Genomic DNA, 52,795 nt, shown 5'->3' with positions numbered 1-52,795 from the left:
TCCCCGCCGCGGCCGGCCACTTGCCCCCCCCGGGGCCCCGGGGGGGGGGGCGGGGGGGGGCCGCGGGGGGGGGGGGGGGGGGCGGGGGGGGGTTGGGGGGGGGGGGGGGGGGCCCCCCCCCCCCCGCCCAGGGCTCACGCTGCCCTGATGGAGAAGTGCTGGTTGGGCTGGTACGTGCACGTCCACAGTCGCGCGGGGGCGCCGTTCTGCGTGCTCCAGTCGGCTATCTCCAGGCACTTCTGGGGGGAGTACGCGTTGTCCATGCGGAAGCCCTCCCCGCCGTAGAAGCGCTGGTTGAGGCCGTAGTGACAGCCCCACTGGTCGGCGGTCGCGCCGTTCTGGGTCGCCCAGCCGCCGATCTCCAGGCACTTGCCACTGTTGACGTTGATGTAATAGAACGCATCGACGTCGTTCGCCAGGCCCCAGCGGTACCACTTCTGGTTGTCGCCACCGTGGCAGGTCCACTGGCGGACGGCCGCGCCGTCCGCCTTGCTCCAGTCTGCTACCTCGAGACACTGCCCAGAGTGCTTCACCTGGAGCGTCACGGTGCCCAGGTAGACGACGGAGGGCGTGGCTGCCTGGGCCGGAGCGGCCGAGGCGGCGAACACGAGACCGAGGGAGGCGGCGAGAACAAGCAGGCCGTGCCGGGCACGGGTGAAGAAGGTGAGCTTCATGGTCCTCTGCAATCGAGACGGGAGCATCCGGCAGCCGGCTCAGATCGCCGTTCGTGATCGCAAGACCTTGCGACGTAAGTGATGCTCCATAAGGCGTACGTGAGCCGTGACACGTCGAAGGTTCCGCCGATGCTGCGGAACCCGATCCGCCCCTCTGCCTGGCGAGCCTGATGAGCGGCCCGATCAGTGCTCCTGGGGGTCGGCCACCGCTGCGGCCTCGCCCGTGGCAAGCAACGCCGCGACAACATCGCGTGGGCCCACGGTATGTGACGGAGCGTGAGTTCCGCTGCCAGGGGCGGGAGTCGGCCAGGACGGGTGCGGGGTGAGAGCGTGGACCGCTCACACCCCGCCGCGGAGTCGTCAGTAGACGAGGCCCCATGCCTGGGCGGTGTTGAACTCCGGGTTGCAGGTCCACAGGGTCAGCCAGGTTCCGTTGGCCGAGGAGTTGCCCTTGTTCGTGATGCACTTGCCGCCGAACTGGGTCCAGGTGCGGCCGGAGTTGCCGACGAAGACCTGCGGGCTGGTGTCGCTCCAGTCGCAGGTCCACAGGGTGAGGACCGTGCCGTTGGTGGCGGAGGCGTTGCCGCGCGGGGTCAGGCACTTGCCGCTGACGTCGTGCACGATGTGCTGGTTGAGCCAGTGCCAGTTCTGCAGGTTGCTGCCGGTGCAGGACCAGACGGTGATGACGGCTCCGTTGGCGGTGCTGTTGCCCTCGGGAGTGGCGCAGCTGCCCAGGTTGTAGAGCCGGTTGCCGGCGGCGTTGGCCGTGCCGGTCGACAGGACACTGACGCCGAGCGCGGTGAGCAGTGCGATGAGTAGGGCTGACGCCTTGCGTATCATCTCGGTCTTCCTCGAAGCTTGCCAGCCCCGCGGGCGGGGGTGGCGGTGATGGTTGCCGGCCGGAAGGCGGGGTCACCTGTCCGCGCCGCGCGGCCACGGGCGGAGATCACGAGGATCGACGCGCCATGGCAGTGTTCGTCGCCCGGGCGGTGTCCGGCAACAGTGAATCTAGGTCCGGACGGAACGTCAGGGTGTGCGGGGCACGCAGCGTTGCTGTGCAACGGGTGCAGCTCGGCCGAGGCCCGCATCGCTTCCCGTGGAGGATGTCCGGACTGCAGGGGCCCCGTGTACGGGGCCGTCAGGCCTTCCGGCGCGGTGTCCCGTGGACGGCGTCCAGGGCCAGGTCCAGCAGGAACTCGGGCCGGCCGGTCTGCTCGTCCTGTGTGGTGGACAGCGCGATCCCGATGACGAGGTGGAGGAGGTCGTCGGCGGTCACGTCGGCGCGGGCCGTTCCGTGCTGCTGGGCCCGGGCCAGGAGCCCGGTCGCCATGTCCAGGATGCGCCGGTGGCAGTCACGGCCGGACTCGCCGGCGGATTCGGCCAGGAGGGCGCTGCCCATGCCCTGGTTCACGCGGGCGTGGACGAGGAAGGCCTGCAGCCATTGCTCCAGGGCGCCGTCGGCGTCCTCCGAGAGCAGCCGTTCTGCCTGCCTGCCAAGGGTCTCGATCCGGTCGGTGAGGACCGCGCTCAGCAGGGCCGAGCGGTCGGGAAAGTGGCGGTAGAGGGTGCCGGGGCCCACCCCCGCCCGGCGGGCGATCTCGTTGAGGGAGGCGCCGGGCCCGTCCTCGGCGAACACCTCTCGTGCCGCCGCCACCAGTCGTTCCCGATTGAGGCGGGCGTCCGTGCGCCGCGGAGGCCCGGCCGCGGCTCCGTCCTGCCTGCTCGTCATCGTCCCGCCCTTCGGTCGACTCTCGGTATGGCAAACCGGAGAGGTTCTCCGTATGGTAGCCGGACCGAAAGCGGAGAACCTCTCCGGAATGCTGCCTGAGGAGTGCGGATGAAGAACGACGCGCGGACGCGGCTCGGCCGAGTCGGGATCTGGACCTTCGCATACGAGGGGCAGCCCGCCGGACGCGTGAGGGAATCGGCCGCGGAACTGGAGGAACTGGGGTACGGAGCCATCTGGCACGGTGAAGCGTTCGGTCGTGACACGGTGGGCCAGGCGTGGTTGGTCCTGTCGGCGACCCGCCGGATCACCGTCGCGTCCGGCATCGCCAACATCGCCTTCAGGGACCCGATCGCCATGGCCAACGCGACCCGCACTCTCGGAGAGGCCTTCCCGGGACGCTACCTGCTCGGCCTGGGCGGGCACCGGGTCGACGACACCGTGCACGAGGTGGACGACTACCCCGTCCCGGCCCGGGGCAAGGCGCTCGCAACGATGCGCGCCTACCTCGACGCCATGGACGCCACCCCCGCCCACGGCCCTGTGCCAACTCCGGCCCCCAGGCGCGTCCTGGCCGCCCTCGGCCCGAAGATGCTCCAGCTGGCCGCCGAACGCACCTGGGGCGCGCACCCCTACTTCGTCCCGGTCGAGCACACCGCGCAAGCCCGGACGATCATGGGGCCGGACGCCTTCCTGGGTGTCGAGCAGGCCGTCGTCCTGGACACCGACCTCGGCCGGGCCCGGGAGGTGGCCACCGCGCACGTCGCCGGCTACGTCGCCATGGCGCCGCACCAGCAGGCCAATGTCCGAAGGCTCGGCTTCGGCGACGCGGACGTCACGGGCGGTCCGAGCCGTCGACTGGTGGACGCGATCGTCGCATACGGAGGTACGGAGGCGATCCGCCGCCGCGTGCGCGCGCACCTCGACGCGGGAGCCGACCACGTGTGCCTGCAGGTACTGACCGCCGATCCCACCACCTTGCCGGAGCAGGAGTGGCGCGAACTCGCGTCCGCCCTCGTCCCGCCTCCGCCGGCGTCGGACCCCCATCGAGCCACCATGAGCTGACGCCCGACCAGGTGGTGGGGGACCGCCGATCGGCGTGGCCTTCTCCGCCCAGGGCGACGACGGCCGGCCGCAGGCGTGGGGCGATGTGCCAGGCCCGTACCGTCGCCCGCAGCGATGCCTTCGCGTCCGTCGGCATTTCGTGGACGACGGCCGGCCCGCTGCCGCTCTCCCCGAATGCGATCAACGCCGGCGAGGCGGACCCTGTAAGGCAGAGGAGCCTTCCGCCCGGGGGTGCGCCATGCCCGCCCACGGGCGGCACCCATGGGCGGAGCCCCTGTGCGCTGCGACTGGGGCTTGCTGAGGTCTGAGCCCCCGTCGGGCCGCACTCCGGGGTCGCCCGTTCTCGGTTCGCCCGATTTTCCGCTCACCAAGCCGCCCGCACCCCGGAAACGAGTGTCGCGATCACCTCGAAGAGAGTCGTTCGCGGCACTCAGTCCGGATACGGACGGTCCGTAGCGTCGATGAGGCAAGCGACCGGCTTTCGAGGAAAGGAACAGCGATGACCGACCTTCCGGCCCCCACCACGCCGTACCTGGAGCCCGAGGCCAAGAAGCTCGCCGACGACACCGACCCACACCCGCGGATCTACGAGGTTCCGCCCGAGGAGGGGCGCAAGATCCTCAGTGACCTGCAGAGCGGCGAGGGCGTCGAGCGCCCGGACGTCGACGAGGAGTGGGTCGACGTCGACGCCGGCGAGTGGGGCACCGTCCGCACCCGCATCATCAAGCCCAAGGGCGCCACGGGCCCGCTGCCCGTGGTCTTCTACATCCATGGCGCTGGTTGGGTCTTCGGAGACGACAAGACCCACGACCGCCTCTTCCGCGAGCTCACCGTCGGAGCCGGTGCCGCCGGCGTATTCCCGGTCTACGACTGGGCTCCCGAGAAGGGGTACCCCACGCAGGTCGAGCAGAACTACGCCGTCGGCCAGTGGCTGCAGAAGAACGGCGCCGACCACGGCCTCGACACCTCCCGCGTCGCCGTCGCCGGCGAGTCGGTCGGCGGATGCATGTCCGCGGTCTTCGCGCAGATGAACAAGGACCGCGGCGGGCTCGCGCTCAAGGCGCAGATCCTGCTCTACCCCGTGACCGGGCCGGACTTCGACACGCAGTCCTACCACCAGTTCGCGGAGCACTACTACCTCACCCGCGACGGGATGAAGTGGTTCTGGGACGCGTACACGACCGACGAGGCCAAGCGCGAGGAGAAGTACGCCTCGCCGCTGCGGGCGACCCTCGAGGACCTCAACGGGCTGCCGCCCGCCCTGGTCATCACGGCGGAGGCCGACGTCCTGCGGGACGGTGGCGAGCTCTACGCCAACAAGCTCCGTGAGGCCGGCGTCGAGGTGACGGCCGTCCGCGTCAGCGGGACCGTCCACGACTTCATGCTGTTGGACAGCCTGCGGGACACCCCGGCCACCAACGTCGCACGGAAGTTGTCCGTCGACGCGCTGCGGGAGGCTCTCCACCAGGAGTGACCGCAGCCAGGAACTCGGGCGGCAGACTCGACAGGGTCTGCCGCCCATCGCTGTGCTGACCACGCAATCCCTCCGACCCTCGTCGTACTCGAGCTGAAGACATCGGTTGGCGAGCTCACCGATCGGCTCATCGGACTCCGATCCGAGGGCACCACTCTGTGTGCCGTGTGCCGTGTGCCGTGTGCCGTGTGCCGTGTGCCGTGTGCGCCGGCGTCTTCGTCCTCGCCGAGACACCCACCTGCTCGACTCCCGGGACGCCACGACCCACTGGGCGTTCGCCGAGGAGCTGGCGCGCCGACACCCGAAGGTTCGGGTGGACGCCTCACGCATGGTGATCGACGACGTCGACATCATGACGGCCGCGGGGATCCTGGCCTGGGTCGATCTGGGCCTCACCCTCGTCGACCGGATGCTCGGTCCCAGCGTCATGCTGCACACGGCACGCTTCGTCCTCGCCGACCCGCCGCCCCGGCGGCAGTCCCTCTACCAGGAGTTCACGCCCCGACTCCAGCATGGCGACTCCGACATCCGGGCGGCGCAGGCCCAGGTGCACGCCTTCCTCCACGAGCCCCACTCCGTCGAGCACCTCGCGCAGACCGCGGCCATGCACCCGCGCACCTTCCAGCGACGGTTCAAGGAGGCTACGGGCCTGACTGCGACGGAATACATCCAGGCGGCGCGCATCGCGAAGGCACGCGAGTTGCTGGAGCTGGCCAACGAGCCGGTCGCCCGGATCTCGCGCAGCGTCGGCTACCTGGACGTGTCGAACTTCCGAGCGCGCCACGGGCGTCACGCCGTCGGAATACCGGAGCCGGTTCGGCCTCGCGGCACGAGTCACCCGACAGGAGGACCGGTCGACAGGTCAGCCGGCGAGGATCCGTTCCACTCCCTCCCGATAGCTCGTGACCTGGAAGTCGGGAAAGCGGGCCGCGAACTTCGAGCTGTCGAAGATGTTGTCGTCGCGGTAGCGGGCGAGCAGCTCGTACATCTCGTCGAGCGGCTTGACGAAGCGGCGCCCGAGGCGGAAGGCGAGCATCGGCAGCACCGTGTAGCCGATCTTGCGGCCGGTGACCTCTCCGGCGATCTCGATGAGTTGGGCGTAGGACTGCCGGTCCGGGTCGACCGGCAGGTGCCACGTCTGGCCGTAGGCATCCGACGTGTTGCCGAGCAGAGCGAGAGCGCGGCTCGCGTCGGGGGTCCAGATCAGGGAACGCTTGGCATGGGCGTCGACCGGGACGAACGGCCGCTTGTCCGCCTTGATCCGGTCGAACAGGAACGAGTTCGTGTAGCTCTTCGTCCGGCCGGGGCCGTAGAACTCGGGCGCCCGACCGATCAGGGCTTCGACCCGTCCGGCCCGCATGGCCTCCAGCAGCATGGTGGCGAGCTCTCCGCGGACCCGTCCCTTGCGTCCGCCCGGTGCGAATGCCGTCGACTCGGTCTGGGGCGTCGACGTTCCGGGATACATGTAGGTGTTGTCGAAGAAGACGAGCTTCGTGCCGTGTTCGGCGCAGGCGTCGATGACGTTGCGCATGATGACGGGGAACTGCCGCTCCCACAGCTCCGAGTCCAGGGGCAGGCCGACGGTGAGGTAGGCGATGTCGCTGCCCGCGACGGCACGGCTGGTGGCGTCGGCGTCGGTGAGGTCAGCGGCCACGAGATCGTCGGTGTCGTTCACCCTCGACGGCTTGCGGCTGACGAGGCGAATGTCCTTGGTGTGGTTGCGGTGGAGCTCGCTCACGAGCTCGTCGGCGATCGGTCCGCCTGCGCCGAGAACGGTCTGCATGGGTGGGTCTCCTTGAGGTGGATGGTGCGGGTGGCAACGCCGGCTCGTCCGGCCGCGGCGCAGGCCGCCACCAGTGGTTCGCCGTATTCCAGGCAGGGGCCGGTGGTGATAACGACCCGCGCGGACTCGGCGACGCGGGCCAGAGCCCGGTCCTCCGGATGTGCGATATGTTTACAGTGCTAACAAAGCGTAGGAGGGTGAAGTAAGCAATGTCAACATCAGAGAAGAGTGGCTACCATCACGGCGACCTGCGGGCAGCGCTGCTGTCGACCGCGATGGAGATGCTGGAGGACGGCGAGCCCTTCTCGCTGCGCGCCGTCGCACGCCAGGCCGGCGTGTCACCGACCGCGCCGTACCGCCACTTCAAGGACCGCGACGCCCTGGAGTCCGCGCTGGCCGTCGAGGGCTTCCGGGACCTGCTGGCCGACCTGGGCGGCGGGCGCGGCCTGCCCGCCTCGCTCCCGGACCTGGCCGAGTTCGCCGTCGCCTACGTCGCCTTCGCGCTGCGACGCCCGGCCCTGTTCCGCGTGATGTTCGGCAAGCCGTGCGACGACGCCGACGACGAGCGGGTCAAGGCTGCCGACGCCCTGCACGAGCTGCTGGCCGACGCGCTCGATCGTGTCTTCCCTGACGCGGACGCCTCGGCACTGGCGTCGGCCGGCTGGGGGCTCGCTCACGGGCTGGCCTGCCTGTACCTCGACGGCAAGCTGCAGGCCGCGTCGGGCGAGGAGGTCGCCGAGCGGGTGCGCAGCGCCTTCCTCGCCATCACGTCGGTCGGCTCCTGAGGCGTGCCACTCGCCCGGCGCGCGCTTCACATCCTCCGTTGTTGACGGTGCTCACATCCCGTGCGATGCTCGGTGTTAGCGCCGCTTACATTGGAGGAGAGTCCATGGCACCGACCGGCAAGCTGACCGACAGGACCGTAGAGGTCGAACTCGCAGGGCGTCCCGTCACCGTCCCTGAAGGCGGCCTCTATGACCGGTTCCGCATGGACACCGACCTCGACGAGGTCGAGCGGGACCCGCGGGTCAGCAGCGTCGACTTCTTCCGCCGGATGCCCAAGAGCCGCGTGGACTCCCGCATCGGGCGCACGCTGACGCCGAACTTCTACTACCGCATCTCCACGACCCGGCTCACGATGCTCGCGTCGACCAGGGCGATCCGGGCCCGCCTGCCCCGGGAGCTGGACCCGCTCGAGATCGCCCCGGGGCTCGGGATCGTCTCCGTGATGGCCTTTCGGTACGACGTGTGCGACATCGACTTCTATACCGAGGCCGCGGTCGGCATCGCCGTGAAGCCGGCCCGGCACGGTGGGCTGGGCCTGCTCGACCTGGTCACCGGCCTCAAGAACGACTCCCTGCACTCTTACGTACTCTCGCTGCCGGTCAACACCGAGATCGCGCAGGTGCGCGGCCACGACGGCTACGGGTTCCCCAAGTGGGTCACCGAGCTCGACGTCGACATCGACACCGAGCGCACCTCCGCCAGGGTCGCCAACGACCAGGGCGGCCTCGACCTCGCCCTGTCGGCGCCCACCCCGAAGCAGACCGCCCGGCCCACCGGCGAACACGTCTCGACCCTGACCTCCTACACCACGATCGACGGCGCCTGGCACTCCACGACCAGCCAGATCAACATGCTCTCCTCGGGAACCACGCGGTTCCCGCGCGGCCTGGACCTGCGGCTCGGTGAGGGCCGGATGAGCGACGACCTGCGCTCGCTGAAGCCGATCCGGACGATCCAGCTCGACGTCACCACCGAGGGCCAGCTGGCGCTGCACATGCCCGTGCCCACCTCCATCCAGGACCGGAGCTGAGGACGAAATGACCACCACGGACACCGCCCCCGCCGAGACCGCCCTCCCGACATCGCTGACGCCGGACCGGGTCGCCCGACTGGCCACCCTCCTGGCCGCCGGTGCTCGCGCCCAGCGGGTCGCCACGACCTCGCCGTACACCGGCGCACCGCTCGCGGACCTGCCGGTCTCCACCCCCGACGACGTCGCGGAGGCCTTCGCCCGGGCACGCGCGGCCCAGGCCGGCTGGGCAGCCACCCCGGTGGCCGACCGCAAGCGCATCATGCTGCGCTTCCACGACCTCGTCCTCCAGCGGCAGGAGGAAGCCCTCGACCTGATGCAGGCCGAGAGCGGCAAGACGCGTCGCGACGCGTTCCTCGAGGTGAGCGACATCGCGATCACCGCCCGCTACTACGCGCGCAGCGCCCGGCGGCTGCTCGCACCGAAGCGCCGCAAGGGCGCGATCCCGGTGCTGACCCACACCACCGAGCTGCACCACCCCAAGGGCGTCGTCACCGTCATCTCGCCCTGGAACTACCCGCTCAGCATGGCCGCCGGTGACACCATCCCGGCCCTGATGGCCGGCAACGCCGTCGTACAGAAGCCCGACACCCAGACCGCGCTGACCGCACTGTGGGCGCTGGCCCTGATGCGCGAGGCAGGACTGCCGACCGACGTCTGGCAGCTGGTGGTCGGCCGTGGCAGCTCCATCGGAGACGCGCTCATGGCCGGCGGGGACTACATGATGTTCACCGGCTCCACCGCCAGCGGGCGCCGGATCGCACGCGACGCGGGTGAGCGGCTGATCGGCGCGTCCCTTGAGCTCGGCGGCAAGAACGCCATGGTCGTCCTCGCCGACGCCGACATCGAGAGGGCCGCCGCCGGTGCGGTCGCCGCCTGTTTCCCCTCGGCCGGGCAGCTGTGCGTGTCCATCGAGCGCCTCTACGTCGCTGATGAGATCCACGACGCGTTCGTCACCGCGTTCGTCGAACGCGCCCGGGCCATGCGGCTGGGCGCGGCCTACGACTTCTCGGCGGACATGGGCTCGCTGACCACCCCCTCGCAGCTCGAGATCGTCAGCTCGCACGTCGATGACGCGGTATCGAAAGGCGCGACCGTACTGGCCGGAGGCAAGGCCCGGCCCGACCTCGGGCCACTGTTCTACGAGCCGACGATCCTGACCGATGTGACCCCTGAGATGACGCTGTTCGACCACGAGACGTTCGGCCCGGTGGTGTCGATCTACCGCTACGGATCGGTCGACGAGGCGGTGGCGATGGCCAACGCCACGCCGTACGGCCTCAACGCGAGCGTCTGGGGCCGCAACGGCGCCGAGGCCCGCAAGGTCGCGGGACGGCTGCACGCCGGCACCGTCAACGTCAACGAGGCGTTCGCCGCCACCTGGGGCAGCATCGACGCCCCCATGGGCGGCATGGGCGACTCGGGCCTCGGCCGTCGTCACGGCGCCGACGGGCTGCTCAAGTACACCGAAACCCAGACCGTCGCCCACCAGCGCCTCCAGGGCTTCACCCCGCCCCGCGCGGTGGGGCACGAGCAGTGGGCGCGGATGCTGACCCGGGCGTTCAAGACGCTGCGTGCCCTGGGCGTCCGCTGACCGATCACCCGCCACGACGCGGCCCGCCGCCTCGCCATCCCGGGTCCGCATGAAGGAAGATCAGCCATGACCAAGCGCGTCCTCAACGTCGTCACCAACATCGGCCACTACGACGACCCTTCCCACCCCACAGGCCTGTGGCTCTCCGAGCTCACGCACGCCTGGCACGTCTTCGAGGAACACGGATACGAGCAGACGCTCGTCAGCCCGGCCGGCGGCGCGGTACCTCTCGAGCCGCGTGCGCTGAAGTTCCCGAACTACGACAAGACCGCCAAGGCCTGGCGCGCCGACCCCGGGAAGATGGCGATGCTCGAGAACACGGCGAGCCCGGACCGGATCGACCCATCAGACTACGACGCGATCTACTTCACCGGCGGTCACGGGGTGATGTACGACTTCCCCGACAGCGAGGGCCTGCAGCGCATCACCCGCGAGATCTACGAGCGCGGCGGCGTCGTCTCCTCGGTCTGCCACGGCTACTGCGGTCTGCTCAACACCCGGCTCTCCGACGGCTCGTACCTCATCGCCGGCCGCAAGATGACGGGATTCGCCTGGACCGAGGAGGTCCTCGCCCGCGTCGACAAGCTGGTCCCCTACAACGCCGAGGAGCAGGCCAAGCAGCGCGGCGCGCTCTACGAGAAGGCGACACTGCCGTTCGTCTCCTACGTCGTCACCGACGGCAACCTCGTCACCGGCCAGAACCCGGGCTCGGCCAAGGCCACGGCGAAGAAGGTCGTCCAGGCCATCGAGGCCAAGGCGTCGTAGGAGCGAGGCTGAGTCGAGACGCCGCGGAGATGATGCGTACCTTCATCCTCGAATCCGCCGCCCCCTACGTCGACACGGACGCCGTGCCCTGCCCCGCGGCCTGGCCCGACTGGGACCGCCGCCAGGAGACCGCCGCCACCCCTTTCGTCGACGACGGCCAGGACGGACCCGCCACCATCACTGGGGGAGGGGACTTCGGCGGCCTGCGCGAACCGCGAAGACGCGCTCAAGCAGGTCTGCTTCCAGCAGCGCGGCGCCCGGCAGCGGGCCTCGAAGGGGTCCGCATGCTCACCCTTGCGCACGCCGAGTTCGGACTCTGAGACCGCGGGAAGCCCACCGGTGACCGGGATCCCGAGCGCCCGTGCCGCCCGCCGCCAAGTGGTATGTCCAGGACAAGTGCAGGCGACGGCCGCCGGGGCACGCGGAGTCACCCCGCTGCCCAGGCTCCCCTTGTAGGCCCAGCCGCTGCCGCGCGGACGTAAGACCAGGTGTCGTAGCCGGTGTGACCAGCAGTTCACTCCGGCGGGATCGGCAGTCGCTCCGGCTGGGCGTGCCTGTGAGGCTCTCCCTTGCTCGTCGCGACGGTGGTCAGCTCACGGAGTAGAAACGGATGGCGACTTCGCGGTCGTCGCCGCGGGCGAGGCCGATGAAGACGGTGCGGGCGAGCCAGAGATGGGCGGGGGCGTCGGTGCGGAAGACGGGGGAGGTCCGGTAGTACACGCCTGCCTCGGACACCGGCAGGGCGCCGTCGTACTGGGCGGGGGCGGTGGGGTCGTCCTCGTGGTAGTAACCACGGTTGGTGATGTCGATGACCGCGCCGTCATCGGCTCGAAGAAGGTACCGGGCGTCGAGCTGGTACACCCCGCCGCGTCTGTCGCACCAGTCGCCGCCGCCGGCCAGGACAGTGCCGCGCAGACGGGGGCCGGCGACCGTGCCGCCGGTGATGGGGACGTACTCGGTGATCTCGCCGCCACCGTGCCCGATGTGCACAGAGGGAGCGAGTGAGACACGGACCTCGAAAGCGAAGTCCAGCGCGGGGCTGAAACCCGGCCCGACGGCGGGCAGCGACTCTGGGGCAATCACGGCACTCCGTAGGTCTGCGGGGCTGGCGTGGATGGGCAGATCCTAGACAAGGCATACCCAGCCCGGTCAACGGTGTTGACGTAGTGCGGCTCCGTGCCGTGGACTCAGCGGCCTCGACCGCGCGGGGCGCGACTTCCGACTGCGTTGGCGAGGACATCGAAACGGCACCGGGGCGCTGACGGGTCGCGCTGCCGCAGCGTCCGGGCGCCGCTCACCTCCGACCAGACGGCCACCGAAGAGCCGCCCGCGACCGAGAGCAAACACGGCGACCCGAGGTGGCAGACCTGCGCCGCCGACACATCACCGACGCCTACGAGCTCATCAAAGGCGTGCTCGCCGAGTACGCCGCTGACGCGGCCATTTCCACCGCTGTCCACGTCATCAATGGCCGCAATTGGGACGCGGACCACACCGCGCATCCAGTCCGTCCTCGGCGCACCGCCGCCAGAGGGAACGGCGCGTTCACCTCGATGGATCCGTCCACCCGCTCGACTTCGCCGGGGCCGAGTCCACGTCTCGACCAGCGGCGGCTACCCGCCGGATCCTTGCGACCCTGCAGTGAACACCGTCGAGACCCCGCAAGGCGCCACCGTCATCATTCCGACCGCCACCCCCCTCTACGTCCGCCTCGTCACCCGCAACACCTCGGGCACCGGCCGCGGGCCGACAGGGCGTACGGCTCCCGCAAGAACCGTGCCTCCCTGCGCCGACGCGGGATCCGCTGCGCCATCCCGGACAGGCCCGACCAGGCGGGCAACCGCCGGAAGCCTGGCTCCCGCGGCGGCCGGCCGCCGCGCTTCGACCCGGTCGACTACTGCGAGCGCCATGCGGTCGACTGCGGGGCAGCCATCAACGAATGGCTGTGATCAGCAGGTCTACGACTCACGCAAGTGTGGCGAGTCGGTCAGGGACTTGAACAGGTGCACGTCTGCGTGCCCGCCAGGGACACCCGGTGTCCGACCGCCGGTTCAACTCGCCGCGGGCCTCGGGTTCGCCGGAACAATTCCCACAGCCGACGGGAACGGACGTGCGAAGATCACTCTCTTTGGGCGGGAAGGAACCTGCCCCTGACTAAGGATGCTCATGATGCGCCTACGTGCGTTTCTCGTCGCGTTACTTGCGACGGCGAGGCTGGGCGGCGGCTTGGTCGCCCCGGCGTCTGCGGACACGGTGTCACCGAATTCCGCCTCGGCGCTGCGTTTCCTCAGCTACAACATCTGCGGAGCGAACGAGGAAGCGGAGAACAAGACTCCCTGTGGCCCGTACAGGGACGGAGTCAAGGTCCGCGTCGACGAGTTGATGACGCAGATCGAGGCGTGGGATCCGGACTTCATCTTCTTGCAGGAGGTCTGCGAATCCCAGTTCAACGCCCTGAAGAGCGCGCTCGCCGCCAAGGGACACGCGTACGCCGGCAGCTTCGCCGTCATGATCACCCCGGCCCAGGACGGCACCGGCGATCTGTGCAAGTCGGATCTCGAGCCCGAATACAATAGGCAGTACAACATGGGCAACGCGGTCCTCGCCAAAGGCACGGACAAGCAGGTCACGGAGCTGCCCGACATCGAGCTGAACGTCGGCGGCGAAAGCCCGGCCCAGACATGGAGATCCGCCTGTGTCGAGGCCCCGCTCCAGGGCCGTAGGACCCGAGCCTGCTCCGTCCATCTCAACTCGTACACGATTGACATTCAGACCCGACAGGCTGAGAAACTCGCCAACGCGGTCAACGAGTGGATCGACGGCGGCACGCCGGTCGTGCTGGGTGGCGACTTCAACGCACAGCACAAGGTCAACGGCTCCATCAACTACGCCCTGACGCCGTTGTCGGCATCCCTGAACCCCTTCTACAGCCACTCGGGAGGCACGGGCCGGTTCATCGAGACCGACGAAACCGACGCCCAGCGCTTCACGGCGCAGTGCCAGGCACTGGCCCCACCGGCCGGCCACTGCCGCTCGGGCGCGTACACGGTCCTCAAGCCCCTCGTCCCCACCGAGTCCAAGTACGACTACATCTTCGTGAGCAAGGACCACTTCAAGAACGTCGTGGCCGACGCGCGACCGCGCGCGTCCATCTCCGACCACTACCCCTACCGGGGTGCCGCGACGTGGTCCCACTGCAACAACGCCGCCGACGGCAAGGCCGATCTGCTCCGCCGAGGCGCCGACGGCAGCCTGTACCGTCACTTCGGCGGCCACTCCCAGGTGATGCTCTACGCCCTCTACTGCAAGGTAGGCGCAGGCTGGAACGCCGACTGGAGCTCGATGCGGCACCTTGCACGGGCAGGCGACGTGGATGGTGACGGCGCCGAGGACCTGTATGCCATCGATAAGACGGGAAGCCTCCGCCTCTACCCCGGCGACAAGACCGAGACGTTCTTCCGGTGGCCGCGCTCGCTCACCGCAAGCGAAGCCTGGCCGAACGCCGTCGACCAGATGACCGTGAGCCCTGACATGAACGGCGATGGAAGCCGCGACATGGTGGTGCGGATCCAGGACGGCACACTGACCCGCATCTCCATCCTGCCCGATGGCAGCACGGGCAACAGCGTCGACATCCCCGCCCCCGGCACCGAGTCGTGGTCGGACTACAACAAGATCCTGGCCCCCGGTGACATAACCGGTGACGGCACGCCCGACCTGCTGGCCCGAACCCCCGCAGGCGACCTGTACCTCTACGAGACGGGCCCCAACGACACCTTCAAGCCCCGCCTCCGAATCGGCTGGAGCTGGAACCAGTACGACGACTTCACCGCCCCAGGCGACGTGAACGGCGACGGCAAGCCCGACCTCCTGGCCCGCGACACCACCGGCTCCATGTGGTTCTACGCCGGCCTGGGTGCGCTCAGCGGCACCAGCGCATTCGCCGCCCGGCTCCAGAGCGGCTACGGCTACCCGCCTGGCGAGACGCTCTTCTAGGCTCACGTGACGCCACACGTAACTGCTTCGGCCCCTTGGGCGAGCGGCATGGTCAGGGGCCGTACCCCTTGATCGGCGGTACAGGCCACGGCCGCCGAGGCTTGCCGCCGATTCCGTGCTCGGGATCCTTGAGCAGCCGGCACCGAGAGCGGGGGGCCGGCCCGCACAGCACCACGAGTGCGGGCCGGCCTCCACCCGGTCGGGCCCCCGCGGTCGGGGAGACCGCGGGCCGGTGGAGCGACTCCCTTGCGCTCTCCGCCCTCGTATTCCCGAACCCGGCCCGCATCTGCACTCACTTCGCCCCGGGAAGCCTTGGTTTGAGGTGGAGTTCGGCGGGCAGGCGGGCGGAAGCGTCGCCGCCTGCGGTCATCCCCCGAGTCGTGGGCGGCGGCGACCGGCTGGCGTGCTGCCGGCGGCGCTCCCCTTTCCCGCAGGCCGCGCCGTCCCCGGGTGACGGTGGTCGCCTGCTGTGTGTGGGGTTGGCCAGCGGGGGGGCATGGGGGAGCCACCTCTCTCGCCTCCGTCCGCCAAGTCCGCCTCGCGGCCGCCCACCAAGGGCTGCTCGCCGCCGAGCCCGCCACCACCCCCGTCACGCAGATCGCCGCCCGTTGGGGCTTCGGACACCCCTTCGCCGGCCTCTACCGCGATGCAAGACCTCGCAGAGCACCGTGTCGCACCACACCGCCGCCCTCACCTGCTGGCGCCGTCTCTCACGACTGGTCCGGGACGCCCCTGCAAAGCAGCCATTCCCTGACGCTCGGGGAGCCGTCCAGGAGTCGGCTGACCTGCATACCCTCGGCTCGTGAGGTCACTTTCAACAGAGGGGCGAAGTCACCGGGCAGGACGTCCAGCAGGCTCATCACGCGGTCACCCGCATGAAGCGTGATGAGCAGTTCGCACCGAATCTGACGCGGGATTCCGGGCCGATGAGGCAGGGTGTTCCAAAGGGCTGGCCACAGATAGTGGGTTCCATAGGGCGCCGCGTTCGCCTGCACCCATTCCGGGTCCAACCGCTGGTTGAGGCTGAGCTCGCCTGCCCGCTCCTCCAACCTGACCAGCGCGGCCGTATCGAGGACCTTCAACTCCCGAGGCACCGGCTCATCCGAGTTCATCGCCCCATGCTGACCGACAGCACTCCGACGCCTGGAACCGACCCATCGAAGATCATTTCGTTACATGTCGCGACTGTTCACCCTCGGCCTCGCCCCGCAGATCCTTGCCGCTGGCTGCCTATCTCCGGCCGAGGATGCGCTGTCCGAGTGGCCCTGAACGCCGTTGTGACCAGGCAATTCTGGCGCTAAGTCAAATTAGCCCCGTAACCGTCCCGTTGAGATATCGAAGTCCGTGATCATCTTGTCGCAGCACACTACGATGGTGATCATCCAAACCATCTACCGCTCGGCGAAGGGCAATTTCATGGGCATTTCCGGCAGTTCGGCATCGGACCTCGAACGTCTGCTGGTCGTGGCGGCAGACCTGGCCGGTGTCGGCCTGATGGACTTCACGCAGCTGGAGTCGCCCTCGTCCGATGAGGACCCGCCGCCGATGACCGGTCCGACTCCGGAGTTGACGGAGCTGTTGAACAGGGCGTTCACCGACAAGGCCGCGCGGGAGGTCAGGACCTCGCTGATGAACGCGGACTCCTCAATCGTCGTCGACGAGGGAGTCTCGGAGCGAGTACCGGGTGCCGCCGTTGCCTGGATGGCCGACATGCGGCGGGTGTACTCCCAGTGCGCCGCCTGGACGATGAGCATCGGCGACCAGGAGATTACCGTCGAGGTGGTGGACCCGGCCGACGATCCGAGCGAGCCGCTCAAGGTGGAGCAGCGGTTCGGCGACGAGGCCCTGATGCGTACGATGCTCGCCGGTCCGGTCGGCCAGCAGGCGCAGATCACCACCTTGCTGGTCCGCGACGGTGAGCGGGCACTGGAACTGACGTTCCGCAGCCTGGCAGCCGAGCCCGGCAGCCCCGAGGCCGCCCAGTTGGCCGCCGCCAGGTCGAAGTTCCTGGAGCTGGCTCCGGCGAAGTTCCTGGGCCGGTACCCCGCCTAGGGAGTTTCTTCGGATCATCTCGCCGACCAGATGAAGATGGTGGCGATGTGGAGTCCGGTGAGGTGGATGGTGGCGGTTTTGTCGTAGCGGGTGGCGAGGCCGCGCCATCCCTTGATGCTGTTGACGCACCGCTCGACGGTGTTCCGCTGCTTGTAGGCCTCGCGGCCTGGTCGGAGGGCTGGGGAATGACCGCCCGAATCCCGCGCTGACGCAGACGGGTTCGGATTGCGCGTGACGAGTACGCCTTGTCGGCCAGGACCACTTCCGGGGTGGTCCGGAGGCGTCCGATCGGCCGCGGCACCCTTAACCGTGACCATGACCTGGGGAAAAGTGGGCGCGTCACCGGCCTGTCCTGGGGTGAGGACAAACGCCAGTGGCCGGCAGTGGCGGTCTGCGGCGAGGTGCATCTTGATGGTCAGTCCGCCGCGGGACCGTCCGAGGGCATGGTCGTCCGGCTCGCCGGCCGGGGCCCCTTTTGACGGGCCCCGGCGGCGTGCTGATGAGCCCGGACGATGGTGGAGTCGACCGAGACGATCCAGTCGAGGTCGCCTGCGGCGTCGGCCTGGGCGAGCAGGGCGGTGAAGACCTTCTCCCAGGTACCGTCGGCCGCCCACTTCCGCAGCCGGTTGTGGGCGCCCTTCCACGAGCCGAAGTGCTCGGGCTGGTCCATCCACGGAGTGCCGGTCCGGTACTTAAACGCGATCGCGTCGATCACCTGCCGGTGATCACGCCACCGTCCACCCCGCCGAGGTATCCGGTCCGGCAGCAACGGCTCGATCCTCGCCCACTGGACATCAGTCAACGACACACTGCTACTTGAGCATATGGGCCGCCTCCACCCGCTGGAGGTGGATCACGACGTCGTGCGCCTGTGCGAGGCGGATCTGCGGGGCGTCCGCGATGCCGGGGTAGGTGGCGCCGATGTTCTTGACAGTGTGCGGTGCGGCGAGCCAGGCGCGGGCCGCGGCCGGGGTGTTGCGCAGGTCCACCACGAAGTCGCGGAACCGTACACGGTCGAGAGTGTGCTCGGCGGTGCGGGGCGCGGCCGGGCCGACGGTGAAGCGGTGGACGCCGCCGTCCTGGCCGAAGGCGTTGAACGAGCCCCGGCCAAAGGTGAGACCGACACTCAGGTAGCCGTCGCCCAACTGCTCGCGCAGGAAGTCGCCCTGGACCCTCGGATAGGCGCCGGGGATGTAGGTCCGAAGGGCGATGTGGCCGTTGTGAGCGGCGAGCACGATCTTGTCGCCGGTCCGCTGCTGCCACCAGGCGACGTTCTCCGCCATGATCCGGTCGCGGTAGAGCATGAGGTCGGGGATGCTCCGGGGGTCCTCCCAGTCGAAGGCGTACAGCGTGGTCATCTGGTGGATCGCGGTGGCGTGCTGGACGGCCCAGGCGTGCGCGTCGGCGTCGGCGCCCGTGCCGGGCCGCTGCTTGAGCAGGTCCACCGCCCGACCGGTCCGCTCGGCGAGCTCCTTGCGTTCGGCCACCGGCTTCGACAGGTAGTCGTTGACGTACGTCTCGGCGTCGGTGGCGGGCCGCAGGCCCCGATACAGCTCGGTGAGCCGAGGGGCGAGGTCGGGGCGGGCCGCAGCCGCGTAGGCGCTCACCTTGTCGTACAGCTCGGCACCGGCGAACCCGCCGTCGTCACCGACGAAGCGGACCGGGTCGTTGGGGTGCTTGACGTTGTACGCGCGCATCCACTGGAGCAGATCGCGGTACTCGGCGTTGTTCCACCACCGGTAGGTGCCCTGGAACTCCTCGTCCATGATCTGCTTCAAGTCGCCCTCACCGCGCAGGAGGTAGGCGTCGAGCCTCAGTCCGGTGCTCCACGGGGCTTCGAGGGCGAAGGCCCGGAAGCCCTTCTCCTCGACCAAGTACCTCAAGACCCGGTGCTTGACGGTGAGGAACTCGTGCGAGCTGTGGGTGGCCTCGCCGAGGCCCACCACCCGGGCGTCGCCGACCATCCGGCCGAACGGACGGAGGTCGGCCAGGCCACCGCGGGGCTCGGTGGTGCGCAGGGGGTGGGCCACCCGGCCCAGGGCTGCCTCGGGAGAGCGGAACGCGGCGGCCACGGCCTCCTCCGGGCCGACGGGCGCGACGTCGGCGAAGGACGACGCGGCGGGCGGGGCGGGCGGGGTTGCGGCGGAGGCGGCCGGAGCGACGGCCAGGGTGGCACCGAGCGGGACGAGCAGGGCGGCGAGCAGGGCCTTGTGCGTGTTCATGAGCCCAACTCTCGCCGCGCGGGGCACTTCGGACCATCCAGGGCGCCCCCTGGTCGGCCCGGGGGTTAGCTACACCTCTCGAGGAGCGGGTGCATAGCACGCAAAGGCATAGGGACCTCACAACGGCTGGGCCGGTACCGCTGGACCATCGACGCACCATGTCCTGGCTCGCCGGCCGCTTGCGCCTCCCTCGACGCTACGAAGGCAAAGCCGACCACTTCCTCCCCCCTTCACCCAGCATCGCCTGCCGCCTCATCTGGTACCGGGGTACGAAGGTCGACATCGGGACGCCGGCCGGGCGCCTGTCTACACTGCTCAAGGCCCAAGAGAGCCGTGTGTCTGCCTTCCGTCGACACACGGCAGAACCGCGGCAGGGGGAGCGGTGAAAGTACCCGCGGAGCTGGTCGGCACCCGCGTCACACGGACAACCTTCGACCACCAGGTCCGGATCAGCTTCACCGATCAGACCCCAGACGGACACATACGCGTCGACGGCGAGCTCGTCATCGAGACACCCTTCAACCTCACAGACGCCTCAGGCCACCAGGCTCTTCTGACACCAGCCACCGGACCGTCCCTGGCGCCGATACTCGGCCTGTTTGCCAAGGTCGTCACCGAAACCGAGGTCACCGGGCTGGGCACCCTGTACCTCTGCTTCGACGACGGCACCCGGCTCAGCGTCGAGCCAGACCCCGACTACGAGTCGTGGAACCTCACCGGCTCGGGAATCGATCCCGTCCTGGTAGGCCCCGGCGGCGAAACCGACTGGCAACACTGAAAACCGCCGCAGCCGACACCGTTGCGGCACTCAACCTGTGCTGCGACGACCGCTGGAATCCGCCGCACAGGACCGGCGGCGCCTGCCCGCGCCCCGCGCGGGCTTCCGGCGGCAGGGCCACGTCACCGGGTCGCGAACTCGTGCTTCTGACAACTCCCGGCTGTCTGACGATGAGCAGACCGAGGCCATGCCTCCCGAGTCGTGAGGCCGGAGGGAGTGCAATGCCGCCCGCTGCCGAGGCGGCATGCCGCTAGTTTCCGAAGCCTGCGCGGCGCAGCGCTCAGCGGAGCGAGCATCGAAGGTGCCCGCACCGCCGCACTGACGGGAGTGACGTAGTGGTCAGGGGTAGTGGCTGGCCCGGGAAGCGTGTGACCGGCCCGCATCCTTCACGAGTGAGGGTTGGTCTCCACCCGGCCGGGGGTGTGTTGTTTGCACGGGGTGTGGTGGTGCGGCTGCTTGTCGCGGTGGACGGGGAGGGGATGCTGACTGCGTCGTATGTGCGGATCGCGGCGGAGCTGCCAGGGGGTGTCTGTTGGGACGGTGTGGCGGTGGCTGGCCGATGGGTGCCGGGGGCATGTTGAGGTGCGGCGCGGCATGGCGGGTTTCGCTGAGTGACGCGTTGTGGGAGGTCTTCGCTCAGGCAAGGCGGGAACTTACTGATCGTTGCAGAATGAGGGCACCGGTTACTCGTGATCGTGTCGTTGAAGAATCTGCGTGAAGTCACCGGTGTCGAGCAGGCCGGCGAGTACCTGGGTCATGTTGTCGATGCCGGGGTCCCGGACTATCAGCCCGTCAGAACACCAGAAGAAGCGACCGCCCAACTCCTCGCCTGTTTGGGCCCACCTCTTCATCAGCCGCTCGACCTCGGTGAGCGTGAACACGGTCGCGCTCCAGCGGGAGCCGTCCGCTGCCAGCCGTACCTCCACGTCTACGTTGCAGACGGCATCCAGATCCTCGCCGGAGCTGGGTAGGAATGACGCCTCGAACCGATCTGTGCGGACGCGGTACCAGGGTTCATCCCACCCCTGGTCAGTGGCCTTGTCCCCGGGGTTGGTCATCCGGGGAGTATGTCGATCCGGCTCAACATGCTCAACCGGGTTCTCTGGCAAGCTGCAGCCTGGTGAACGTGAACCTTGTCCGGGCCCTTATAGGGGGATCATGTCGGCCCCTCTCCGGTCGACCGCGCCCGTCCCGGTTCCAAGTGGCGGGCCGGGTGCTCGAAGTGGCTGGCTCGGTTGGGGCGAGGGAAAGGCTGGAGCTGGTACGACCGGGTGCTGGGGGCTCGTGGATGGTCTGCCGTCCCACCTGTGACAATCTGTCGGGTTGATCCTGATCAGGTCTTGGATCGCTGTTTAGCGCTCCGGGCTCGCCGGGGCTGGGCTCTGTCCGGGGCGAGCGCCGTGCTCCCTCGTGCCCACGTGCGTGAGCGCCCTCGTGGCATCCTGGTCGCGCATAGGTTTCGTCGAGGAGGGCAGCCCCGCCCCCGACGCTGCCCCAGGCCGGGGGCCCCGACGGCCTACCCGCAGCCTGCGGACCCCCGGGCCTTCGGGGACGGTCGCCCCGATCCCTTCGGTACCAGCGCACTCGACATCCGGCAGTCGTCCGCGGATCGCCTGCACGACCACTACGACCAATGGGCGCAAGAGAACGCCTCCAGCGCAACCGAGGCGCTGCAGAATGCGCTGGCGGACTTGCATGCCGACTGCGCTGCCGCCCGGCAGGTGCCGGACGATGACTGGGCCAGCCAGCTCATGGCGTAGACCCGCGCCGCACCCCACCTATCAGCTCGCGGCCCCCTCAAACATCGACCGATGGGCGGCGGGCAAGCTGCGCTACCTGGCCCGCAGGGTGGCCACACACACCGAACGCCTGGCGCACACCCCGCCTTCGGACCTTGCACAACAGCCACTCGGCGCCACGGCCAAAGGCCAGGAGCCCTACACCACCATCGAGGAGATCACAGCAGACGAGGCGTGCGGAGGCGCGGCCGTCCGGACCAGGTGGGACCTGGCCCTCGCCGGAGGGGGCGCGGCAGATCTCGGCTACGGCGCACCGAGCATCTGGTGCGTGGCCTGAACGACCGGGCCGGTGATGGCTGCGGTCATATGTTCGCCTGTTCGCGGGCGAGGAGGCCAGCAGGTCGGCGGTGAACCAGAACAGCGCCCAGGGCCGGGGGGCGTTGGTCGGGATTCGCCCCGTCGGGGCGGCCGAGGTTCGGACTTGCGAACCGGGAATGAAGTGAGATTCTGGAGGTGGCCCAACTGGCAAGTATCCACGCCATAGTGGTTCGCGTGCTCCCGTGAAGGTTCAGTGTCGGGCGAGGGCAAGGGTCATCTCGACTGCGTGTCGATTTCGTCGACCGAGGGCCTTGTCACATCCATGTGCCGTCGCTTGAACACTATCGATGTGACCAAATTCTGACGGGCCCTCGCGCGTCTTGTTTTCCGGTCTTTACCCGTCCGCGTGGGACGGGAGCTGATAGCAGGTGCAGCTATGACGGCAAATGAGCAGAAGAGGAACGCATTCACCCTTCGGCCCGTGATTCATAATGTCGTGCTAATGGTAGGTGCCGCCGCCCTTGCGGTCGCCCCGTGGGGCGACGCCACAGGCTCGACATCATCAGCCGGTAGTCGGCCTGCGCGTCCCCCCGACACCTGTGTAGAAGGAACCAAATGGCGGCTTGCCACGCCCATCGATCATGTCTGTCTCGCGGCGTCACGGCAAAGCTACTTCCGCTGGGAAAACTATCAAGGCCAATTCCAACGCGATGCGAGTACCAGCAACGGATGTAAGGCGGGCTACGTGCCCCGGGAGGCAGTGCCCGGTGACAGAGTGTGCGTCACGCCAGGTGAGCGGGATGAAGCGCAACGGGATGCCGAACGGGCGCCCAGCAACTGGCAGGCGACGGCGGATCGTGCGATCTGGGGAAACCTGGTCCCGATCCCGTTCGTGTGGAACAAGCGTTATTCGATTCAGAGCGACTACACGAGTGAAGGAAATGGTCAGCACAGACTTGCGGTGGACACCGGGGGAAATTTCGGGGATGCGCAAAGTGTGATTCTTTCGTCTCAGGGGTCGAATCACACTCGATACTGGTTCAGGACGCAGCGCACTCGAGAGGGGAACGCCTTCCGCAATAGATTCGAGATCGTGGCGACGGGGACCGGGAAGTGCCTCGACGTGGTCGGGGCTCGAACCAATGACGGTGCCAGGGTCGTCGAATACGGTTGCACTGGTGGCACAAATCAGCGGTGGTATCTTGAGCGCCGCGCAGACAACAAGTGGCAGATCCGCAATTGGAACAGTGACAAGTGCCTGGATGCCCACAACCCGGATGTGAACAACCCCCCTCTGCAAGGAACCTACCTCCAACAGTGGACATGCCTCGGTAATAAGAATCAGGCCTGGAGGATCCTGTTTTGACGCGGGACAAGAACTGCGCCCGACGCCCTGGTGAGGCCCACGGAGTGGCAACCCCGCAGGGGGGCGCGCCGCCGCCACGACACCAGCCCCCCACTCGCCACGCCCACGGAGCGTGATCCTCTCCATGGACGCGAAGCTCGTGGCGCCCCCATCCCTGGCACTCCGACGGCCGTACGCCCTCGCCGGACACGGGCGTTGACGCCGCCGCGCCCACATCAGGCCCCGCACACCTGTGTCACGCCGCGAGTCCGTCTGCGCCGCCCGGTCAAGCGCCGCCACAAACAGATTGGTTTGAGCGCCACGCTCCGCCACCGCGCACCACCCCTTCCACCAGGCCAGATTGGGCCTCCTGGCGCACCGCCGCAGCCGAGCACGTCGGCGCACGCCCGCGGGCAGGTCCAGCCAGCGCGGCCCGAGCCGGCTCGGAGCGAACCGAGGCAGCGGAGCCCCCGCTGCCAGCACGAAGCGGGCCGAGAAGGACAGACAAGATCGAGACTCCGCTCCCCTCGAAGGAGCAACTGAGCAGGCGGTCCTCGGGCGGCCGACCCGGCCCATGAGGGGCCGTGGCCCGTCGCCTGATCTCCGCCCTTGAGCGAGGTAGGGAACAGACGGCCCCGAAGCGGCAGACCTAATGTTCCTCTCGCGCATCGAGGCCGCCCAGAGGATGAGGGACTTGCGCCGTGCCGGCTCAGCGCGTGGCACGCTTTCGAAGTTGTGGCCGGTGATCGATCTTCTATGCTGGCAGCCTTTGCGGGTGCGGCGCGGTAACGGGGTGGGGACTGCATGGCGGCGGAAGCGGAGCGGGCTTCGAGCATGGGCGGGGAGACGGTCGTGGACGGGGCCCCGGGGCGTCGTCGAGGGCGGAGTTGGATAGTCGGCGTGGTGGGCCTGGTCGTCGTGTTGGGAGGCTGCGGTGCCATCCTGGGTGGCATCCTCTCCGACGAAGGCCTGCTGCCCGGCGATTCGATGGAGCTCGCCTGGCAGGCCCCGCCCGACCCTGGCGCCGCAGCCTATGGAAACGGCGACTGGATCGTGGACGGTTCTGTCATCCGCAGCCGGTTCGACGCTGTCACGGCGTTCGACGCGGCATCGGGGCATCACCGTTGGGAGTACGCACCGCCTGGCCGCGACGAGATCTGCGCCGTCAGCAAGGAGGCCGACGGCGCCGTCGCGCTGCTCGCCCACGGCGAGGCCCGGCGAGAGAGAGGATGCGACACCGTCACGGCTCTCGACATGACCACCGGCCGGGAACTGTGGCACACCCGCCGCGCCGGCGAGAGCGGTGAGCCGGGCGTCGAGCCCGATCTCGTCGCCACAGGCGCGGGCCTTGCGGTTGTCCGTGACGGCAACGACACCCAGTACGACCCGGCCGGGAAGCGCGACATCCCGCAAGGCGATCCGGCCCTGCGGGCCTTCGATCTGCGCACCGGCGTCCCCCGCTGGAGAGCCGCGGTCGCAAGCGGCTGTGTCCCACACCGGGTGGCCGCCGCCGCGAGCCAGGTCGTCGCCGTCCTTAAGTGCGGACGGTCCGAGTTGCAGCTTGCCGCCTTCGACCCGGCCGATGGCAAGCAGCGGTGGACCGTCCCTCTGGACCGGCGTTCGGTCGACGGGGAATCCGATGTGATGTTCATGTCCGCCCACCCGCTCGTGCTACGGGTCGTCGAGCCAGACGAGAGCGGGCTGCGGGCCTACCTCGCCTTCGGTCCGGACGGCCGCTTGCGGGGGCGGGTCGATTTCGACAGCGATGCGGGGAAGATCGACGAGTACGAGCTGGCACGCGTGACCGTGGACGAGGAAGGAGGCCGGCTTCTCGTCGTGACCACGACCCCGTGCCGGAATCGGCAGTGCGATCAGGTCGTCTCCTTCGACCTGTCGGATGGCCGTGAGCTGTGGCGCACGCGCCTGCACAACCAGGACGACGCGCTCGCCCTGAGGGTGGTGGGACAGCGGGTCACGATTCTGGTCGATCGTGGTCTCAAGCAGTCGAGGCAGGAAGGCCTGTACGTCCTCGATGCCGCCACCGGTGAAGAGGAAGACCGACGCAGCTACTCGCAGGACGTCAACCGGCGAAAGCCCGTCACTGACCTGCTCGTCCACGACAACCTCGTCATCGCGGTGCAGTTGGGCGGCGGCACGCGCCCCTTCATGGCCTACCGCCCCTGGTGACACAAGCCCATCAGCGGCCCCGTCACGGCAGACGACGAGGCGGATGACGGTGCCTTCGATGGTGGGTAGCGGCCCGTTGTGGTTGAGCCAGGCGGCTCGTCGGGTGAGCGGGGGTGGAGCGGGCCCCAGGCTTGTGCGGTGGCGGTGGCGGTGGCGGTGGCGGTGCCGTAGTGGCGGGTGGCAGTGACGGTCAGGGCATGCTGCGGGCTCGGGGAGGAGGGGCGTGGGAAGGGTGTGGTGTGTGCGTCCTAGTTGCCGGCACCGCGCGGGGTGTTCGTGGGATTGGGGAGCGGGCCGGGTTTTTGATGTGGCTCGTCCTGCAGGGGCGCGGGGGCAGGGGTGGAGCCGGGCCGGTATGACCGGCGCTGGTGGATGGGGGGCTCGTGGACGGGGTGGGTGGTCCGCTGGTTGGTGACGGGCCGCTCGCCGTCGGGCTTGTCCCGGAGGGCGGTGTCCCGGGCGTGGGCGGGTGGGGCGGCGGTGTGTGGTGGTACGGATGTGTTGGCTGCACGGGGACACGGGTCTGGTGGGCGTCGGTCTGAAGCGGCTCTGGTCCACTTTCTGTGGGCGCGTGCGCAGCGTGACTGTTGATCTTCGCTGGATGTTGTGCGATGTCGCCCTCGAAGCCGCCAGTACCGCCAATCTTCCCGCCCTCCAGTCGTTCGCTCGCCACCTCGAACGCGACCTGGACGCCGTCGTCGCCGGCCTCTACAACCTTGGAACTCCGGAGTCGTCGAAGGCCACGTCAACCGGATCATTCTGTGGAATCAGCGATGTCAAGCCGTGTGCTTGTGCATCACGTCGAGGTAGTGCCGATTGCGGTGCGGAACGTGGTGGTCCCGGCCAGGCAGGCTGAAGACAGCGCAGACCTCGGCTGGCTGGGTGAGGATGCTCGACTGCTCGCCGAAGGTCAGGACAGGGTTGACCTCGTGGTGGCAGCCGGCGGTGTTGAGGGCCGTAACCAGGTCCTCGCGGAGCACGGTGGCCTCGAATGTCTCGGAATCGGGAAGGACGAGCGGCGGGAGTTTGGCGGTCGAACCAGGCCAGAGGTTGATCCAGATGCCGCTGACGGCCCGCTGCGTGACCACCAGTTGCAGCCCTCTCCAGGAGTACGGGTAGCCGTCGATATCGGGCCCCTTCATGACGTGGGCGGGGTGCGGGCGCCCCGGGCCGAGAAGGTCTTCAGCCTCGGTCAGGGGCATTCCGCAGTGAAGAGGGCCGATCCGGCCGGTTCGGGCGAAGTCGACGAGCACGTTCATCAAGGTCACGGCAGTGACTGTGACACTTCCCTGGGCCTGTGCGCACTCCGATATCAGCGCGGTGCGGAGCCTGCCCCGCCCTGTCGGACATCGACGAGCGGCAGCAGGCGGGCTGTCGCCGGCAGGTCCAGTTCACGTGGTGTCGGGCCCGCCGGAGTGGGTGTGTCGGCGAGGCGGTCGAGTAGCCGGTCCAGGGCCGCCTGGCCGTCCTCGACGGCTGCCTACTCGTCGTCGGTCAGCGGGATGGACACAGCCATCTTCTGCAAGTTGCTTTTGGCTTCCAGGAGTAACTTTTAAGATGCTGAAACGTCAGATGTTCGGCCGAGCGGGATTCGAACTGCTACGGAAGCGCGTCCCGCTCTACTCCTGAAAGCCGACTCAGGACGCGTTCTCGACAAGCCCGAATCCTGCCGGAAACCCTTCCAGGAACTCCCGTCGGGCTGGGTCGGACTCCGCTTCAGCCATCTCCCTGAGCAAGTCGATCAGCTCCTGCCGCTGGTCACCCGACAGTTGGCTGAACAGATGGGCGGCTCCTTCCAGCACCTTCACGGCGTCGTCCGGATCCATCTGATCGTCTTCGCTGCCCTCGATGAACCACAGGGCACCGACCAAGCCCTCGGCCAGGGCATGGGTCAGGGACGGATATACGGACACCACACTGGCCTCCCAGCAGGTCAACGGCAAAGTCCGGCCATACCATCACACTCCACTGACATCACTTTCCGTGAGCCTCCACAGAAAGTGGGCCAGAGCCACCCTCGCCTCCCGCAGGCTGGTCGACCAGATCCGCAGCGACAGCGCCCGCCGCGCCGACTGGCCCCAACTCCTTGCCCTGTACGAGCTCCTGGAAGAGTTCGGACCGAACCAGGTTGTCTCGCTCAACCGCGCGGTCGCCGTCGCCATGGTCCACGGCCCGGCCGCCGGACTCGACCTTGTCACAGTGCTGGAGACCGACAAGCGCATGGCCCGTCACCACCGGCGCCCCGCTTTTCTGTGCAACGGGTGCAGCTCGGCTTAGGCCCGCGTCGGCTCGCGTGGGGGATGTTCTGGAGTGTGGGGGCCCGGTGTGCGGGGGTCGTCGGGCTTTCCGGCGCGGTGTCCCGTGGACGGCGTCCAGGGCCGGGTCCAGCAGGATCACGGGCCGGCTGGTCTGGGGCCGACCGGGGCTTGGGCGGTCGGATGAAGGTGTACCCGTGTGTTCCTCATTGCTCCTGTCTGACGATACTGCTCCTGTCTGACGATCCCGCGGGCTTTCACGCCTCACCTTTCCCGCCAGGGGCCGCGTCCTCGTTCTCGGTTATGCCGGGGCCTACCGAACTTGGCGTGGCTCCGCACGCGTCGTCGCGTGCGGAGCCACGTTCATCATCTCCGCGCGGATCCGCACAGGGCGGACATCGTCACTGCCATCTGGGCCCCATCAGCCCCCGGGTGACTACTACGCGTAGTTGAAGACCCACTGCTGCTCGGTGGGGTAGTCGCTGGCGCAGCGCCACAGAGTGAGGTAGGTGCCGTTCGCGTGGCTGCCGCCCTTGTTCGTCAGGCAGCGGTAGTCCGGGCCCGAGTAAGCGGTCCAGGTCCAGCCCTGGCTGTAGTCGAACAACTGCGGGTAGTTGGTGCTGCTGGTGTCGCAATCCCACAGGGTCAGGACGGCGCCGTCGGTCTTGTAGCCGTTGCCGGACGGGGTCAGGCACCTACCGCTCGCCCTGTTCACGATCTGGTAGCTCCCCCCATCCATTCGGATCTCCCAGTGCTGGAGCGGGGAGCCGGTGCAGTCCCACAGGGTGATGATCGTCCCGTTGGAAGTGCCGTTGCCCTTCGGAGTGGCGCACTTCCCCGAGTACTTGTTCTTCAGCACGTGGTACGTCGCGGCGTCCGCATCGGCAGCGGTCGTGACGTTCATGGTGAACGCGACCAAAAGGGCCGCGAACACGGCAAGTATGGACTTACGCATGATCAGCTTTCTCAAATGAAGCACGTAGTCGCGCTTCCTTCCACCTGGCGCACGAAGCGCCAGCACGACGGCCTGCGGCCGACTCCACTGTCCGCGCCGCGTGGCCATGAGCGCAGATCATGAGGATCGACGCGCCATGGCAGCGTTCGTCGCCCGGGCGGGTGTCCGGCAACAGTGAATCTAGGTCCGGACGGAACGTCAGGGTGTGCGGGGCACGCAGCTTTTCTGTGCAACGGGTGCAGCTCGGCTGAGGCCCGCGTCGTTTCCCGTGGGGCATGTTCGGAGTGCGGGGGCCCAGTGTGCGGGCGTCGTCGGGCTTTCCGGCGCGGTGTCCCGTGGACGGCGTCCAGGGCCGGGTCCAGCAGTCCGCTGCTTCGGGGGTGTGGATTCTCGGATAGGTGCAGCCCAGGGTGTGCTTGAACAGGCGCGAGGCGTGCTCGATGTCGAAGCGCCGCAGGTGTGCCTGCCACAGACGGTTCGTGACCCCTTCGGTGGCATCCGTGCCCGTCCACCACCGCCGGACCGGCTTCGGGGTGGCTTCGCTGGGCAGGTGGTCGATGTCCGGGCGGATTATGGCCCCTTCGACGATCGGGAGGGTGCCGTCGGGTGCGGCCCAGGTCGAGCGGTGGGTGAGCTTCGTGGGGAGCCGGTCACGGAAGCGTGCGGCGGCGGTGCCATAGAGGCGGGTGTCGGTGACGGTTTCGGTGCCCGGGGTGCCCCAGGCGTCGGGCTGCCCGAAGATGAACTCGCTGCCGTTCCGGGGCCGGCCGGCCCGTGGTGAGAGGCTCCCGCGAGGGTGCGGGCCCTGCGCAGGACGCGCGCCTGCCTGCGCAGTCCGCCTGGAAGCGGCCCATCGCGAGCTGCTCGCAGCCGACCCGCCACCACGGCAGTCACGGAGATCGCCGCACGCTGGGGCTTCGGACATGACTTCTCCGGCCTGTGCCTGTACCGCGAAAGGCCTTCGCGCACCTCACCCAGCAGCCCTGGGACCTGTTTGGTTGCCCCGCCCGTCTCAGGCGTCTCAGGCCGGGCGCATTGCCTCCCGGTAGCGGGACGGGGCGATTCCGAACCGCTCCGTGAACGCCTGCCGCAGCGCCTCGGCGCTGGCGAAGCCGCAGCGTGTCGCGACGCCTGTCATCGGCAGAGTCGTCGAGGCGAGCAGGTGTGCAGCGGCCTCGGTACGAGCCTGCCGGACGTAGCGGCCCGGCGCCCGGCCCAGCTGCTTGGTGAAGAGACGGGTGAGGTGGCGGGGTGTCACCCCGGCCCGCGCGGCCAGCGCCGCCGTGCTCAGGTCGTCGTCCGGGTGGGCCGCGATGTGCTCGACGAGCGCGCGAACCCCGTCGTCAGGGGCCGAGGGGGTCGCAGTGAACAGGCTCACCTGCGCCTGGTTCCCGGGCCGTTGCAGATACACCACGAGGTCCCGGGCTACCTGGCGGGCCAGTTCGGGGCCGTGGTCCTCCTCGACGAACGCGAGGGTGAGGTCCAGCGCGCTCGTCACCCCGGCCGCCGTGTAGACGTGACCGTCGCGGACGTAGATCGGGTCCGGGTCCACTGCCACCTTCGGGTGCCGCTCGGCGAGCAGACGGGCGAAGCGCCAGTGGGTGGTGGCACGACGGCCGTCCAAGAGCCCGGCGGCCGCCAGTACCCCCGCGCCTGTGCACACCGACGCCACCCGCCGGCTCTCCCGCGCCAGCCGGCGCACGTGCCCGACGAGCCGCGGGTCTGACGCCGCCCGCTCGAACCCCGTACCGCCGGAGACGATCAGTGTGTCGAGGGGTCCGCTCAGCCGTTCCAGCGACTGCTCACTGCGCAGGACGAGCCCGGAGCCGCAGACGAGGGGACCGCCGCCCGGACCGGCGAGGAGCACCCGATACGGGACCTCGGGCGCGCCGATCCCGTTGGCCATGGCCAGGGTCGTGGTCACGCACGCGATGTCCAGCAACTCGGCTGCCTCGTAGCCGACCACCACCATGAGCCTCTCCGCCATGCGCCGACCCTATGCCGGAAGGACGGGTACCCCAAGGGAAAGGACATGGTGGCCGGGCACCGCTATCCGCCGGCCCTGACGCCCCGGACAGTGGTTCTCGCCCACATTCGTCTGTACGCCCGCACGCTGGAGGGACCCGGATGCACACGATCGCGCGCCGCTGGCCGACTTTGATCGCCCTGGCCCTGGCGGCTCTGACCTTCCTCGACGGCCGGCCGGCGCCGGAGTTCCTCGCGGGAGTCCTCGCCGCGATGCCGCTGTTCTACCTACTCTTCGGCTTGTTTCGGGGCGAACTGCGTCGACCGGGCGTCCTCGCCGGACAGCTCGCCGGCCTCGTCGGCTTCGCAGCCGTCGCCCTGGCGGCCGTTTTCCTGAACGGCACCCTCGCCCTGCTCGTCCTCGCGTCCGGCTGGCTGGGCCACGCCGCCTGGGACGCCGTCCATCACGCAAGAGCCCAGGTAGCGCCCCGGCAGTGGTCCGAATGGTGCGGCGTCTTCGACGCCTGCGGCGCTCTGGCCCTGCTGCTCGCCGCCGCGGCGGTCACCGGCTAGCAGAAGCACTGCACAACCGCCCCGGAGCAAGCATCGCGATGTTTCCACGTCTCAGCGGCATCGCCCTCCGGTCGAACCAGGCGTTCTCGCCGCTGAGCAACCGACATTCCCGAAATCCATCTCCACAGCCGACCGCGAGCGATCTGCGCGACAGCGGCCACCCGCTACCGCCCGGACGGCAGCTTGCCCGCCCCGGACCGCAGCTTGCCCGCCCGGGACCGCAGCTTGCCCACCCCGGCCGGTGCGCCCTGACGTGGGCAAGCCCGGCGCGCCGGGGTGGGCGAGCCTGGCGTGCTGGGGTGGGCGAGCCCGGCCGGACATCACGGTCGCGGCCGGTGGAGTGGCCCAGGTGTGACCAGCTCCGGCAGTCGTATGCCGGGCCGTCAGTCCTTCTCGTCCTCCTCCGGATCGGGCAGCGCCAGGCACAGGGCGTCCAGGGCCCCCGGGAAGGCGTGGTCCATGGGCGTGCCGTAGCCGATGACCAGGCCGTCGCGGGGGGCCATGGTGCTGTCCGGGTGGCGGTAGGAGCGCAGCCCGTCGAGGGCGAGCCCCTGTCGTCGGGTCGCCCGCAGCACGGTGTCCTCGGTGCCGTCGGGGAGTTCGAGCACGGCGTGCAGCCCGGCCGCGATGCCGCCGACCCGGATGTGCGGGGTACGTTCGGCGAGCGTGCCCACGAGCAGGTCGCGGCGCCGGCGGTAGTGCCGTCGCATGTGCCGCAGGTGCCGGTCGTAGGCCCCGGAGGTGATGAAGTCGGCCAGTGTGAGCTGGTCGACGACACCCGACCACATCTCCCGGGGCCCCTTGGCGGCGAGGACGTCGTCGACGAGCCATCCGGGCAGGACCATCCAGCCCAGCCGCAGCGCCGGGGACAGGCTCTTGCTGACCGAGCCGATGTACACGACCCGGTCGGGGTCGAGCCCTTGCACGGCGCCGACCGGCTGCCGGTCGTAGCGGAACTCGCCGTCGTAGTCGTCCTCCACGAGCACGCCGCCGCAGGACCGGGCCCAGTCGATGACCGCCACCCGGCGCTGGGGGTGCAAGGGCCCGCCGGTGGGGAACTGGTGCGCGGGCGTGAGCAGGGCGGCCCGTACGCCCCTCTCGGGCAGCTCCTCGACGCGCGCTCCGGACGCGTCGACGGTCAGCGGCACGGTGCGCGAGCCGGCCGCCTCCAGGACGGCGCGGTGGAAGGCGAGCCCGTACGCCTCCACCGCCCAGGTCCCGCCGAGGACCTTGCCGAGCAGCCCGAGGCCGTGGGCGAAGCCGGAGCAGATCATGATCCGGTCGGGTGCGGCGCGTACGCCCCGGGCACGCGCCAGATACTCCGTCAGCGCCTCGCGCAGCTCCGGCCGGCCCCGTGGATCGCCCACGCCGAAGGCGTCGTTGGGGGCCGCGGCGACGGCCCGGCGGGCGGAGGTGAGCCAGGCCGTACGGGGGAAGGCGGCGGCGTCGGGGGAGCTGGGCATCAGGTCGTGCGGCACGCGGCGGCGATTGCGGCGCTGCGGGCTGCGTTGCCGGTCCGGGTGGACGGCGGCGCGCTGGGCGACCCGTGTGCCGGAGCCCTGGCGGGCCGAGAGCCAGCCCTCCTCGACGAGTTCGGCGTACGCGGCGGCGGCGGTGTTGCGGGCGATGCCCAGGTCCAGGGCGAGTGAGCGGTACGGGGGCAGGCGGGTGCCGGGCGGGAGCCGGCCGGACCTGACGGCCTCCCGCAGGGCGTCCGCGAGCTGTGCGCGCCGGCTTCCCTCGCCGGAGAGTTCGAGATGGAGATCGGTGCCCGCGGTCTCGCCGGGATCGCTGCCGGCGATCGGGGTCTCAGGCGTATTGACCCATGATTCTTCCACAGCAATGCACCCTATCGTGGGTCATTTCGCTGCTTAGGGTCGTTCCATGACCACATTTCAGGTGCCTCAGCGCATGGACTTTTCCACCGTTGCCCCCAAGGTCTTCAAGGCGGTCCTCGCTCTGGACTCCGCCGCCCGCGAGGGACTCGACCCCGTCCTTCTCGAGCTGGTGCAGATCCGCGCCTCGCAGATCAACCGCTGTGCCTACTGCATCGATTACCACACCTCCGACGCCCGCAAGGGCGGCGAGACGCAGGAGCGCATCTACCAGCTCACCGCCTGGGAGGAGGCGAGCCTGTTCACCGCGAAGGAGCGCGCCGCCCTGGCGCTGACCGAGGCCGTCACCCTCCTGCCGCAGGGCGTGTCGGACGACGTCTACGCCACGGCCGCCGAGCACTTCGAGGAGAAGGAACTGGCCCAGCTCATCGCGCTGATCTTCACCACCAACGCGTGGAACCGCATGAACGTCTCCACGCGCAAGACGCCCGGTACCGAGTAACGGAAGTCATCCCGTTCACGGGCTGTGGTCGGCCCCGGCACCACCGCCCGTGGACACGGTGCGGGCCGCCCGCCCGGACCGCTTTCCTCACAAAGGTGCTCACACGGCCATGGCCACCCTCGACACGCACACCCCCGTCACCACAGAGCCGTCGCCCGTCAAGGGCTGGCTCGCCGTCCTCGCGGTGGCCCTCGGCATCTTCTCGCTGATGACCTCCGAGCTGCTGCCCGTGGGTCTGCTCAGCCCGATCGGTTCCGCCCTCGACGTCTCCGAGGGCACCGCGGGCCTGATGGTCACCGTCCCCGGCCTGGTCGCCGCCGCGTCGGCGCCCCTGGTCACCGTGGCCACCGAGAAGATCGACCGCCGGCTCGTCCTCGCCGTCCTGATCGGCATCGTCGGCGTGGCCAACCTCGCCTCCGCCTTCGCTGCCGGCTTCGCCGCGGTCCTCGTCGCCCGCTTCCTGATCGGCATCAGCGTCGGCGGCTTCTGGTCCCTGGCCGGCGGCATCGCGCTGCGGCTGGTGCCGGAGCGGCACGTCGCCCGTGCCACCGCCGTCATCTTCGGCGGTGTCGAGACCGCGTCCGTCCTGGGCGTCCCCACCGGCACGTTCCTCGGTGACCTCAGCGGCTGGCGCACCGCCTTCGGCGCCGTGGGCGTCCTCGGCCTGATTTCCCTGACCTGCATGGTCGTCCTGATGCCGAAGGTGCCGGCGGAGCGCACCATCACCTTCGCCGGCCTGCCGAAGGTGTTCAAGGGCAACTCCGGCGTCCGCGCCGGTATCGCCCTCACCTTCCTCGTCATCACGGGCCACTTCCTGGCCTACACCTTCGTCCGGCCGATCCTGCAGGACGCCGGCGTCACCGACAACCTGATCGGCGCCCTGCTGTTGACCTTCGGCATCGCCGGCATCTGCGGCAACTTCATCGCCGGCGCCCACGTAGCCAAGCGGCTCCGGCAGACCGTCCTCGGCATCTCCGTGGTGCTCACCGTGGCTATGGTGCTGCTCGTCCTCCTCGGCGACACCCCGCTCACCGCGGGCGCGGTGATCCTGTGGGGCCTGGGCTACGGCGCGGTGCCGGTCACCTTCCACACCTGGATCCTCGACGCCGCGCCGGACGCGACGGAAGCCGCCTCCTCGCTGTACGTCTCCACGTTCAACCTGGCGATCGCGCTCGGCGCCCTCCTCGGCGGCCTGGCGGTCGACGGCCTCTCCACGACGAGCGTCCTGTGGATCGGCGCCGCGATGGCCCTCGCCGCCCCCGTCGTGGTCCACATCGTGAACCGGCCTGGGAGTAAGTCGCAGGGCAGGTGAATTCCCACGTGCCTACGAGCCTGGTCTCACGGCCGAGCGGGAACTTGCTGGCTCCGGCCAAAGAGCAGTCGCGACAGGACGCTGAGCGCATCGCGGCGACCTCCCGCGCCCGGTTACGCGGGGCGAACGGGTCCAAGCGGAGGTTGCGGACCTCCACCGGCCCGGCCGCGCCGGGCACGGTCAGGTTCGCCCAGCCCATGACATCGTGGTGGCGCGTACGGTCCGCGCCCTCGGCACCGACCCGGACCCGGTCGCCCAGCAGGATCGCGAAAGGGAAGCGGTCCCCGGCCGCGGTCACCTGGTGCTCCGCGAGGAACCCCTGCGCCATCCCGAGTTCGGTGACCGCCCGGTGCAGACGCCTTCTTCCCCAGTGCCGAAGACGGGGACGAGCTGGCCGACTGGAGCACAGCACCGGTCGTCACACGCTTCACTCATGGCTGGCGCCTGCGAGGCCAGCAGGCTCGGCGCGCAGAGACGCATCGGTCTCGTCGACCTTCACGCACAGGGGCGCAGGTGTCTGAGCACGGCACCACGATGCTCTCCTTCCTGGTGGCGACCCTCAACCTGCTCATCTGCGTGTGGAAGGGCGTCGCGCTCCTGCGGGAACGCACCGCCACGCCGGCGCTGATCAGCTTGGGCCTCGCCATGTCGGTGCCACGGCGGCCGGCCTGGACGCCTACCTCCACGACAGCGGGTCTACATCGCGGCCAGTCCGGCCGTATACCGGGGTCTGGGCGAGGTGACCGGACGGCCGAGCGCGGCGACCCTGCCGGTCTATGTGGGCATCATTGCCTGCTGCGCCCACACGCACACCCTCACCGTTTTGTGGAGCGCCACCACATCCCTGGGTGAACGTGCCCGGGTGAACCGCAGGCCCGGCCTGGGCTGGGGGCTATGCCGGCGTGGTGGTGGCCATGCCGGTCTCTTCTGGCTGGCAGACCTGGAGGGACGCCCGGCCGACCCGCGGCGCTTCAACACCGACTTCGCCGACCAACCCGTGGTGCTGGTCTCTGTGGGCCTGTTCCTGTCCGCGCTGTCCTGCGCCACGCTCAGCACCGCCTGACGGGCTCGACGGCTGACGCCGACCGATCCCGCCCTTCAGCACGCCGGCCGGTACTTCAGCGTGTCGATGCTCGTCTGCTTCGGGCACGTCCTGTGCAACGCCCCGGCGGTTGCGGCCGCGAGCCTGGGCAGTCATGCACTTGACGAGGTGGGCACCCTGGGCTCCCTCGTCGGCCCTGTGGGAGTGGTCCTCAGCACCTAGGGAATGACCGGCGCCGCCGTCAGTGCATGGCTGCGCGAGCGGCGAGGCCTCAAGGCCTTCAGGCCGCTGTGGCAGCTGGCCGTGCTGAACGTGGACGACCGGCTCGCCCTGGACCCGAGTGGCGCCGGGCTGCGCCTGGTCAGCGTCCGCTTCACGCTGCACCGCTGGGTCGTGGAAATCCTCGACGGGATGCGTGTGCTGCGGGCCTGGTCTTCTCCCGAGGCGGCCAAGACCATCAGGCGGCACGCCCACGCCAGCCCCCTGCCGCTGTCGGCCGCAGAACGGCAAGCGGTCATGACCGCGGCCGTGCTACGCGATGCCCACCTGCGGCTCCAGGCGGCGCGCGGCACCGAGGGCTCGTCGCGTCCCCCGCCCCCGCTCCCGCCGGATGCCACCGTTCTCGCGTTGCTGGGGGAGGACACCGCTGCCGCCGACGAGCGAGCTCGGCTCCTGCTCGTCGCGGCCCACCTGAACCATCCGCTGACCGACTCGTCCCTGGCCGAGCTGCGCACCACCAGTCCCTCGACCGCCGGGAGGCCTCCGGCGAGCGCGCGGTAGTGTCCTGACCGTCCGGCGCCGACCATGGCGTCAGTCAGCAACAGCGTTCGAAGACCCAGCCGTTGAGCTGGGCTGGGGGGACATGTGAAGCGGGCCATCGTCATGGGCGGAAGCTACGCAGGGCTCATTGCCGCCCGCGTGCTGAGCGACTACGCCGAGGACGTCGTGGTGATAGAGCCCGACGTCATAGGCGGCGACGGCCTCGGCCGCCGGACTCCGCAGCGCCACCAGCTCCACGCCCTGCTGTCCATGGGGCACACGCAGCTGGAACGGTGGTTCCCGGGGATCACCGACGAGTTGGTGAAGGGCGGCGCCCGCCTCGGCGAGGACCAGGACGTGCAGTTCTACCTCGACGGACGGCTGAAGGCACCGGTGCCGGGCGCGCGCATGCTCGGTGCCACCCGCCCGTTCCTGGAGAGCCACCTGCGGCGCCGGGTCGCCGCCATCGAGCACGTCCGGTTCTGCCAGGCGCAGGCCACGGGCCTGGTGCTGCGAGGCGACCGGGCCGCCGGCGTGACCACCGCCGGGCCCGACAGCGAGGATGGCGAGACGCTCGAAGCCGACTTCGTTGTCGACGCCATGGGACGCAACAGCCCGCTGGAGGACTGGCTCGCCCACAGCGGCTGGGATCAGGCACCGGTCGACAGCATGCGGGTCGACCTCGGATACGCCACCGCGATGTTCCACCGCGGCGACGAGCTGGGCAGCACGGTCATCGCCCACTCCAGCCCGGGGCCCGCCAGCAACTACCAGCCCACCCTCACGGAGCCCGGTGCGCTTGCCGCCGTGGAGGGCGAGCGCTGGTCGGTCGTCCTGGCCGGCTACGCCGACCACCGCCCCGGACCCGACCGCGAGGAGTTCCTCCGCAGGATGCGCCGCTGCGTCGCCCCGCTGCGGACGGTGGCGGACGTCTCCGAGATGATCGGCGACGTCCGCACCTACCGCTTCGTGGAAAGCCGACGGCGGGTGCACTCCCGCCTGACCCGTTTCCCGGGCGGCCTCGTCGTCGTGGGAGACGCACTGGCCAGCGTCAACCCGGTCTACGGGCAGGGACTGACGCTCGCGGCCCTGGAGGCCAATGCCCTCGGCGCCTACCTCCGCTCCCACCCCGACCCGCAAAACCCGGCCTGGGACTACTTCCGCCTCGCCGAAACCGTCGTGGACGGCGCCTGGCAGCTCTCCACCGCCGCCGACCTCGCGCAGCCCCACGTCACCGGCCCCTACCCCCGCGGATACCGCGTGCAGAAGTGGGTCGCCGACAAGCTCACCGAGGCGTCCGTGCTGGATTCCGCCGTGAACGCCCAGTACATGGGGGTCGTGAACATGGAGCTCCCGCCGAAGGCCCTGACCCAGCCCGGCTTCCTGGCCCGAGCAGCCCGCGTGCTGCTCAGCCGCTGAGGCCGCCGGTCATGTGGGAAAGCGTCCTGGACCGCGCAGGCATCACGGATCCGGAAGCCCGCGACGGATATACAGCGCAGCGCCGGGCGGTACGCCGGTTCGCCCCGGCCGAGTACATGGCGGCACGCCTCCTCCTGCCGGCGCCCCTCCAGCCCGACGTCGTCGTGCTGGTCGCCTTCATGCACGAGACCGACGACCGGATCGACCGAGGCGGCCTGCCGGAGCGCCAGGAAGCGCTCCAGCGGTGGCAGACGCTCGTGGACGAGGCCCTGAGCACCGGCACGTCCTCCCACCCGGTCCTCCAGACCCTCGCACGGTCCGTCCAGCGGCATCCGGTACTGCGCGGCCGCGTACGGGAGTTCCTGGACGGGGCGGCCCAGGAGGTGGCCTGGGAGCGCTTCGGTACCGAGGCCGATGTCGAGCAGTACATCAAGGGGTACTCGCTGCCCGCCCTGATGCTCTCCATGGGCCTGCTGGTGCCCGACGGCACGACCGCGGCGGCCGAGTTCGAGCGTGCGTGCCTGGCGCTCATCACGGCCATGCAGCGAATCGACTTCCTCGAGGATCTGGCGGAGGACGTCCAGGAGGGCAGGATTGGCATCTCCGACCAGGCCCTCGCCCGGCACGGGCTTGCGGTCCAGGACCTGCGGGCGCAAGCGCCGGGGGCGGAACGTGTCGCGCAGCTCGTCACCAGCCAGGCCGACGCCGCTGCCGCGTCACTGACGGCGGCGCAGCCGATAGTCGCACTCGCCGCCCCGGCGTATCGCCCATTCCTGCGCGCCGTGGTGAGGGTGCAGGAGCTGCGCGAGGCAGCGGTACGCAAGGCCGGAGCGGCTCTCGTGGTCCGTCCGTGCGGCCCGTCATCGGTCAGGTGCGGCGTCGTGCTGCTCCGGGAGCTGGTGTGGGCCCGGCGGCGCTCTCACAGCTGACCGGCGTGAGCAAGACCCTGCACTTGAGGAGGCATCACACATGGCTGCTGCTTCGACCGCCCGCCGTATCGCCGCGACCGCTCTCGCGGCCGGCGCCCTGGTCTCCGTCGCCGCACTGCCGGCTTCCGCCCGCGACGGCGACCACGACCGCACCTCGCGGGTGGAGATCAGCCGCGTGTAGGCCGACAGCCCCGGACGGGACAACCGCTCCAACCAGTCCCTGGACGCCGAGTGGGTCGAGACCACCAACCACTCTCGCCACTCGGTCAACCTCGACGGCTGCACCCTGAAGGACGAGGACGGCCACCGCCACAGGTTCCGCGACGTCCGCCTCGACGGCCGCTTCACGATCCGCGTTCACACCGGCGAGGGCCGCGACACCCGCACCGACCTCTACCAGGACCGCCGCGACTACGTCTGGGACAACCACTCCGACACCGCGACCCTCCGCGACGACCGCGGCCGCGTCATCGACCCCGAGTCCTGGTGCGGCCGCCGCCACCACAGCCACCGCTGACCCCCCACCTTCCGGCGCCCCGTCTTGCGCTAGTTCACAGCGGAGGGCTGGGCGTCCCGCTTGCGTCCAGCGCGGTGATCACACTGCTACGGGGTCGCGGGGACGACCTTCACATCGGTGACCCCGCCCTGCTTCTCCGGGCGGGTCTTGCGGGCTTCGGCGCTCGGTTGGTCGTAGCCGGCCCGCGACTCGTGCTCCCGACCGTCCTGCGTCCACTGGACCCGGTAGTTCTTCACCCTGCTCCTCCACTCTCGCTCTGCCGGCACGGCGGCCGCATCGACTGGAGACCGCCGGGCCGCCCAGGGTGCCATGAGCCACTGACAGCGCCGCGAGCGGGCAACTTCAGGGATCGAACCAACGTCCTTACCCCCGGGGGTTGTACTTTTCCCCGGGGGTAAGGAAGTGTGGTGGGTGTCGGAGGAGCAGCCCTCCGACACCCGGCCGAACAGCCCCTGTCAGGGCGAGTTCGACAGCCCGAAGGGTAACCACCATGACCGCGGTCACGATCGTCCCCTGCACCGACGCCGCCGAGCTCTACGCCGCTTCCGCGACCACTCCGAGCCGCAGCCGGTGTACCGCGGCCTCGACCTGGACACCGGTCGGCTCTTCGCCGACTACAACGCCGTGATCGCCAACGCGGTGCCGGTCGGGGTCTTCTACGGCTTCGAGCGCCGCTACGGCATCCCCGTGCTCACCGCGAAGGCGGCGAACGAGCTGATGGAGTAGATCCGGCCCCTCACCGAGCGCATCCTCGGCGACTGAGAGAAGGAGCTCAACGCCAGCGCCAACTCGGCGCCGTGCTCGGCTCGGACGCCGAGGCCGCCGAAGAGGAGCTGACCGAGCTGCTGGACGGTCTCCGGGAGAACCCCGACCCGGCGACGCTGGTATCGGCGTGGGACACGGACGGCGTCACCAACGGCTGCGAGGCCACGGACCACAACATCACCGGCGACACCGCCGGCGAGCGGCTCGACGAGATCGCGGCCGAGATCACCCACGCCCTCGCGCAGGTCAGCGAGAGCGACGTCGTCATCGTCGACGGCCTGGTCGAGTACCTCAAGGCGGTGCGGGACGACGTCGCGAAGGAGGAGACCGAGGACGCCGACGAGCATTGATCCGCCGTCCCTGCCCCGGCCCTCACTGCGGCCGGGCCGCTCCCTTCCCTGAGAGGCCTCTGTGACCGACTACCGCAACGTTGTCGCCCAAGCCGACGCCCGTATCGAGCACGCCCGCACCGAGCAGTCCCTCGCCGCCGACGACCGTGCCCGCGCCATCGCGGCCGAGGTCGCCCGCCGCGGCCGGGGCGGCGGCGCGGCCGTCGCCGGCGAACTCGGCCTCACCGAGAAGAGTGTCAGCCAGGCCGTCGCGCGCGCCCGCAGCGCCGGTGACCCGCACCGTCCCCTCCCGCGCGACACCCTCGACCGGCTCTTTGCCGCCGAAGTGCGCGACCTACCCCCGCTGCGCCTCATCCACTGGTTCACGATCCAGTACATCGTCAGGGGCACCGTCGTCGACATCACCTGGATCGAGCAGCCCGGCACGCTGCTCGCCTGCAAAGTCGAGGAGATGGACCCCATTCACGTCCCCGACCACGCGCAGCTCGTCACGGCATGCCGCTCGTGGACACGCGCGCAGGCCCTGGCCGTCGTCGACGTCTGTCTGACCGGCAACGTCGACGCACTGCCCGTGAAGGAGTAGCCGTGCCCGAGACGCCTTTCATCCCCGCCCGGCACCCCGAGATCAGGGCCGAGCTCACCCAGTGGCTCGGCGACCCGGGCGAACTCGGCGGGCCCGAGACCTGGGCCCGGGGGCTTCGACCTCAAGACCGTTGCTTAGACGTCGCTTCTTATGGCGTGATCGTTCGTTGAGCCGTGCATGACGGATCTCGTGGAGCGGCTGGTGCCGGACGAGTTGTGGGTACTGTTCCGGCGGGTGGTGCCACCAACTGTGGTGATACGCCCGCAGGGCGGCGGCCGACGCAGGGCCAGTGACCGTGAAGCCCTGGCCGCGATCATCTTCGTGGCGACCTCGGGCTGCACCTGGCGACAACTGCCGCCGGTGTTCGGCCCGGCCTGGCCCACGGTCTACCGCCGGTTCGCCCAGTGGAGCCGGGACCGGGTCTGGGCCAGGCTCTACCGCGTGATCCTCGACGAACTCGGAGCGCGAGGCGAGCTGGACTGGTCCCGGTGCGCGATCGACTCGGTCAGTCTGCGGGCCGCAAAAGGGGGCCGCTGCTCTGATCTGCGACCGGAACGGGCTGCCGCTGTCCCTGGGCATTTCCGGCGCGAACATGCATGACAGCCTGGGCCTGGAGCCGCTCGTCCGTGGCATCCCGCCCATCCGCTCCCGCCGCGGCCCCCGGCGCCGGAAGCCGGCGAAGCTGCACGCCGACAAAGGCTACGACTACGATCACCTGCGGCGATGGCTGCGCCAGCGGGGCATCCGTCCTCGCATTGCCCGCAAGGGCATCGAGTCCTCACAGCGGTTGGGCCAGCACCGCTCGGTGGTGGAGAGAACCGTGTCCTGGCTGGCCAACTACCGACACCTCCACCGGCGCTACAAACGCAAGGCCAAACACTTCCTCGCCTTCGTCGCCATCGCCGCAGCCCTCATCGGTTGCCGTCGGCTCGCCCGCACTACTCTCCCGACATGACCAACGAAGCTGCCGTATGGCACCGGCTCGCTGCCCTCCTGCCGCCCGACGACACCCAGGCCGTCGTGGACTACTGGAGCATCGGCGAACAGGAAGGCGGCCTCGAACTGCTTGTCTCCGCCCTACTGCGGCACCAAGTGCCCATCGACGAGACCACCCGGGCCGAGATAGCCGTTGTCTGCGAAGCCTGGGGGATGTGGCCCCATACACTTGCTCCGCGTCTCTCCCAGTGCCCCGGCAGTGAAACCGCCTCAGTCCTGCAACTGATCGAAAACACGACCAGCGCACCCATGCCTGCGACCACAGCCAGCTTGGGCGATCAGCTCGTCCTGGTCCCCTGGATCAGTTGCACCACATGCGGCCAGACTCTAGCCCGCACCCACACCCTCGAGCCGTGGGGCATGTCCCTTACTCCTGAGCACTACGTCATTCTGGACACCGGCCAGGGCACCATCCGCCACCTCTTCACGCAGGGAAAGGGCTGGGAAGCGCTGACAGCACTCCGCAACTCGTGCGAGAAACCAGAGCTCGCTCAGCCATAAGGAACGGCGTCTTAGGCTCGCCGGGCTCCCGGGACAGCAGCGTGCTGAGGAACTGGCCGAGGGTGGGCTCGCTCTGCTTCGTCCGCTTGGCCCCCGCTGTGGTCTTCGAGGCGGCTGCCTTCTTGGTCGAGGGCTTCCTCACGGGGGTGGCCGCGTCTCTGGGGGCCGTGATCTTCCATGCGGTGGTCTTCTTCGGAGCGGGCTTGTTGGCCGTGCCCGCCATCGCCGCCGGAGCTGCGCCGGGGGCGGTCTCCTCTGTCCGTGGCTGCGGCAGGACAGTCGTGTCCTCGCTGTCCGCAACGGCACGGGGCGCGGAGTCGGCCGACCGCGCGGTTGCCGGCTTCGCCGCGTGTGCCGAAGGCCTGTCCGTGAGCGCTGCGGACAGCCACTTCTCCTCGGCCTGGAGCTTGTTCAGGCGTGCGATGATCGTTGCCTGCTCGGCCTGGTTGGCTTCAAGGGCGGCGGCCAGGTGCGCCGCGTAGGGGGGTTGGATCGGGGTATCGACCGGGTTGGTGGCCATGGAGATCACGCTCTCCTTGTGCGTTGGTGGCGGATGCTACTCGCCGCACCTGTGGGCAGGTTGGCGTATCCGACCAGCTCACGTCCGTGTGAAGCCGGATTCACCCGCCCGCTAAAAGAGGACGCCCGAAGACGCGGGCCGGCGGCAGTTCGCCGACGGGCTCCTGCGTGACCGAGACGCAGTCGTCGCCGGATTGTCGAGCACCTGGAAAGCCGGCCAGGACGAAGGCCAGGTCAACCCGGGTCAAACCCACTCAAACGCGCCGACTATGGCCCGGACCCGCATCCTGCTGAGGAACTGATCGGCTGCGCTCCGCTCCAGCCGTCAACGTCCCAAGAGGCCGCCTCGACGCGTCGGCCACGTCAAGCCGAGCACGAGAGGGTTCGTGACCACCCAATACGCCGGGTGCACCCAGCCTCTTTCCTTGGCCAGAAGACCCGGTCCGTCCTCACGGTTCAAACGGCGCATGAGCCCGTCGTATGCCGGGCCTCCGCCGACCAGAAGTAGCGGAGCGAAAAGCACCGCACCGCTCCAGACAGCGCACCGGAGCGCGAGTTGAGGAAACCCACCTATGCGCACTGGATGAGTATCGCTCAGCAACCCCGACCGGCAGGGCAGGATCATGTTCGACAGAACGGACCTGAACATCACAAGATCAGCGACAGAGCCGAGAAACGGGCCCACTTTCCGTATCCCTCCGGTCTCGTACATCCTGGTCAGTGCTGCGGAGAGGGTTGAATGGCCACGCTGGAGATCAGCGAGTTCATGGCTGCGTTCTGCTGGGTGATGGCCGCGGCGAGGGAGGACGTGTCGGCGAGGACGGCCGCGAGGGAGGACAGGCCAGGGAGGGGCACCGCGAGGGAGGACGTGTCGGCGAAGACTGCCGCGATACCGAGCCCTGAAGGAACGTCGATCGCGGCGAGGCCCTCGGCATCCTGGATCAGCGGTTCGGCGTCGTGGGCCATTTCGAGGGCGAGCACGGAAACGTCGTCCGCGGCGCCTACAGCGGAAGTCTCCGGCGCGCGCGTATGGGGTGTCTCCCCGACCGCTCCAAGGCATCCAGCGCCCCGGTGCTCCGGTGTGGACGGCGGCGCCGTGTCGGTCTCGGCGGGGGCCGGCTCCGGGGACGATGCGACGGACATGTACGTGCTCTCCTTTGCTATGAACCAGCGCTTCTACTTACTGGCGACGGCAAAGGGCCGTTCCGGCAATAAATCTCGACACATGGCATGTGATCTGTGTCACATTGTCGGGGAGTGGTCGGGATCGGCGGCCTGGGCCTGGGCGAACGTGCCGTAGTCGGTGCCGCGGTTGATCAGGGTGAGGTCCATGTCCCCTGCGGTGAACCGGCCGGTGAAGTACCAGCCCGTCGCCGCTGTGGGCACGCGACCGGTGACCGAGATCCGCGCCGCGCCTTCGTGGCGCGGGCTCCGCGGCTGGTGCTCGACGCGCGGGGTGTTCTCGTAGAGGAAACGGATCTCGGCGGTGCCCGAGTTCTCGGGCGCGTTCACGGTGGCGTTGCTCGAGTGGGAGGAGCTCTCCGCGGTCCGCAGGGTCGCGTGGAGGCTCCAGTAGGTCTGCTCGATGGTGAGGTACGTGGTGATGGGGCCGCGGTTCCCGCCCTCAGGTATTCGGCTCTTCGGGCTCGGTGTGAGGACGGCCCGCCAGGTACCGCCCACCCAGGGCCGGCCGATGAAGTGGTGGATACCCGGCCAGCGCCAGGCCCACTTGTCAAAGACGATCACCAGGTACCCGACGAGGGCCGGGATGTACGCAAAGACGAACCGCAGCTGGGTGGGGTAGAGGCCGAGGACGAACAGCGCGACCGTGTACACGGTCGCGGCGACAGTCGCGCCCAGGCGGATGGTGGCGGCGGGGGTCATCTCTTCCTTCACACGTAGTTGAGGTAGGTCCAGGCGGCGCGGACCAGCTTCCGTCCGTCGACCGGCCGCCACTTCTGGCCACGCCCGAACAACGGCTTGATCCCGTTCGGCTCCACAAGCGACTTCGGCTCCATGAACCAGGGATGGAGACTGCGCTGAAGGTACTGCAACGCCCCGCGAACGGCGTCGTCGAACGAGCCCGCGGTCAGCACGTGGTCCGGCACGTTGTAGACGAGGCACTCGGAGAAGTACGACGGCAGCGGATCGATCACCTTCTGCTCGGCGAGGTCGTTCTCGACCGACTTGAACACGCGGACGACGAACTTATAGCGGTGGTTGGTGCGCTCGTTCTTGGCCCTCCCATTCACCAGCTGCTGACGGGGCCAGTTGACAATCTCCGTCCCATCACGGCAGTAGACGATGCTCCCCTCGATGCTCTGGCTCAAGGACCCGTCGGTGAACTGCACGTACTTGAAGCAGGGCACGACGTCGGCGCTCGGCCGGCTGCCGGGCACCTCGGGGATGCAGAACGCGACGTTGTGGTCGTCGTCGACCGTGCCGAGCGCGTTCTCCAAGGCCGCGTGCAGCTCCTGTCGCAGCACGCGAGGCTTCCACGGCCCGTCATACCGGTGTATCCAGCGCCCACCGAACCAGAACCTCTGCGGGTCGATCTGTGCGTGGAACGGGTCGTTGATCTGTACCTTGATGTCGACGTCGCTGTCATTACGCACGTTCGTCTTGTTCGGGTACGACCCCTTCGCCTCCACCGTGATGTCGAGGTCCGCGAAGGGGCCGTGGGCGGCCACTGCCTCCCTGACCATCCGCTCGGCACGTCGCTGCCGCTCGGCCTCAGCCGACCCCGCAGGCTTCTGCCATCTCAGCAGCCGCTCCAGCCGCTCCTCAACACTCAGCTGACGGTCCATCCGCGCCCCTCTCGATACCGGACCACTCCCGAGCGGAGTCTCCCAGACGAGCCGGTAGCGGCGACCTCCGCCGACTGAGTGCCCGCGACTGAGTGCCCGGCGTCCCTGAGGTCGACCCGTGCACGGCGGCGTGCGCCGGACTGCCACGGGCCTCCCCACTGCGCGTCATGGGCGGCGGACCAGCGGCACCGCCGTGAATCTGAGGATCACCGCCGCACGCCGCCTGGCCCGCGCCGCAGCCGGGCACCGTGACGCGGCAGCCAGCCTGCGCGCCCGCGCGGACCTGACGGTCTGACGCCGGCTCTGGCGCCGGGCGGTGCGGCACCGCGAGGATGGGCAGGACACCCAAGGAAAGCCACAGGGGAAGGGCGCCGATGGAGGACTTCTTCGCGAAGCTGGGCCGATTCTGGCCTGCGGGCCGCCGCGATCTGCACTGGCACATCCTGCCGACCCCGGCCGAGGCCGACGCCCTCATCACCCCCTACCAGCACCTCGTGCCGCCGGGCCTGCAGAGCGTGGGTGCCGACGGGATGCACTGCACGCTCCTGCACGCCATCGGGCTGGGCCGCGACGACGTCGACACCGACGCGCTCGTGAAGGACGTCGCCTCCCGCGTCAGCACCGTGCGGCCCTTCACCCTGACGTTCGACCGGCCTGCCGTTGGCCCTTTCGCGATCGAGCTCAGCGGCTGGCCCGGACGCCCGTTCACCGTGCTCGTGGACGCCGTCACGCAGGCGACGGCGTTCACGGGAGCCGCGTTCAAGCCGGGACCGAGCCGGTACCCGCACATGTCGACCGCCTACACCACCGCCGGCGCCGAGCACGTCGATTCCGTCACTCTCAAGGCGGACCTGGCCGGCATCGACCGACCGCTGTCCGCCACCGTCCTCGCCGACCGGATCCACCTGGTCGAGCAGTGGCACGACGGCACGCACATCCGGTGGACCCCGATCGCCGAAGTCCCGCTCGCGGGGGCGGGAGCATGACCGGATTCCCCGGACGGCGCCCAATCTATGGCGACGCCGTCCACATCACCGTCGGCGCCGACCTTCTGGTCTTCGCCGGGAAGATCATGACCCGGGGCACCCTGAGCGACGGCCGCGGCTTCGCGGAGCTCGTCCTGCCGGACGCCGATGCTCAGCAGCGGCGCGACCTTGAGCGCGCCGGGCACTACCAGTACGAGATCTACCTCGAAGGCCGGCTGCTCTACTCCTCACCGGAGTTGACCCTCCGCGACACCCGGCGGGACGACGCTGGCGCCCTGGTGGTGACAGGCTCCCCCTGACCGACCGTCGAAGCAGACAGCGGGCCCGCCCCCTCAGCGCCCGTGCCACGGGGTCGGGCAGGAGGGTCCTGCCCGACCCCGCAGGTCAGTCGATCAGGCTGTGCAGCCCTACCGTGCAGGCCCCGGCTGCGAGGACACCGGCGAGGACCGCCTTGGGGTAGGACTTCTCGGCGAAGAAGGTCAGCACGCCGATGCCGATGCTGCTGACGACGGCTATGAAGAGGATCAGCGCGGTGCGCTGCGACAAGAGCGCCGGCTTCACGGCGGGGGCGGGTTCGGGCGTTCTGGGTGGATCAGGATGCGCGGACGCGGGGGAGTGCTGGTCCCGAGCCATCGGGATTCTCCTAGAAGGCGGAGGAGCAGAAACGACGGACACCTGCGTGGTGTCGTCCGCGGGGATGTGCGCCGCGCGGTCGGCGCTCCTGCTGCGACTCTCTGCCTGAGAGCGTCCCTGTGGGGTCTCGGCCCGGCCCAGGGTGGGCATTTCCAGCGTAGCGGCGATCGGCGCGGGTGTTGCCCCAGATGTCTGGCGGCTGGTCATCGGTACTGCCTCCGGCGTGAGTTCGACATGGCGGGCGGGACAGTGGCAGCTCTCAGGTGCTTGCGTCTCGTCCTGCCGGGCACGGCTTCTTCACCCCCTGGGGCCGGAAGCCGGGACCCGGACAGCAGCGGCCGGGGGAAAGATCCGGGGCATGGCGAAGGCCCGGACACCGGGTCCGGGCCTTCGCCATGCCCACATGATCTCTAGTGAGTCGAATGCTGCTGACGCTGCGGGGCATGGCGGGACATGATCGCTTGCTTCACAGCAGGGTGGCTACTCTTCGACCGGCCTCATCTCGGCTCGAAAAGCGCGCGGGCCTTCAGATCGTTGATGATGTCGGTCCACGGCTGTTGTCCCGAGTCCGGCAGGCGCGGGAGTGTCTCACGCATGGCGGTGAGGACTGCTGGATGCTCCTGTTGGAAGCGCAATGACCAGGATGCCGAACGGAGGACGTCTAGCAGTTCGGTAAGGACCCGTTCAGGCGCTGAGTGATGCCGCAGCACGTCGGCAGCACAATCTGGACTGATGCTGGGCCGTGCTTCCACCTGGCCGTCTTCGTTGAGGAACAGGCCCTCCACGACTCCTTGCCGGTAGGCGTCTGGCCAGCGTTCTGGGTTGTCTGCGCATGCTCGGATGCCATCGTTGCGTACAACGAATGTCTCGCGGGCCGCCCGTTGGCCCACGGCCACTCCGAGGCGCCGCTGCTCTGGTTCCTCAAGGCCCGGGACATTCGCAGCATCCAGTCGAGCAGCCAGGTCCCCGCTGGAGAAGATGCCCTCGCGCAGGTCATGTACCAAAGGTTCAACAGCGCCTAGGAGCACGGCCTGAAGTCTCGCCAGGGCCCACCGCACCCACAGCAGGGCGCCGTGCACGCACGCCTCGACTACCTCGGCGGTGATCTCGTGTACAACGGGACGGCCGTGCCCGGTCCCGAAGCGGTTGCGCAGTTCACGAAGCTGCGACGCCATCTTCTTCGCGGCGTTCGGGATCTGTCGTAGGGGGTCGTTCGGCGGCAGACCGTTTTCAGCGGCGTGTTCGACAACGGTGTGTGCGTGAGCGAGGACCTTGTCGTATTCGTCTTTGTCCCCTGTCACACGTCCGTGCGACACGAGGACGACGCGTGCGACACATTCGACAAGCTCCTTCGCCGAACCTACGACCAGAGGACGATCGTTTGCCGCGATGGCTGCCCCAAGGCGCCCATAGTGGTCAGAGATTGCCTGCCACGACTCCTCCTGGAGCCACTCGGCCCGCGGTAACGCTTCCTGCACCAAAATGCTGATCACGGGATCATCATCCCCCCGATGCCGACGTCCAGCGCATCCCGATCGCGGACAGCTGTTCCACCCGCTCCGGGGACAACGTCGCGGCCCTGCTGCGCTGGTTCCCGACCCACGCCCCGAGCCGGAACTCCCGCTCCTCCTGGTCCTCGCCGACGACGATCCGTTCGACGTGCTTCCTCGGCACCCGCAGGTGCCCCTCGCGCTCGAAGAACTGGCGGGCGGCCTCGTAGTTCAGCGCCCACTTGTCAGCCTGCGTACGGCGCGGCTGAGGCTTCTCCTCCTCGCTCGCGGGTGTGATCCCGAGGACCTGCTCACACATCCACTGCTGCACGGCCGTGAGCTTGTCCCAGCCCAGCCGCTGCGCCCGCACCCACCGCCCGAGGTCCTCGCCCTGGTGCATCACCTCACCGGGCTCGGTCGGCAGCGTGCCGCCGACCTCCTCCAGGTGGATCCGGACGAGGTGGAAGGCGCGCTGCCACTCCACCGGCCAGGCCGGACACCACGACGGGTCGATGTCCTCCAGCTGCTCGCGCCGCTCGTCCGACAGCGCCCCGGCCGACGACTCCACCGGCAGACCCTCGGCACGCCGCTGCTCGATCTCGGCCGCCTTCCGGGCAGCGGCCCGCGCGTTCTTCAGCCAGATGCCGACCTTGTACCCCTGGTACGTGGCATCGAGCGGGGCCAGGAGGTGCCCGTTCGTCTCGGCCCACCCGCGCGCGGCGGACAGGCCCTCCTCCCAAGCGACATCGAAGTGCGACCAGACCATGCCCAGCTTCTCCAGCTGGCCGATGCGGTCCTCGTCCATGTCACCGCGGGCGTAGAAGCGCCGGTTGTCCGCGATCCACTGCCCGAGGGGGAAGTTGGCGAGCGAGGCCGGCCACCCGACCCCCTCCGCCTCTTCACCCTCCGGCACGCGGTACGTGAACGGCACCTTCAGGTCCCCGTGCTCGCGCGCGAAGATGACAGCGGCCTCCACGCCGCGCCGCCAGTGCTCGTGCTCCGGGTTGAGAACCCGCAGGTTGATGAACGCGGCGAGGGCGGCCGGGTCGCGGGGCGTGGAGAACTTCAGCAGGGCCTTGGCGGGGGCGCTGACGCCTCCGGAGCCCTCGCCGCTCCCGCCCGTGTTCTTGCCGCTCTCGTCCTTGCTGACGGGCTTGTAGCGGCTCGGGGCCTGCTGCTCCGCGAGGGTCTCCACGATCCGGGCGTCGTGCGCCCGCAGCGCTTCCAGTAGCTTGGCGAGCCCGCCGAACGCCCGGGAGGTCAGCATGTTGTCCGCTGTCTCCCCGGGCCCGAGCAGGACCGGCACGACCAGGCTGGCCATCTTGCCCTCGCCCGGCTGCATCCGCAGCGCCCGGCCGACCGCCTGGACGAGGTCGGGCATCGAGCCGCGTACGTCGGCCCAGTACACGGAGTCGCAGTTCTTGGTGTCGACGCCCTCGCCCAGGACCTTCACCGAGGACAGGAAGCACTTCTCCACGACGGTGCCGTCCGTGGCGATCCCGGCCGCGAACTCTCCAAGGAGCCGGCGGCGGTGGAGCGGCTTGTGGTCGCCGCACAGCCAGTCCGCCCAGATCGTCTTCGGGTACAGCTCGGGGTCCGAGGCGTGCAGCTGCGCGGCGACGTCCGGGAGGCCGGCCGCGAACGCTTCGGCCTCCTTCACCACGTGGTGGAACACGAGCGTGCGCCGGAAGCCCTCCTCCGCGGACGCCTTCACCAGGGCGGTCTGGAGCGCGGCGAGCCGGGCCCCGCGGACCTCTGCCGAGCGGCCTTCGGCGCCCAGGAGCTGGGCGGCCTGGAGGGCGGTGTCGGTGACGTCCACGCACACGACCTGGTACGGGGCACAGATTCCCCGGTCGATGGCCTCCGAGAGCGTCAGGGTGAAGCAGCGGCTGCCGAAGGGGCCCTCGGGGTCGTCTTCCATGCTCGCCACCAGCTCGCCCGGGGCGCCGGCCTCGTCCTCGTCCCCGAGCTGCCACAGCCGGGGCGTGGCCGTCATGTAGAGGCGGCGCAGGGACGGGATCTTCTGGTTGTCGTGGACGACCGCCCACGGCTTGCCGATCCGGCCCGAAACCCGGTGGGCCTCGTCCACGACGATCAGGTCCCAGGCCGCGAGGCCCCCGGCGTGCGCCCGCTCCAGCGTGCCCAGACCGAGGCTGGCGTACGTGGCGTACACCGTGACCTTGTCCAGGCCCCGCGTCCACTCCACCAGCTCGTCCACGTCCGTAGTGCTGGGGAAGGACACCTCCTCACCCCGCAGCGAGGACACCCCGATCATCGGGCCCCGGCGGCCTCCCTCGCGCCACGCGGCCTCGGTCTGGGCGAGCAGGTCCAGCGAGGGCACGAGCACCAGCACACGGCCCGCGTGGAGCTCCTCCGCGCTGCGGACCGCCACCCGGGTCTTCCCGGACCCGGTCGCCATGATCACCTGTGTCCGAAGCCCTCGTTCGGGCACAAGTGATCTTGCTGGCAATTCGAGGGCGCGCACGACCGCGTCAATGGCTTCTCGCTGGGCTGCCTCGCGCTGATCAGCGTGGTCTGTGCTCGACATCTCGCCTGCCTTCTCCTGCGGTGCCGTCTGGTCGATTCGAGCGGCGGAAACGGGAAAACTGCACGTAGAGAAGCCATAGGGGCTACGACTGGACTGACGCGATCGGCTGATTCATCCGCCCCGCCGGAACACCAGCAACGCGCTAGGTGGATCTCGATGCCGTCTCTTAAGAACCCAAGGTGACATCATCTGTCTCCAGAGTTTATCCTGGATACAGATTGAAGCACACTGCGAATCCGGATACCGAAGACAATTTGGTTCCCAGCAGAGTCCGCGCCCCCTAGGCTGACGGGCATGAGACAAGCCACATCGTGGCGGAGCCTCTACGGATGGTTCTGCTCCTTACCTGCCTTCAGTCAAGGCGTCATCTTCTTGGCCTTCTTCCTAGCCCTCGGCCTGCCCCTCCTGGGCCTGCTACAAGGGGAGGCCACCCCCAGGGGTAACGAGAAGAGTCCGCAACAGCCATCACGGCATGCGGTGGCCTATCACGGTGGTGAAGGAGCAGCACTCGGCGCACTCCACTCCGGCAGGGTGAACCCGTTGACTGTCCAAGTCGACGATGCCGCACGGCTCGCATGTCAGCTCATTGCCCCTCCCGGCAGGACGGGAACAGCTCCCGATACCGAAGAAGACTGGTATCAAGGATGCATTGACACCCTGGCCGGAAGACCACCCAATCCACCTAACTGACGCGCCCCCGACCCCACCCGAGTGGCCGCTGCTTTCGGTGGGCCGCGCAGAGCGTGGCGCACCGTCAGGGCGCCCAGCACCCTTGGTGGCTGGAGCGCAGCGGAGGCCACCGGGCAGGCCGGGGCCCCAGGCCCCCTGGAGGCGCCGCCGGCAGGGGGCCTTAAGGCGGGGGAGCGCAGCGGACTCGCCCGACCTGGGTGGAGCGAAGCGGAAGCCAGGTCAACGGGACAAAGTCCCGCCGGTCGGAGAGCGCAGCGAACGGACCGTCACCCGGCTTGCGAAGCAAGCCGGGTGAGCGGGACGCGCAGCGTCCCGCCAGCGCTCCCGCGG

48 protein-coding genes and 4 pseudogenes are annotated in these 52,795 nt (G+C 69.3%); 30 read left to right on the top strand and 22 right to left on the bottom strand.

Annotated features, from left to right (window positions below; genetic code table 11):
* Nucleotides 1-134 precede the first annotated feature (134 nt).
* From ACIRQF_RS00260 to ACIRQF_RS00250, 3 genes are all read right to left on the bottom strand, one after another.
* Nucleotides 135-674 carry an RICIN domain-containing protein gene (locus tag ACIRQF_RS00260; RefSeq protein WP_404087513.1) on the bottom strand — a complete coding sequence of 180 codons (540 nt, stop codon included), beginning with the start codon at nt 672-674 and terminating at the stop codon, nt 135-137.
* A gap of 360 nt (nt 675-1,034) precedes the next feature.
* Nucleotides 1,035-1,514, bottom strand: coding sequence for an RICIN domain-containing protein (locus ACIRQF_RS00255; protein ID WP_382486739.1), 480 nt, complete (start codon nt 1,512-1,514; stop codon nt 1,035-1,037).
* A 298-nt stretch (nt 1,515-1,812) separates the two neighbouring features.
* Entirely contained in the window at nt 1,813-2,403 is a 591-nt protein-coding gene (locus ACIRQF_RS00250; RefSeq protein WP_404087511.1) for a TetR/AcrR family transcriptional regulator, read from the bottom strand.
* A gap of 108 nt (nt 2,404-2,511) precedes the next feature.
* Between ACIRQF_RS00250 and ACIRQF_RS00245 the strand changes: the two genes are divergently transcribed.
* From ACIRQF_RS00245 to ACIRQF_RS00235, 3 genes and pseudogenes are all read left to right on the top strand, one after another.
* Entirely contained in the window at nt 2,512-3,465 is a 954-nt protein-coding gene (locus tag ACIRQF_RS00245) for a TIGR03620 family F420-dependent LLM class oxidoreductase (protein WP_404087510.1), read from the top strand.
* 499 nt (nt 3,466-3,964) lie between these two features.
* Complete coding sequence (locus ACIRQF_RS00240; RefSeq protein WP_382486745.1) at nt 3,965-4,939, top strand: alpha/beta hydrolase; 975 nt, start codon at nt 3,965-3,967, stop codon at nt 4,937-4,939.
* 328 nt (nt 4,940-5,267) lie between these two features.
* Nucleotides 5,268-5,663 (top strand): annotated as a pseudogene (locus ACIRQF_RS00235) (helix-turn-helix domain-containing protein); the annotation flags it as partial.
* 138 nt (nt 5,664-5,801) lie between these two features.
* On the opposite strand, the gene ACIRQF_RS00230 reads toward ACIRQF_RS00235, so the two are convergent.
* Entirely contained in the window at nt 5,802-6,722 is a 921-nt protein-coding gene (locus ACIRQF_RS00230; RefSeq protein WP_404087508.1) for an NAD-dependent epimerase/dehydratase family protein, read from the bottom strand.
* A gap of 209 nt (nt 6,723-6,931) precedes the next feature.
* Between ACIRQF_RS00230 and ACIRQF_RS00225 the strand changes: the two genes are divergently transcribed.
* From ACIRQF_RS00225 to ACIRQF_RS00205, 5 genes are all read left to right on the top strand, one after another.
* Nucleotides 6,932-7,507, top strand: a complete 576-nt coding sequence (locus tag ACIRQF_RS00225) for a TetR/AcrR family transcriptional regulator (RefSeq protein ID WP_404087506.1) — start codon at nt 6,932-6,934, stop codon at nt 7,505-7,507.
* A 104-nt stretch (nt 7,508-7,611) separates the two neighbouring features.
* Nucleotides 7,612-8,538 carry an acetoacetate decarboxylase family protein gene (locus tag ACIRQF_RS00220; RefSeq protein WP_382486751.1) on the top strand — a complete coding sequence of 309 codons (927 nt, stop codon included), beginning with the start codon at nt 7,612-7,614 and terminating at the stop codon, nt 8,536-8,538.
* Between the two features lie 7 nt (nt 8,539-8,545).
* On the top strand, nt 8,546-10,132 hold the full coding sequence (locus tag ACIRQF_RS00215; RefSeq protein ID WP_404087504.1) for a succinic semialdehyde dehydrogenase: 1,587 nt from the start codon (nt 8,546-8,548) through the stop codon (nt 10,130-10,132).
* 66 nt (nt 10,133-10,198) lie between these two features.
* A complete protein-coding gene (locus ACIRQF_RS00210; RefSeq protein ID WP_404087502.1) occupies nt 10,199-10,897 on the top strand; it encodes a type 1 glutamine amidotransferase domain-containing protein in 699 nt (232 codons plus the stop codon).
* 29 nt (nt 10,898-10,926) lie between these two features.
* On the top strand, nt 10,927-11,217 hold the full coding sequence (locus ACIRQF_RS00205; RefSeq protein WP_404087500.1) for a hypothetical protein: 291 nt from the start codon (nt 10,927-10,929) through the stop codon (nt 11,215-11,217).
* A 268-nt stretch (nt 11,218-11,485) separates the two neighbouring features.
* On the opposite strand, the gene ACIRQF_RS00200 is transcribed toward ACIRQF_RS00205, so the two are convergent.
* The gene (locus ACIRQF_RS00200) at nt 11,486-11,980 is read right to left on the bottom strand and encodes a DUF3237 domain-containing protein (protein ID WP_404087498.1); all 495 of its coding nucleotides are present in this window, start codon (nt 11,978-11,980) and stop codon (nt 11,486-11,488) included.
* Nucleotides 11,981-13,063: 1,083 nt separating this feature from the next.
* Here ACIRQF_RS00200 and ACIRQF_RS00195 point away from each other — a divergent pair.
* The gene (locus ACIRQF_RS00195) at nt 13,064-14,893 is read left to right on the top strand and encodes an FG-GAP-like repeat-containing protein (RefSeq protein WP_404087497.1); all 1,830 of its coding nucleotides are present in this window, start codon (nt 13,064-13,066) and stop codon (nt 14,891-14,893) included.
* A gap of 710 nt (nt 14,894-15,603) precedes the next feature.
* Here the strand turns inward: ACIRQF_RS00195 and ACIRQF_RS00190 are convergent.
* Nucleotides 15,604-16,005, bottom strand: a complete 402-nt coding sequence (locus ACIRQF_RS00190) for a hypothetical protein (protein WP_404087495.1) — start codon at nt 16,003-16,005, stop codon at nt 15,604-15,606.
* Nucleotides 16,006-16,237: 232 nt separating this feature from the next.
* Between ACIRQF_RS00190 and ACIRQF_RS00185 the strand changes: the two genes are divergently transcribed.
* Entirely contained in the window at nt 16,238-16,945 is a 708-nt protein-coding gene (locus tag ACIRQF_RS00185) for a hypothetical protein (protein ID WP_404087494.1), read from the top strand.
* A gap of 14 nt (nt 16,946-16,959) precedes the next feature.
* Here ACIRQF_RS00185 and ACIRQF_RS00180 read toward each other — a convergent pair.
* Both ACIRQF_RS00180 and ACIRQF_RS00175 read right to left on the bottom strand, forming a co-directional pair.
* Nucleotides 16,960-17,753: pseudogene (locus ACIRQF_RS00180) on the bottom strand (IS5 family transposase).
* 4 nt (nt 17,754-17,757) lie between these two features.
* The gene (locus ACIRQF_RS00175; protein WP_404087492.1) at nt 17,758-19,167 is read right to left on the bottom strand and encodes an erythromycin esterase family protein; all 1,410 of its coding nucleotides are present in this window, start codon (nt 19,165-19,167) and stop codon (nt 17,758-17,760) included.
* A 382-nt stretch (nt 19,168-19,549) separates the two neighbouring features.
* On the opposite strand from ACIRQF_RS00175, the gene ACIRQF_RS00170 reads away from it, so the two are divergent.
* Entirely contained in the window at nt 19,550-19,945 is a 396-nt protein-coding gene (locus tag ACIRQF_RS00170; RefSeq protein WP_404087490.1) for a DUF6188 family protein, read from the top strand.
* 683 nt (nt 19,946-20,628) lie between these two features.
* On the opposite strand, the gene ACIRQF_RS00165 is transcribed toward ACIRQF_RS00170, so the two are convergent.
* On the bottom strand, nt 20,629-21,003 hold the full coding sequence (locus ACIRQF_RS00165) for a hypothetical protein (RefSeq protein WP_404087488.1): 375 nt from the start codon (nt 21,001-21,003) through the stop codon (nt 20,629-20,631).
* Nucleotides 21,004-21,676: 673 nt separating this feature from the next.
* On the opposite strand from ACIRQF_RS00165, the gene ACIRQF_RS00160 reads away from it, so the two are divergent.
* The 3 genes from ACIRQF_RS00160 to ACIRQF_RS00150 all read left to right on the top strand — a co-directional run bounded on the left by ACIRQF_RS00160 (nt 21,677) and on the right by ACIRQF_RS00150 (nt 25,534).
* Nucleotides 21,677-22,021: a hypothetical protein gene (locus ACIRQF_RS00160; protein ID WP_404087487.1), complete on the top strand. Its 345-nt coding sequence runs from the start codon at nt 21,677-21,679 to the stop codon at nt 22,019-22,021.
* Nucleotides 22,022-22,438: 417 nt separating this feature from the next.
* On the top strand, nt 22,439-23,368 hold the full coding sequence (locus tag ACIRQF_RS00155) for an RICIN domain-containing protein (protein WP_404087485.1): 930 nt from the start codon (nt 22,439-22,441) through the stop codon (nt 23,366-23,368).
* Between the two features lie 882 nt (nt 23,369-24,250).
* Nucleotides 24,251-25,534, top strand: coding sequence for a PQQ-binding-like beta-propeller repeat protein (locus tag ACIRQF_RS00150; protein WP_404087483.1), 1,284 nt, complete (start codon nt 24,251-24,253; stop codon nt 25,532-25,534).
* Nucleotides 25,535-26,310: 776 nt separating this feature from the next.
* Here the strand turns inward: ACIRQF_RS00150 and ACIRQF_RS00145 are convergent.
* The gene (locus ACIRQF_RS00145) at nt 26,311-26,802 is read right to left on the bottom strand and encodes a hypothetical protein (protein ID WP_376634253.1); all 492 of its coding nucleotides are present in this window, start codon (nt 26,800-26,802) and stop codon (nt 26,311-26,313) included.
* 369 nt (nt 26,803-27,171) lie between these two features.
* Entirely contained in the window at nt 27,172-27,450 is a 279-nt protein-coding gene (locus ACIRQF_RS00140) for a hypothetical protein (protein WP_404087482.1), read from the bottom strand.
* A 151-nt stretch (nt 27,451-27,601) separates the two neighbouring features.
* Here ACIRQF_RS00140 and ACIRQF_RS00135 point away from each other — a divergent pair.
* Nucleotides 27,602-27,772: pseudogene (locus tag ACIRQF_RS00135) on the top strand (RNA polymerase sigma factor); the annotation flags it as partial.
* A gap of 456 nt (nt 27,773-28,228) precedes the next feature.
* On the opposite strand, the gene ACIRQF_RS00130 reads toward ACIRQF_RS00135, so the two are convergent.
* Together ACIRQF_RS00130 and ACIRQF_RS00125 are read right to left on the bottom strand one after the other, a co-directional pair.
* On the bottom strand, nt 28,229-28,744 hold the full coding sequence (locus ACIRQF_RS00130) for an RICIN domain-containing protein (protein WP_404087480.1): 516 nt from the start codon (nt 28,742-28,744) through the stop codon (nt 28,229-28,231).
* A gap of 1,021 nt (nt 28,745-29,765) precedes the next feature.
* Complete coding sequence (locus ACIRQF_RS00125) at nt 29,766-30,731, bottom strand: GlxA family transcriptional regulator (RefSeq protein ID WP_404087479.1); 966 nt, start codon at nt 30,729-30,731, stop codon at nt 29,766-29,768.
* 140 nt (nt 30,732-30,871) lie between these two features.
* Between ACIRQF_RS00125 and ACIRQF_RS00120 the strand changes: the two genes are divergently transcribed.
* Nucleotides 30,872-31,282: a hypothetical protein gene (locus tag ACIRQF_RS00120; RefSeq protein WP_404087477.1), complete on the top strand. Its 411-nt coding sequence runs from the start codon at nt 30,872-30,874 to the stop codon at nt 31,280-31,282.
* 383 nt (nt 31,283-31,665) lie between these two features.
* Here ACIRQF_RS00120 and ACIRQF_RS00115 read toward each other — a convergent pair whose 3' ends face one another.
* Nucleotides 31,666-33,120, bottom strand: coding sequence for a PLP-dependent aminotransferase family protein (locus tag ACIRQF_RS00115; RefSeq protein WP_404087475.1), 1,455 nt, complete (start codon nt 33,118-33,120; stop codon nt 31,666-31,668).
* 73 nt (nt 33,121-33,193) lie between these two features.
* On the opposite strand from ACIRQF_RS00115, the gene ACIRQF_RS00110 reads away from it, so the two are divergent.
* The 7 genes and pseudogenes from ACIRQF_RS00110 (at nt 33,194) to ACIRQF_RS00080 (ending at nt 39,597) form a co-directional block, all read left to right on the top strand.
* Nucleotides 33,194-33,619 (top strand): carboxymuconolactone decarboxylase family protein, encoded by a 426-nt coding sequence (locus ACIRQF_RS00110; RefSeq protein ID WP_404087473.1) that lies wholly within the window; start codon nt 33,194-33,196, stop codon nt 33,617-33,619.
* 109 nt (nt 33,620-33,728) lie between these two features.
* Complete coding sequence (locus ACIRQF_RS00105; RefSeq protein ID WP_404087471.1) at nt 33,729-34,931, top strand: MFS transporter; 1,203 nt, start codon at nt 33,729-33,731, stop codon at nt 34,929-34,931.
* Between the two features lie 862 nt (nt 34,932-35,793).
* Entirely contained in the window at nt 35,794-35,994 is a 201-nt protein-coding gene (locus ACIRQF_RS00100) for a hypothetical protein (RefSeq protein WP_404087469.1), read from the top strand.
* Between the two features lie 204 nt (nt 35,995-36,198).
* Nucleotides 36,199-36,753 (top strand): DUF6545 domain-containing protein, encoded by a 555-nt coding sequence (locus ACIRQF_RS00095; RefSeq protein WP_404087468.1) that lies wholly within the window; start codon nt 36,199-36,201, stop codon nt 36,751-36,753.
* Nucleotides 36,754-36,837: 84 nt separating this feature from the next.
* The gene (locus ACIRQF_RS00090) at nt 36,838-38,151 is read left to right on the top strand and encodes an FAD-dependent oxidoreductase (RefSeq protein WP_404087466.1); all 1,314 of its coding nucleotides are present in this window, start codon (nt 36,838-36,840) and stop codon (nt 38,149-38,151) included.
* Nucleotides 38,152-38,162: 11 nt separating this feature from the next.
* Nucleotides 38,163-39,080 (top strand): squalene/phytoene synthase family protein, encoded by a 918-nt coding sequence (locus tag ACIRQF_RS00085; RefSeq protein ID WP_404087464.1) that lies wholly within the window; start codon nt 38,163-38,165, stop codon nt 39,078-39,080.
* Between the two features lie 40 nt (nt 39,081-39,120).
* A pseudogene (locus ACIRQF_RS00080) lies at nt 39,121-39,597 on the top strand (lamin tail domain-containing protein).
* An 86-nt stretch (nt 39,598-39,683) separates the two neighbouring features.
* Here ACIRQF_RS00080 and ACIRQF_RS00075 read toward each other — a convergent pair.
* Nucleotides 39,684-39,833: a hypothetical protein gene (locus tag ACIRQF_RS00075; protein WP_404087463.1), complete on the bottom strand. Its 150-nt coding sequence runs from the start codon at nt 39,831-39,833 to the stop codon at nt 39,684-39,686.
* Between the two features lie 175 nt (nt 39,834-40,008).
* Between ACIRQF_RS00075 and ACIRQF_RS00070 the strand changes: the two genes are divergently transcribed.
* The 5 genes from ACIRQF_RS00070 to ACIRQF_RS00050 all read left to right on the top strand — a co-directional run bounded on the left by ACIRQF_RS00070 (nt 40,009) and on the right by ACIRQF_RS00050 (nt 42,792).
* Nucleotides 40,009-40,323, top strand: coding sequence for a hypothetical protein (locus tag ACIRQF_RS00070; protein ID WP_404087461.1), 315 nt, complete (start codon nt 40,009-40,011; stop codon nt 40,321-40,323).
* Nucleotides 40,324-40,394: 71 nt separating this feature from the next.
* A complete protein-coding gene (locus tag ACIRQF_RS00065) occupies nt 40,395-40,712 on the top strand; it encodes a hypothetical protein (protein ID WP_404087459.1) in 318 nt (105 codons plus the stop codon).
* Between the two features lie 61 nt (nt 40,713-40,773).
* Nucleotides 40,774-41,295, top strand: coding sequence for a hypothetical protein (locus tag ACIRQF_RS00060; protein WP_404087457.1), 522 nt, complete (start codon nt 40,774-40,776; stop codon nt 41,293-41,295).
* Nucleotides 41,296-41,472: 177 nt separating this feature from the next.
* Nucleotides 41,473-42,250, top strand: a protein-coding gene (locus ACIRQF_RS00055; protein WP_404087455.1) for an IS5 family transposase whose coding sequence is annotated in 2 segments (ribosomal slippage) — nt 41,473-41,834 and nt 41,833-42,250 — 780 coding nt in all. Because the reading frame shifts where the segments join, the coding sequence is not laid out codon by codon here.
* Nucleotides 42,247-42,792 carry a hypothetical protein gene (locus tag ACIRQF_RS00050; protein ID WP_404087453.1) on the top strand — a complete coding sequence of 182 codons (546 nt, stop codon included), beginning with the start codon at nt 42,247-42,249 and terminating at the stop codon, nt 42,790-42,792. The genes ACIRQF_RS00055 and ACIRQF_RS00050 overlap by 4 nt, the downstream gene beginning before the upstream one ends.
* Here the strand turns inward: ACIRQF_RS00050 and ACIRQF_RS00045 are convergent.
* The 4 genes from ACIRQF_RS00045 to ACIRQF_RS00030 form a co-directional block, all read right to left on the bottom strand.
* Nucleotides 42,716-43,312, bottom strand: coding sequence for a hypothetical protein (locus tag ACIRQF_RS00045; protein WP_404087452.1), 597 nt, complete (start codon nt 43,310-43,312; stop codon nt 42,716-42,718). The genes ACIRQF_RS00050 and ACIRQF_RS00045 overlap by 77 nt on opposite strands.
* A gap of 716 nt (nt 43,313-44,028) precedes the next feature.
* Nucleotides 44,029-44,292: a hypothetical protein gene (locus ACIRQF_RS00040; RefSeq protein WP_404087450.1), complete on the bottom strand. Its 264-nt coding sequence runs from the start codon at nt 44,290-44,292 to the stop codon at nt 44,029-44,031.
* Between the two features lie 261 nt (nt 44,293-44,553).
* Complete coding sequence (locus tag ACIRQF_RS00035; RefSeq protein WP_404087449.1) at nt 44,554-45,195, bottom strand: hypothetical protein; 642 nt, start codon at nt 45,193-45,195, stop codon at nt 44,554-44,556.
* An 8-nt stretch (nt 45,196-45,203) separates the two neighbouring features.
* Complete coding sequence (locus tag ACIRQF_RS00030; protein ID WP_404087447.1) at nt 45,204-46,118, bottom strand: nucleotidyltransferase; 915 nt, start codon at nt 46,116-46,118, stop codon at nt 45,204-45,206.
* Nucleotides 46,119-46,492: 374 nt separating this feature from the next.
* Between ACIRQF_RS00030 and ACIRQF_RS00025 the strand changes: the two genes are divergently transcribed.
* Both ACIRQF_RS00025 and ACIRQF_RS00020 read left to right on the top strand, forming a co-directional pair.
* A complete protein-coding gene (locus tag ACIRQF_RS00025) occupies nt 46,493-47,104 on the top strand; it encodes a 2'-5' RNA ligase family protein (RefSeq protein ID WP_404087445.1) in 612 nt (203 codons plus the stop codon).
* Nucleotides 47,101-47,403 (top strand): hypothetical protein, encoded by a 303-nt coding sequence (locus ACIRQF_RS00020; RefSeq protein WP_404087443.1) that lies wholly within the window; start codon nt 47,101-47,103, stop codon nt 47,401-47,403. Before ACIRQF_RS00025 ends, ACIRQF_RS00020 begins: the two co-directional genes overlap by 4 nt.
* An 85-nt stretch (nt 47,404-47,488) precedes the next feature.
* On the opposite strand, the gene ACIRQF_RS00015 is transcribed toward ACIRQF_RS00020, so the two are convergent.
* From ACIRQF_RS00015 to ACIRQF_RS00005, 3 genes are all read right to left on the bottom strand, one after another.
* Nucleotides 47,489-47,737: a hypothetical protein gene (locus tag ACIRQF_RS00015; RefSeq protein ID WP_404087441.1), complete on the bottom strand. Its 249-nt coding sequence runs from the start codon at nt 47,735-47,737 to the stop codon at nt 47,489-47,491.
* Nucleotides 47,738-48,234: 497 nt separating this feature from the next.
* Nucleotides 48,235-49,230 carry an abortive infection family protein gene (locus tag ACIRQF_RS00010; RefSeq protein ID WP_404087439.1) on the bottom strand — a complete coding sequence of 332 codons (996 nt, stop codon included), beginning with the start codon at nt 49,228-49,230 and terminating at the stop codon, nt 48,235-48,237.
* A 7-nt stretch (nt 49,231-49,237) separates the two neighbouring features.
* Nucleotides 49,238-51,775 carry a Helicase associated domain protein gene (locus ACIRQF_RS00005; RefSeq protein ID WP_404087437.1) on the bottom strand — a complete coding sequence of 846 codons (2,538 nt, stop codon included), beginning with the start codon at nt 51,773-51,775 and terminating at the stop codon, nt 49,238-49,240.
* Between the last annotated feature and the right edge of the window lie 1,020 nt (nt 51,776-52,795).

The sequence above is a fragment of the Streptomyces sp. NPDC101191 genome, assembly GCF_044767915.1.
Classification (GTDB): Bacteria; Actinomycetota; Actinomycetes; order Streptomycetales; family Streptomycetaceae; genus Streptomyces.
Note: the sequence above shows the minus strand (reverse complement) of the source record. Positions and strands in the feature narration are given on the sequence as shown.

Excerpts from the sequence above, each read along its gene's own strand:
- ACIRQF_RS00260 (WP_404087513.1), bottom strand. The coding sequence starts at position 674 with ATGAAGCTCACCTTCTTCACCCGTGCCCGGCACGGCCTGCTTGTTCTC.
- ACIRQF_RS00255 (WP_382486739.1), bottom strand. The coding sequence starts at position 1,514 with ATGATACGCAAGGCGTCAGCCCTACTCATCGCACTGCTCACCGCGCTC.
- ACIRQF_RS00250 (WP_404087511.1), bottom strand. The coding sequence starts at position 2,403 with ATGACGAGCAGGCAGGACGGAGCCGCGGCCGGGCCTCCGCGGCGCACG.
- ACIRQF_RS00245 (WP_404087510.1), top strand. The coding sequence starts at position 2,512 with ATGAAGAACGACGCGCGGACGCGGCTCGGCCGAGTCGGGATCTGGACC.
- ACIRQF_RS00240 (WP_382486745.1), top strand. The coding sequence starts at position 3,965 with ATGACCGACCTTCCGGCCCCCACCACGCCGTACCTGGAGCCCGAGGCC.
- ACIRQF_RS00230 (WP_404087508.1), bottom strand. The coding sequence starts at position 6,722 with ATGCAGACCGTTCTCGGCGCAGGCGGACCGATCGCCGACGAGCTCGTG.
- ACIRQF_RS00225 (WP_404087506.1), top strand. The coding sequence starts at position 6,932 with ATGTCAACATCAGAGAAGAGTGGCTACCATCACGGCGACCTGCGGGCA.
- ACIRQF_RS00220 (WP_382486751.1), top strand. The coding sequence starts at position 7,612 with ATGGCACCGACCGGCAAGCTGACCGACAGGACCGTAGAGGTCGAACTC.
- ACIRQF_RS00215 (WP_404087504.1), top strand. The coding sequence starts at position 8,546 with ATGACCACCACGGACACCGCCCCCGCCGAGACCGCCCTCCCGACATCG.
- ACIRQF_RS00210 (WP_404087502.1), top strand. The coding sequence starts at position 10,199 with ATGACCAAGCGCGTCCTCAACGTCGTCACCAACATCGGCCACTACGAC.
- ACIRQF_RS00205 (WP_404087500.1), top strand. The coding sequence starts at position 10,927 with ATGATGCGTACCTTCATCCTCGAATCCGCCGCCCCCTACGTCGACACG.
- ACIRQF_RS00195 (WP_404087497.1), top strand. The coding sequence starts at position 13,064 with ATGATGCGCCTACGTGCGTTTCTCGTCGCGTTACTTGCGACGGCGAGG.
- ACIRQF_RS00190 (WP_404087495.1), bottom strand. The coding sequence starts at position 16,005 with ATGAACTCGGATGAGCCGGTGCCTCGGGAGTTGAAGGTCCTCGATACG.
- ACIRQF_RS00175 (WP_404087492.1), bottom strand. The coding sequence starts at position 19,167 with ATGAACACGCACAAGGCCCTGCTCGCCGCCCTGCTCGTCCCGCTCGGT.
- ACIRQF_RS00165 (WP_404087488.1), bottom strand. The coding sequence starts at position 21,003 with ATGACCAACCCCGGGGACAAGGCCACTGACCAGGGGTGGGATGAACCC.
- ACIRQF_RS00160 (WP_404087487.1), top strand. The coding sequence starts at position 21,677 with ATGACTGGGCCAGCCAGCTCATGGCGTAGACCCGCGCCGCACCCCACC.
- ACIRQF_RS00155 (WP_404087485.1), top strand. The coding sequence starts at position 22,439 with ATGACGGCAAATGAGCAGAAGAGGAACGCATTCACCCTTCGGCCCGTG.
- ACIRQF_RS00130 (WP_404087480.1), bottom strand. The coding sequence starts at position 28,744 with ATGCGTAAGTCCATACTTGCCGTGTTCGCGGCCCTTTTGGTCGCGTTC.
- ACIRQF_RS00125 (WP_404087479.1), bottom strand. The coding sequence starts at position 30,731 with ATGGCGGAGAGGCTCATGGTGGTGGTCGGCTACGAGGCAGCCGAGTTG.
- ACIRQF_RS00120 (WP_404087477.1), top strand. The coding sequence starts at position 30,872 with ATGCACACGATCGCGCGCCGCTGGCCGACTTTGATCGCCCTGGCCCTG.
- ACIRQF_RS00110 (WP_404087473.1), top strand. The coding sequence starts at position 33,194 with ATGGACTTTTCCACCGTTGCCCCCAAGGTCTTCAAGGCGGTCCTCGCT.
- ACIRQF_RS00105 (WP_404087471.1), top strand. The coding sequence starts at position 33,729 with ATGGCCACCCTCGACACGCACACCCCCGTCACCACAGAGCCGTCGCCC.
- ACIRQF_RS00095 (WP_404087468.1), top strand. The coding sequence starts at position 36,199 with ATGACCGGCGCCGCCGTCAGTGCATGGCTGCGCGAGCGGCGAGGCCTC.
- ACIRQF_RS00085 (WP_404087464.1), top strand. The coding sequence starts at position 38,163 with ATGTGGGAAAGCGTCCTGGACCGCGCAGGCATCACGGATCCGGAAGCC.
- ACIRQF_RS00050 (WP_404087453.1), top strand. The coding sequence starts at position 42,247 with ATGACCAACGAAGCTGCCGTATGGCACCGGCTCGCTGCCCTCCTGCCG.
- ACIRQF_RS00045 (WP_404087452.1), bottom strand. The coding sequence starts at position 43,312 with ATGGCCACCAACCCGGTCGATACCCCGATCCAACCCCCCTACGCGGCG.
- ACIRQF_RS00035 (WP_404087449.1), bottom strand. The coding sequence starts at position 45,195 with ATGACCCCCGCCGCCACCATCCGCCTGGGCGCGACTGTCGCCGCGACC.
- ACIRQF_RS00030 (WP_404087447.1), bottom strand. The coding sequence starts at position 46,118 with ATGGACCGTCAGCTGAGTGTTGAGGAGCGGCTGGAGCGGCTGCTGAGA.
- ACIRQF_RS00025 (WP_404087445.1), top strand. The coding sequence starts at position 46,493 with ATGGAGGACTTCTTCGCGAAGCTGGGCCGATTCTGGCCTGCGGGCCGC.
- ACIRQF_RS00020 (WP_404087443.1), top strand. The coding sequence starts at position 47,101 with ATGACCGGATTCCCCGGACGGCGCCCAATCTATGGCGACGCCGTCCAC.
- ACIRQF_RS00015 (WP_404087441.1), bottom strand. The coding sequence starts at position 47,737 with ATGGCTCGGGACCAGCACTCCCCCGCGTCCGCGCATCCTGATCCACCC.
- ACIRQF_RS00005 (WP_404087437.1), bottom strand. The coding sequence starts at position 51,775 with ATGTCGAGCACAGACCACGCTGATCAGCGCGAGGCAGCCCAGCGAGAA.